Genomic DNA, 41,259 nt, shown 5'->3' with positions numbered 1-41,259 from the left:
CTCCAGACGGAATATGTCTGGCATCAATCTAGTCTTGCCTCAAAGGAACTACCTCGACGAGGAGATAATTCATATATTACTGGCTGTGTTTCGGCACGCTGTTGAGTTCTCAAAGAACACGCGCTCACCGCAGCTTCCCCCTGATGAGGGTCACTTCCGGGGCTGTGTCAGGCTTAGAAGTCTTGTGCCGCACTCCGTTCCGGCTGTGTTTCCCGGCCCGTTCCGTGCTGACATGGAGAAATTTACACGGGCCCTGTACGAGATCCAAATCGGGGGTCCCGTACGGCGTAACCCCAGGTCAGACAGTGCGCAGACGGCTCAAACCCGCGAAGATCGACGCACAGTGTGACCGGGGCCACGCAAAGAATCTCGTATCCACGGTCAGTGGGGCGCACTCGGCAAGTGCACGGTGACCGACAGACCACCGGCCGGCACAGCCACTGCCTGCGCAAACCCGCCGTGAGCGGCCACCGCGGCCCGCACGATCGACAGGCCGAGCCCCGTGCCGGACTGGCTGGTCCGGTCCTTGACCCCGCGGCGGAACGGCTCGAACAGCTCCTCCACGCGGTCCGGCGGGATCAACGGTCCGGACGACGACACCCGCAGCACCGACCACTGCGGCCCGGTCTCGACCACGGTCTCGATCCACCCGCCGACGTGGTTGTGGCGGACGGCGTTCTCCAGCAGGTTGCCGGCGATGCGCTCCAGCAGGGCGGGGTCCCCGACCGCGAGCGCCGGCACGCACCGGAACACGCTGCGCAGGTTGCGTGACTCGGCCTCGGCGCGTGCGGCCCTCCACGCGGACTCCACCACAGCGGACAGGTCGACCGGCTCACGGACAGCGAGCCCGATCCCGTCCGTGCGCGCGAGCAGCAGCAGCGCGGACACCAACTGTTCGGCGCGCTCCCCCGCCGCGCGCACGACACCGGCCATGCGGCGCAGCTCTTCGACGTCGGCGTCGGGATCGGACAGGGTCACGTCCAGCTCGGTGCGCACCACCGAGAGAGGGGTGCGCAGTTCGTGCGATGCGTTCGCCACGAACCGGCGTTGCGAGTCGAAGGCCGCTTCGAGCCGGTCGAGCATCGCGTCGAACGTGTCCGCGAGGTCGGCGACCTCATCGCGCGGGCCTTCCAGCCGCAACCGCGAGCCGAGCGACTCGGCCGACAGCTGGCGGGCGGCACCTGTGACGTCGTGCAGCGGTTTGAGCACACGGCCGGTGAACGTCCACGCCAGCACGGCAGCGGCCAGCACGATGCACGCGAACGCGATGAGGCCCGCGCGCAGCAGGTCCTGCCGGGCGGCCGCCGTCAACGCGTCCGTCAACGTCTTCACGGTGACGGTGACGCCGTCCACCGTGACCTGGCTGTCGGAGGGGAACGACGGCGACGAGTCGAAGACCCGCCCGACCAGCGTCCACCCGAGGAACAGCAGAACAGCGCTCACCGCCGCCACGAGCGCGGTGGTGAGCAGCGTGATCCGCAGACGCAGTCCTGGCCCACGCCGGCGCATGTCAGTCCCCAAAGATCAGTCTTCGGCAGAGCCGTTCGAAGCACTGGGGACCCGGTAACCCGAGCCCACGACGGTGTCGATGATGCCCGGCTCGCCCAGTTTCTTGCGCAACGTCATCACGGTGACGCGCACGGTCGTGGTGAACGGATCGGCGTTCTCGTCCCACACGCGCTCCAGCAGTTCCTCGCTGCTGACGACCGACCCCTTGGCCGAGAGCAGCACCTCGAGGACGCCGAACTCCTTGCGCGTCAGCTCGATCGGCTGCCCGCCGCGCGAGACGGTGCGCCGCGCGGGGTCCAGCTCCACGTCCTGGGCGGCCAGCAACGGCGGCGTCGCCGGAGTGGCGCGCCGGGCCAGCGCCCGCACGCGCGCGACCAGTTCGGGGAACGCGAACGGCTTCGCGAGGTAGTCGTCCGCGCCGAGCGACAGCCCGGACACGCGGTCCTCGATGGATCCGCTGGCCGTGAGCATCATGACCCTGGTGAGCGCGCCGGAGCTGAGGATCTCCTTGCAGAGCTCGTCGCCGGACATCCCGGGCAGGTCGCGGTCGAGCACGACGACGTCGTACCGCGTGACGGTCGACTTCTCGTGCCCGGTCTCGCCGTCGTAGGCGACGTCCACGGCCATGCCTTCACGCCTCAGGCCGCGAGCGATCGCGTCGGCCAGAGGCGCCTCGTCCTCGACTACCAGAATCCGCACGCGTCAAAGGTGCCACACCCACCTGAGAAAGCACTTAACGACACCTTCACGCGCGCTGTCGGATCTCCTCCTCGGTCCGTTCGGCCGCGGAGGCGAGGAAACGCAGGATCACGGCCTGCTCGGCCTCGTCGAATCCGGCCAGGTCGGCGCGGTGGCGTTCGTTCAGCGAGTCGTAGAGGCCGCCGACTCGGCGCACCGCGTCGGGGTCCGGTTCGATGACGACCTTGCGGCGGTCGTGCGGGTCCGGCACGCGGTGCACGAACCCGGCCTGCACGAGGCGTTCGATCATCCGGGAGGCCGAGCCGCTGGTCAGGTTGACCCGGCGGGCGAGCTCACCGGGCGACGCCGGTCCGGAGTTCGCGAGCACGTACAGCGCCTGAAGATCCGTCCACGTCATCCCGAGCTGTTCGGCGAGCATGCCGTTGAACTGGATGATCGGGATCTGCCACCGGGTGATGGCGCGCAGGACCTCTTCCGTCATGACCCGCAAGCCTACTTGCACCACGCAGTCGCTGCGCGACGCAGTAAGTGCGTGCTACATTCACTGCGTGATGCAGCAAATTTCGATGTACGACCACCCTGTCTGGGTCGTCACCGACACCGACCTCGCCCGGACCGTCCTTGCCGACGTCCGGTTCGCCAAGGACACCGCACTCGCGCCGGAGCACTGGAACGCGCGGACGGCCGGCCTCGAGCCCACCGCGGCCGAGCAGATGTCGATCACCACGCTGGACGGTGAGCCGCACGCGCGGTTGCGCAAGGCGTTCGCACCGCTGTTCAGCGCCGCCAGGATGCGCGCCTACTACCCGCGCATCCGCGCCATCGCCGAGAACCTCCTCAAGGCGCTGCCCGGCGAGGTCGACCTGATTGACGACTTCACGACCCGGTACCCGCTGGCCGTGCTCTGCGAACTGCTGGGCATCCCGGAGCGCGAGGTCGACCTGGCGATCGAGGCGTGCCGCCTGATGCACGTCGACTACCCGGCCAACGTCCCCGCGGCCATGGGCGGTTTCGCGCGGCTGGCCTCGCAGGCGACCGCCGAGCTGCGCATGCCGGAGGGCAGCACGGAGCAGGACCTGCATTACCAGATCTTCACGATCCTGTTCGCGGGCCAGCTCACCACCGATCTGGCGGCGGGCTTCCTCGTCGCACGGCTGATCGGCAGCGACGAGACGGCGGACGAGCTGGTCCGGGAGACGCTGCGCGAGCATCCCCCGGCACCGTTCACGTTGTGGCGCTTCACGACCACCGACGTGGAGATCGCGGGCACCGAACTCCCCGCGGGCTCGCCCGTGCTCGTCGACCTCACCCGCGTGCCGGACCTCGTGTTCGGTTTCGGCCCGCACTTCTGCATCGGCGCCCAGCTGGCCCAGCTCGAGCTCAAGGCCCTGGTGGAGGCGTTCCGCGCCCTCTACCCCGACGCCCGCGTCACGGCTCCGCTGTCCCAGAGCTCACCGGGCGGGATCATGGGCAGCAGGCTGGACGCGTTGCCCGTCAGGCTCGCTTAGACCGCTCCACCACGACGGTCGAGGCGCCCTGCAACGCCCGGAGCTCCAGCAACGCGGGGTGCTCCTCGGCGAGCCGGGCCGCGTTCAGCAACGACCGCAAGGCCGCCGTCTCCCCACGGGCACGTTCCAGAGCGGCGCGTCCCTCGGACGCCGCCACGAGCTCGGCCAGCGCGGCCCGCCGCAGCTCACCGGGCATGACGACGTCGCGAACGGCCACGTCGTCGACCGACACACCCAGTTCGGCGGCACGGGAGGCCACCGCGGCCCGCACCTCGGCCGCGATCGCATCCCGTTCTGGATCAACGGCCGAGTGTGCGCGCGTGAGCACGGCACCGCGCAGTGCGAGCTGCACGGCCGTGTAGAGCTCTGCCTCAGGTCCGGCCGACGCGACCACGAACGTCGTCGCGGACGACACGGCCCACCGCACGACCACGGTCACACGCACGAGAACGCCGTCGGACGTGGGCACGTCCTGTGCGGCCGGAGTCAGCGAACGCGGACGAACGTCGACACGGTGCAGCACGGCGTGACGCGGCAGCTTGTGCTCTCCGGGTTCGACCTCGCCCACAAGTTCGCCGCGATCGAACCGAACACCCCGCTCCCACGGGAACAACGTGTGCTTCACCGCTCCTCCGTCCAGGTAGACCAAGACCCCGGCCGGCGGGGCCGCGAGCGGGAGTCCACAGGGGACTCGCAGAGCTCGCGACCCCCGTGTGCGGCCGGGGTCTTGGCGTTCAGGATCAGAACCTGACGCTCCATGGCATCCAGCCCCGCCTGGAACGCGGAACCCGGACGGGAAGTCCTGCCGGGCCGCTGAGCGGGGTGGAACGGAGGTTAGCCGATCTACTTCTCCGCGGGCGCGTCGATTTCGACGGGCAGGCACTCCAGGCGAGCGGCCCACTCCGTCACGCGGCGTGCCACGTCCTGCGCGGTGATGCCGCACAACGCCAGCACCTCGCCACGCGAGCCGTGGTCGTGGAACTGCTGCGGCAGAGCGATGTCGCGCAACGGCACGTCGACGTCGGCGTCCCGCAGCGCGGCCGCGAGGGACGAACCGAAGCCACCGTGCCGGCCACCGTCCTCGACGGTCACCACGAGCTTGTGCGACGACGCCATCTCCACGAGGTCCGTGGACATCGGGTAGATCCACCGCGGGTCGACGACCGTCACGCCGATGCCCTGGTCCTCGAGCCGCTGGGCGGCCTCGAGCCCGAGCTCGCCCAACGCGCCGACCGTCACCAGCAGCACGTCGTTGCCCGAGCGGCGCAGCACGTCGACGGACCCCACGCGCTCCAGCGCGGGCAGGTCACCACCGACGGACGCCTTCGGGTAGCGGATCACCGACGGCGCGTCCGAGATCGCCACGGCCTCGCGCAGTTCCTCGGTCAGCGTGCCGGCGTCGCGCGGCGCCGCCACGTGAACACCGGGGACGACGCCGAGGATCGACATGTCCCACATGCCGTGGTGCGACGCGCCGTCCGGGCCGGTGACACCGGCGCGGTCCAGCACGACCGTGACGCCCTGCTTGTGCAGCGCCACGTCCATCAGCAGCTGGTCGAACGCCCGGTTGAGGAACGTCGCGTAGACGGCCACGACCGGGTGCAGACCTCCGATCGCCAGACCGGCGGCGGAGGTCAGCGCGTGCTGCTCCGCGATGCCGACGTCGAAGAAGCGCTCCGGGAACGCCTTGGCGAACGCGTCGAGGCCCGTGGGCCCCTGCATCGCGGCGGTGATCGCCACGACGTCGGAGCGCTCGCGGCCGATCTCCACCAGGGAGTCGGAGAACACGTGCGTCCAGGTGCGGCTGGACGGCTTGAGGTCCTCGCCCGTGATCGGGTCGATGACGCCGGTGGCGTGCATCTGGTCGGCCTCGTGGTTCTCGGCCGGCGCGAAGCCCATGCCCTTGCGGGTGACCGCGTGCACGATCACCGGGCCGCCGAACGACTTGGCGCGCTGCAGCGCGGACTCCAGCGTCGCCCTGTCGTGGCCGTCGACCGGGCCGATGTACTTGAGACCGAGGTCCTCGAACATCGCCTGCGGCGCCAGAGCGTCCTTGATGCCGCGCTTGGCGGCGTGCAGGGCGGCGTACAGCGGCTTGCCGAAGATCGGCGTCTGCTGCAGCGCGCTCTTGCCCTTCTCCAGCACGCGCTCGTAACCGGGGCGCAGCCGCAGCGACGACAGGTGGTCGGCGAGACCACCGATCGTCGGCGAGTAGGAGCGGCCGTTGTCGTTGACCACGATCACGACGGGACGGTTCTTGTCCGCCGCGATGTTGTTCAACGCCTCCCAGCACATGCCGCCGGTCAGCGCGCCGTCGCCGACGACCGCGATCACGTGGCCGTTGGTGCCGTTGATCTGCTTCGCCTTCGCCAGCCCGTCGGCGTAGGACAGCGCCGTCGACGCGTGCGAGCTCTCCTGCACGTCGTGCTCGGACTCCGACCGCGACGGGTAGCCCGACATGCCGCCCTGCTGGCGGAGCCGGTCGAAGCCGTCGCGACGGCCCGTGACGATCTTGTGCACGTACGACTGGTGACCGGTGTCGAAGACGATCGGGTCCTGCGGCGAGTCGAAGACCCGGTGCAGCGCCACGGTCAGCTCGACGACACCGAGGTTCGGGCCCAGGTGCCCGCCCGTCTTGGACACCTTGTCGACCAGAAAACGACGGATCTCCTCGCACAGCTGCGACAGCTGCGCGTCGTCCATCCGTTTCAGATCAGCTGGTCCGTGCACGGACTCCAGCAGGGTCACCACGCCCACCTCACTCCTGAAGACTTCGGCTCAGTCTACGGAGACGCGACTGAGACGCATGGTCACGGCGTCTCAGGTACCAGCAGGGCGATGCACTCCATGTGATGTGTCATCGGAAACGCGTCGAACGCCCGCAGCTGCGCGAGGCGGTACCCCTGAACAGTGAATTCGGCCAGGTCACGGGCCAGTGCGGCGGGGTCGCAGGCGACGTAGACGACCCGCTGCGGACGGCGTCGTGCGACTTCAGCCACAACGACCTTGCCCGCCCCCTTGCGAGGGGGGTCCAGCACCACGACGTGAGGGTCCTCGACCGGCATGCGGCGCGTCACGGCGCGCTCCACCTTGTCCGCCACCCACTCGACCTGGGACATGCGGCGCAGGTTGCGCCGGCCGTCCTCCACGGCACCGGGGAAAGATTCCACGACCAGCACGGATCCGCTTTCCCCGACCTGCCGGCCGAGCACCGAGGCGAAGAGCCCCGCGCCGCCGTAGAGGTCCCACGCGCGTTGCCCCGGCTCGGCCGCGGCCCACTGCCCGACGACGGTCGCGAACGTGTCCGCGGCGGCCGGGTGGACCTGCCAGAAACCGTCGGCGGAAATTCGCCACTTTCGTTGGGCGGCGATCTCGACGGCCGTATCGCTCCCGGCGCGCCGCACGGTGTGTCGGCCGCGCACCTCACCCACATGACGGTTGCCGTCACCGTCCTGGACGATCGTGAGCTCCTGGGCGCGCCACTTTCGGTCGGCCACCGCCTCGACCATGCCCGGCCGGCTGATCACGCAGTGGTCGACCGGGATCACATCGTGGGAACGCAGGCCGCGGAAACCCGGCGTCCCGTCGCGGCCGACGGCCATCCTGATGCGGGTCCGCCACTCCAGCGGGCCGCCCGGCAGCGCCTCGACGACGACGTCGCGTTCGATCTTGGCGAGCCTCGAGAGCTGCTCGCGGACGACCTGGGCCTTGAGCTCGCGCTGGGCGTCCCAGTCGACGTGCTGGAAGTCGCAGCCACCGCACTTGCCCGGCCCGCTGAACGGGCACGGCGGCTCGACCCGGTCGGGAGACGCCTCCAGGACCTTCACGGCGTCCGCACGGCAGAACGAGCCACCGTTGTCCTCATACACCGACGCCACGACCCGCTCACCGGGCAGTGCGTGACGCACGAACAGAACGCGGCCCTCGTGCCGTGCAACGAAATGCCCGCCGTGCGCGACGGGTCCCACCTCGACCTCGAACGTGCGGCCGGTCCAGTCTTCCCTGGTCGTGCTCATCGGTCGTCAAGTCCCCTTCGGACAGCGCCGGGCGCGATGACGTCCTTGTCCTTGACCTTCACCGAGGACTCCAGCTGCCACGGCACGCTGACGACCATCACACCCGGCTGGAAAAGCAACCTTCCCTTGAGCCGCAACGCGCTCTGGTTGTGCAGGAGCTGCTCCCACCAGTGGCCGACGACGTACTCGGGGATGAACACCGTAACAACGTCGCGCGGGTTGTCCGTCCTGACCCGTGCGACGTAGTCGAGAACGGGCTTGGTGATCTCCCGGTAGGGCGACTCGATCACCTTGAGCGGGATCTTGAAGTTCTCCTTCTCCCACTCGAGCACGAGCCTGCGGGTGTCGCCGTCGTCGACGTTGACCGTGACGGCCTCCAGCACGTCCGGTCGCGTGGCCTTGGCGTAGGACAACGCCCGCAGCGTCGGCATGTGCAGTTTGGACACCAGCACCATGGCGTGGTTGCGCGCGGGCATCGTGCGCACGCGCTCCTGCTTGCGCAGTTCCTCCCCGACGGTGTCGTAGTGCTTGCGGATCGCCGTCATCAACGCGTAGATGGCGGCCATCGCGGCGATGGCGATCCACGCGCCCTTGGTGAACTTCGTGATCAGCACGATGACGAGCACGGTCGCGGTCAGCGCCAGGCCGAACGTGTTGATCGCCTGCGAGCGCCGCATCCGGGTGCGGGCCTGGGGGTCGTTCTCGGTCTTGAGCAGCCGCTGCCAGTGCTTGATCATGCCGAGCTGGCTCAGCGTGAACGACACGAACACACCGACGATGTAGAGCTGGATCAGCCGGGTGACCTCGGCGTCGAACGCGATCACCAGCACGATCGCGAAACCCGCCAGGAACAGGATGCCGTTGGAGAACGCCAGCCGGTCGCCGCGCGTGTGCAACTGACGCGGCAGATAGCGGTCCTGGGCGAGGATCGAGCCGAGCACGGGGAAGCCGTTGAACGCGGTGTTCGCGGCGAGCACCAGGATCAGCGCGGTGACGCCGGCGATGAAGTAGAAGCCGGGCGGGAAGTTGTCGAAGACGGCGTGCGCGATCTGCGCGACCATCGTCTTCTGCTCGTAGCCCGCGGGGGCGTTGGTGATCTGCTGCTGGGGGAACTCGGCCATCCGCACGTCGGTGAGCTGGGCGAGGATGATCAGGCCCATCAGCATGACCACCGAGATCGTGCCCATCAGCAACAGCGTCGTCGCGGCGTTGCGGGACTTGGGCTTGCGGAACGCGGGCACGCCGTTGCTGATCGCCTCGACACCCGTCAGGGCGGCGCAGCCCGACGAGAACGCCCGCAGGACCAGGAACACGAACGCGAGGCCCATCAGGTGGTCCGACTCGGCGTGGATCTCGAGGCCGGAGCTCTCCGCCCGCATCTCGTCGCCCATCACCAGACCGCGGAACAGGCCGTAGCCGATCAGGCCGAAGACACCGATCATGAACGCGTAGACGGGGACGGCGAACGCACTGCCGGACTCGCGGATGCCGCGCAGGTTCACCGCCGTCAGCAGCGCGATGGCCGCGACGGCGAACTCCGCCTTGTGGGTCGCGACGAACGGGATCGCGGAACCGATGTTCGCCGCGGCCGCCGAAATCGACACCGCGACCGTGAGGATGTAGTCGACGAGCAGGGCGCTCGCCACCGTGAGCCCCGCCCTGCGCCCGAGGTTGACCGTCGCGACCTCGTAGTCACCGCCACCGGACGGGTAGGCGTGCACGTTCTGGCGGTAGCTGGCGACCACGGTGAGCATCACCACGATGACCGCGACACCCACCCACGGCGCCATCGCGTAGGCGCTCAGGCCCGCCACCGACAGCATCAGGAAGATCTCCTCCGGCGCGTACGCGACCGACGACATGGCGTCGGAGGCGAAGACCGGCAAGGCGATGCGTTTGGGCAGCAGGGTGTGAGCGAGGCGATCGCTGCGGAACGGCCGTCCGACCAGGAGGCGTTTGGCGGCGGTGGCGAGCTTGGACACGGCCAGAGCGTAAGGGGTCCGCTCACCGGGACGGGCTAATGCTCGGTAGGTTCTGCGCAGAGTTCGCCTGAGGAGGCATGTCGTGCACGTGGTGATCATGGGGTGTGGCCGGGTGGGGGCGTCCCTGGCCAGGGCTCTGGAGCGACTCGACCACCAGGTCGCCGTGATCGACAAGGACCCGCAGTCGTTCCGCAGACTGGGCAGCGACTTCCACGGCCAGCAGGTCGTCGGCAACGGTTTCGACCGCAATGTCCTGATCGAGGCCGGTGTCGAGCGCGCGGGCGCGTTCGCGGCGGTCTCCAGCGGTGACAACTCGAACATCATCTCGGCGCGGGTCGCGCGCGAGACGTTCGGCGTCGAGCACGTCGTCGCGCGCATCTACGACCACAAGCGCGCGGCCGTGTACGAGCGCCTGGGAATCCCGACCGTCGCCACGGTGCCGTGGTCGACCGACCGGTTCCTGCGGATGTTGTTGCCCGAAGGGGCGGCGACGGCGTGGCGCGACCCGTCCGGCACCGTGGCGGTGCTGCCGGTCGAGGTCGACGAGACCTGGGTGGGGCGGCCCGTCTTCGAGCTGGAGGGCGCGATCGGCGCGCGGGTGGCGTTCCTCATGCGGTTCGGCACGGGTGTGCTCCCGGACGCCAAGACCGTCGTGCAGGCCGACGACACCATCTACGTGGCGGCGCTGTCCGGCACGATCACCGACGTCGCGGCCGCGGCGCTGCAGGCACCGGAGGAGAGCTGATGCGGGTCGCGATCGCCGGCGCGGGAGCGGTGGGACGCTCCATCGCGCAGGAGCTCGTCTCGGACGGGCACCAGGTCATGCTGATCGAGCGGGACCGGGCACACTTCGACCCGAACTCCGTCGAGCAGGCCGAGTGGGTGCAGGCCGACGCGTGCGAATTGTCCTCTTTGGAGGACGCGGGCATGCAGCTGTGCGACGTGGTGATCGCCGCGACCGGTGACGACAAGGTCAACCTCGTGGTGTCGCTGCTCGCCAAGACGGAGTTCGCGGTCCGCCGTGTCATCGCGCGCGTGAACGACCCGACGAACGAATGGCTGTTCACCGAGTCGTGGGGTGTCGACGTGGCCGTGTCGACGCCACGGCTGTTGGCCGCCATGGTCGAGGAGTCCGTGACGATCGGTGACGTCGTGCGGCTGATGACGTTGCGGCAGGGGCAGGCGAACCTCGTGGAGATCACGCTCGACGAGGCGACGCCGTTCGCCGGTCGCGCGGTCTCCGAGCTGACGCTGCCGCGCGACGCCGCGCTGGTGACGATCCTGCGCGGCGGGCGGGTCATCGTGCCGCAGCCGGACGACACCCTCGAGGGCGGCGACGAGCTGCTGTTCGTCACGACCGCCGCCGTGGAGCAGGACATCAAGAAGGCGCTCGGCTACTAGGGCCTGTGTCGAAGTCCCGTTCGACGGGAGTCGCGCCCGGCTGTCGCGGGCTGGACTTCGCCACAGGCCCTAGCGGCGAAAGATACCCGGCGGGCGGGGCCTGCCGGGTATCTGCGCGCGGCACACGGGCACTTACAACCCGTGAGCGATCAGTTGCCCCTGGTCGGGCGCCAGGAAGAGCTACGGGCCGTGCTGCGGGCACTGGCCGTGCACGGCGCTGTGCTGTTGTCCGGTCCTCCGGGCGTGGGGAAGACACGGCTGGCCAACGAGGCGCTCACCTCCGTGCCGCACCCGGTGGTGCGGTGTCACGCCACGGATGCCGCGTCCTCGATCCCGCTCGGTGCGATCGCGTCTCTGCTTCCCGCCACCCTGCCGTCGCCGTTCGTGCGCGCGGCGGCCGAGCACCTCTCTCGTGGCGGACGGCGGGTGCTGTCGGTCGATGACGCGCATCTGCTCGACGACGCGTCGTTGTCGGTGTTGCAACACCTTGTGCGCCACCGGTTGATGCGAGTCCTGTGCACGGCGCGGTCCGGTTGGGGCCTGGAGGGGCTGGCCGTCGTCGAGGTCGGCACGGCAGGGCCCGTGATGGGGCTTGTGCTTATGCATCAACGACAATGCGCGCGGGCCGAAGACGTGCTTGCGGAGAGCATGGCGGCGGCCGGTGACACGGAGACGTTGGTTCAAGTCGGCTGTGCACGCGCGTACAACCTGTTCTTCGGTCTTGGTGACGAGGACGCCGCTGTGGCGGTGCTGGATTCCGTGAGCGCGCAGAGGTTGTCGGCGGAGCTGGAGCACGCGGTGATGTCCTGCGCGCTGACGTTCGCGTTGGAGGCGGCACCGGTGGGGGTGGCCCGGCTCGGAGGCGTGCTGCTGGGCGGCCGGGCGGGGCAACGGGTGCTGGCGGTCGCGGACCAGTTCGCGGGCCGCTACTCCGACGCGATCGCCCGGTCCGAGGACGCCGGCGAGACCGTTCCCGGGCCGTTCCCGTCGGTGAGGAGCGGGGTGCGTGCCGAGAGCATGCTGCGCAGTGGTGACCTGACGGGTGCGGAGAGGCGAGCCGTGCCGGAGGTCCACCGTCCGGCCTCCCAGGTGCTGTCACGGGTGCTGCTGAGCCAGTGCGCGCGGTTGCGCGGCAAGGCCGCCTCGGCGGTGCGGATCACCGCCGAGGTCGTTCCCGAGCCGGATGTGCGGCTGATGCTGTGGGACGTGCTGCTGCTGGCCGAGTTCGCCGCTGGTGCGGCGTTGCAGGGGCAGCCCGACCGCGCCTCCAGGGCCTTGGCCCGTGCGGAAGCCGGGTTGCGGCCCGCGTGGCGCATGGCGCGGTTCGCCGTGGGGGCCGCACGGTCGTGGGTGCTCGCAGGAGCCGGGCGAGCCGACGAGGCGATGCGGGCCGCTCTCGACAACGCCGATCTGGCAAGGGAACACGGCGCGCACTCCGAGGAGATCGTGTCGCTGCACGACGCCGCCCGGTTCGGTGCGGACACCTCGCCTCGTCTTCTGGCACTCGCGAAGTCGCGCAAGGATCCGCTCATGACCGCGTACGCGGCGCACGCCCAGGCGCGCGCGTTGCGTGACCCGGCGGGTCTGGAGGAGGTGGCGGCGGCGTTCACGGCGTGCGGTGCCGCGCTGTACGCGGCCGAAGCGCTCGCGGAGGCCGGCAGGCTGGCGCGGTTGCACGACAGGCCCCGGGACGCGGACAGGCTGGACCGCCAGGCGTCGGCGCTCGCGGAGTCGTTCGGCGGCGCGTCCACGCCGGGCCTGGTGGTGACGAGCACGCTGGCCGCGTTGACACCGCGTCAGTCGGAGATCGCGCGTCTGGCCGTGGTGGGACTGAGCACCGCGGAGATCGCGGAACGACTGACGATCGCCAAACGCACCGTGGACAACCACCTGCACACGGCGTACGCGGCGGTGGGCGTGACAGGACGAGACGGCTTGCGCGCGTTGCTGGGCCACGGCGCACACGCCACGGCCGGCGCCCCCAACGGGAAGCGCCGGCCGTGAAGTGCGGGTCAGTCTCTGGACTTGTCGCGGGACTCGGCGTCGACGACGCGCTTGAGCTCGTCCATGTCCGGGGTGAGCAGGTCGTCGGCGGTGCGCGCGAGCACGCCCTCCACCTCGGCCTCCGAGGCGGCCTTGGCCGCCGCGGCCTCCTCCGCCTCCTTGAGGCGCTTGTCCGCGCGGCGGACCGCCCAGACCGTGGCGAGCAGGGCGATGGCCATCAGCGGGTAGCCCATGCCGAGGCGGGCGACGGCGAGCCAGCCGACCTGGTCCTCGTCGTAGAGCCAGCGCTGGACCACGAAGCGGGCGAAGAAGACCATGGCCCACACGAAGGTCGCGATGTCGTAGTCGCGGACCGTGGCCTTGTCCTCGCGCCAGGAGCGGTCCCTGCCGTTGAGGAACGTCCAGAGCACACCGGCGAGCGGCCAGCGCACGACGATCGACAGCAGGAACGCGCTGCCGTACACGACGCTCTGCCAGATGCCGAAGAGGAAGAAACCCTTGGCCTCGCCCGTCTTGTAGGCGATGAACGCCGCGACGCCGACGCCGAAGACGGCGGAGATGGCGGGCTGGACGGTGCCCTTGCGCACGGCCAGGACCACGCCGATGACGACGGCGGCCGCGAGGGAGCTGATGATCGCGGCCATGAGGTTCTTGGTCGCGAAGTTGACGATCACGAAGAGGAGGACGGGCAGCGACGAGTAGAGCATTCCGCTCACGCCGCCCATCTGCTCGAGGACGGTGGGCTGCTTTTCTTCGGTTTTCGCTGAAGTCATGAAGCGTTCTGCAACTCGTAATAGGGGTTGTAGAGCACCTTGCGCCCGTCGCGCACGGCGATGCGGCCTCGTGCCTTGATCGTCCGACCAGGCTCGATTCCCGCGATGCGACGGCGGCCGAGCCAGACGAGGGTGACGCCCTCGGTGCCGTCGTAGAGCTCGGCTTCCAGGGTGGCGGCCGCGTCCCGGGGGCAGAGCTCCACGCTGCGGAGCCTCCCGAGGACGGTGACCTCCTCACCGGACTTGCAGTCGCAGGCCTTCACCGCGCCGACGGCCTCCGCTTTTCGCGACAGGTCGTCCGCGTCGAGCTCGGCGACGTCGCTGGTCAAGCGACGCACCAAGCGGCGCCAATAGCCGCTCATCCCCGACTCCTGCAGTGCTCTGGTGGCCCCGTGGTGTGGGCCGTCTGACAGTGAGGGTACGCACGGGCGACGACAATCTCGGCCGTGCCTGCCGAGACCGTGCTGCTCCTGCCCGGAACCGCCTCAGACGAGGTGTTCGTCCGTTCTGTGTTCACCGAGCCGTTGTCGCAGGTAGGTGCCGTTCTCCAGGCACCACGCGTCCGCACACTCCGTGAACGGTTGACGGCGCTTGAAAATGCCCCGTCACGCCACCCGATCGTGGTGGGTGGCGTCTCACTCGGCGCGCACGTCGCCGCGAGGTGGGCCGTGGCCAACCCGGACCGGTGCGCGGGGCTGGTCCTGGCGCTGCCGGCGTGGACCGGCGCCCCCGGTGAGGCACCGGCGGCGCTCGCAGCCAGGGCCAGTGCGGAGATCGTCAGGACCCGGGGGCTCACCGCGGCGCTCTCCGGCACGACCGGCTGGCTGCACGACGAGCTGACCAGGGCCTGGCACGGCTACGGCGACCAGCTCGTGCCGCACTTCGAGGAGGCAGCCGACTCGCTCGCGCCGACGCTCGACGAGCTCCGGTCGCTCGACGTGCCGACGGGAATCGTCGGGTGCACCGACGACCCGGTGCACCCGATCGCGGTCGCACGGGCGTGGGCGGAGGCGATCCCCCGCGCCGTGCTCGTCACGACGACGCTGGACGCCTACCCGCACGCGCTGGGGCGCGCGGTGCAGGCGTGGCGGCAGGCGCGTTAGCCCTGCTGCTGCTGGATGTGCCGGGCGATCGCCTCCGGCAGCTCGACCGGCAGCGGGGTGCGGGGCGGCATCGGCTGCTCGCCGCGCACGACCACCGTTCCGCGCAGCATCTCGCGCAGCGCCTCGGCGTTCTGCTCGAAGTGCTCCTCGGGACCGGCGGCGACTCCGCGCAGCAACCAGCGCGGCCGGTCGATGCCGACGAAGAGGATCTTCACGCCCTGGTTGCGCGCGGTGATCTCCTCGCCCCACTCGCCGTTCTCGCGGTTGATGCGGGCGCCGTCCTCCTTGAGGCCCTCGATCAGCTCGGCGCCGACCTCCTTCCAGAGGTCGCCCGACTTCGGCGCGGCGAACGCGCTGACCGTCAGCTGGCCGACCGGCGTGAGGATGTGCACCGCGCGCACCGCGTTGGTCTGCTGGTCCATCTCGACCTGCAACTGGGCCTCGTCCGGCATCGGCAGCAGCACCGATCCCAGGTCGAGCCGGTCCACGTCGTCACGGGGCGCGGCCGCCGAGTCCCACGGGCCGTCGACGTCGTCGAAGTCCTCGTCGTGCTCCGGGCCGGTCTCGACCGCGCCCGAGGAGTGACGACCGCGCTTGCGGCGCCTACCGAACATGCCCCTACCCTTCCGCCTTCATCCTGGTGAGCACCACGTGCCCGCCGGTCGAGCCATAGCCTCCCGCACCGCGTTCCGTCTCCGGCAACTCGGTGACCTCGCGGAACACCGCGTGCTCGACGCGTTGCACGACGAGCTGGGCGATCCGGTCGCCTCGTGACAACGCGATCGGCTCACGAAGATCATGGTTCACGAGGCAAACGCGGATCTCACCGCGGTAGCCGGAGTCGATCGTGCCGGGCGTGTTCACCACGCTCAAGCCGACCCTCGCCGCCAGTCCGGACCGCGGGTGCACGAACCCGGCGAAACCGTCGGGGAGCGCGATCGCGACACCGGTGCCGACCACGGCGCGCTCGCCTGGTGGAATGACCACGTCCGACGTGGTGACCAGATCTGCGCCCGCGTCGCCATGGCGGGCGTAGGCGGGCACGGGAACCCCCGGATCGAGCCGGGTCAGCAACACCTCGACGCTGGACACGGCGGCCGAGATTACCCTGACGACGTGAGTGAGACTGCCGTGACCGCCACTACGACCTTCCGCGAACGCCTGTACGTGACGTGGTGGATCTGGCCGCTGCCGCTGCTCGCGGCCGCGCTGCTGGCCGCCGAGGTGCACATGGGCTTCCCCGGCGTCCGGTCCTGGCTGCCGTACGTGATCCTGCTGCCGCTGACGGTCGTGCTCATCGTGCGGATGGGCTCGACGAAGGTCGAGGTCGCCGGCGGTGAGCTGCACGCGGGCGACGCGCACATCCCGCTGGAGCTGCTCGGCGAGGCCGAGGTCATCTCCGCGCAGGACCGCCGCCGGACCATGGGCCGCGACCTCGACCCCGCGGCGTTCGTCGTGCACCGGGGCTGGGTCAAGCCGCTCGTACGCGTGCGCGTGAACGACCCCGAGGACCCGACGCCCTACTGGGTGATCAGCACGCGGCGCCCGGAAGAGCTCGTCGCCGCGCTCAAGTCCTGAAGAACACAACTGGGCGCCACCCGTGAGGGTGAGCGCCCAGTTCTTTACTGCGAGCCTCGCCTGATGCGGATCAGGCGCAGTCGCGGCAGATGTACGTGCCGCCGTTGTCCTCGGCGAGCCTGCTGCGGTGGTGCACCAGGAAGCACTTCGAGCACGTGAACTCGTCGGCCTGCTTGGGCAGGACCTTGAACGTGAGCTCCTCGCCGGACAGGTCGGCGCCCGGAAGCTCGAAGTTCTCCGCGCTCGCGTCCTCGTCGACGTCGACGACGCCGGACTGCGTCTCGTTCCGCCGGGCTTTCAACTCCTCGAGGGAGTCCTCAGCGAGTTCGTCCGCCTCGCTGCGACGCGGCGCGTCGTAGTCGGTCGCCATCTTCTTCACCCCTGCGGTCTACGGAGACTGTTCGTGTCGCTGGTTAACGCTCCAGCGACCTCTTTTGTGCCCCACGTCAAGGTGACGTAGGTCTCCCACACCCGGCGGGCAAGCCAACCCCCTTGACGTGACCGTCGGCTTGATCGAAATGTGTGCGGAGCGCGCAGAGGGTAGCTCATTGTCCGAGTGCCTCCACATCGGGTTACCCCTTACCGACCGGACGGGTGACACAACCTTTCTACGCTGGACCGATAGGCTGTGCGGGAGCACATGTGTCTCGGCGTGCAACCTGACGCCAGGCCGGTACCGTCCTGACTGTGAGCAATGGGACCGGTGCAGTGGGTCACGCGCTTCCGGGCGCGCAACAGCCGGGCAAGGCCTAGGCTGATCTCAGGGGACGGATCACGGGGAGGGCTTCGAACGTGGGATCCGCATCGGGGAGCTTGACGCCTTACAAGAGGCGTCGGCCCGTGCCCGCGCTCGTCCTGTTCGCGGTGCTGTTGGTCAGTTCCGTGTTCGTGTGGGTGAAGGTGCTCGGCAACGCAAGCGACGTGGACGCGGCCATCAAGTGCAACGCGCCCGGCAACGTGACGGCGTCCGCCTCCGCCACCGCGGGGGCCGACCCCGCGGCGGGCGAGACGGCGACGGCGCCCCCGCCCGCACTGGGCACCGTGCTGGAGCACGACGCGCTCGACCGCACGAACCCCGTGCCGGTCGGCGAGGTCAACTTCAAGGTCGTCAACGCCTCGACGCAGCGCAACCACGCCAAGGCCGTCGCGACGATGTTCACCGAGCTCGGCCTGAAGCAGGCGGCCGACCCCGGCAACGACGCGGTCTACCCGGCGGGCGACATGAACTGCCGCGGCCAGCTCCGCTTCGGCGCGCCCGGCGCGTCGGCGGCCAGGACGCTGTCGCTGCTGGAGCCGTGCCTGGAGCTCGTGCGCGACGAACGACAGGACGCCACCGTCGACGTGGCGATCGGCAAGAAGTTCGACGAGGTCAAGCCGAACAGCAACGCGCGCAAGGTCCTCGACCAGCTCAGCGAGTGGGCGGCGCAGCAGCCGGACCAGCAGGGCGGCCAGGTGGCCGCGGCCACCCCGCCGACGCTGAACCCGGACAACCTCGCGGGCGCCCGCGAAGTGACCTGCTGACGACTGTTAGACCTTCTTACCGGAACGGCGCGTCCCTGCAGGGACGCGCCGTTCCGCGTCTCTATGGGTGCCTGATCGGCGGCTCGCGGAACCGCTCCTGACACCTCCGCGCGCCCCTGTTCCGGCCTCTTCGGGACCCCTTTATGCAAAAGACGTTTGCGGACGACCGCAAACGTCTTTTGCACAACCAATATATTAGCGTCCTGACCTGCGGTTTCAGACCTTGCCGAACCCGCACTCCGCCAGCGCGCCGTACATGGCGTCGGCGATCCCCGGTGAGGCGGCGAACGTCGCGTCCTCCCCCAGTTCGGGCGACGACCCCGGCAGCCGCACGACCGCGCCGGCCTCCGCGGCGATCAGCCCGCCGGCCGCCCAGTCCCAGCGGCCGAGCGCGTGCTCCGCGTACGCGTCGAGGCGGCCCGCGGCCACCGAGCACAGGTCGAGCGATGCGGCACCGGCCCGGCGGAGGTCGCGCACCCGCGTGGCCATGCCCGCCCACGTGTCGGCCTGCCGCTGACGGCGCTCCGGCCGGTAGGCGAACCCGTACCCGAGCAGGGACAGCGACAGGTCGGTCGTCGCGGACACGCGCAGCGGCGCACCGTCCAGGAACGAGCCGAACCCGCGCGCGGCGGTCCACATGCGGCCGGTCGCCGGCTCGAACACGGCTCCCGCGACGGACTCGCCGTCGAGCTGCGCCGCGATCGACACCGAGTACCAGGGGATGCCGTAGAGGTAGTTCACGGTGCCGTCGATGGGGTCGACGACCCACGTCAGGCCTTCGACGACGGTGCCGCCCTCCTCTTCGCCGAGGACGGGCTCGCCGGGGCGCAACTCGGACAGACGCGTCCGGACGAGTTGTTCTGAGGCGCGGTCCGCGGCGGTCACCACGTCGGTCGAGGTGCTCTTGGTGTCGAACGAGATGACGGCTTCGGAGCGCATGCGCTGAACAAGAGCGCCCGCCTCCCGTCCGATGGACGTCGCGATGTCGACGAGTGGCCGGGGATCGAACACGACCGGTTCCCTCCTGCGTCACTAGCACGGGACTATCGGACGACGTCAGGCTAATGTCTGCGCACCACGGTTACTGAATCGAACGAGTAGGAAGGACCACGGGGAATGGGCATCACCCGCGGGTTCGGTGTGGACATCGGCGGCTCCGGCGTCAAGGGCGGCCTGGTCGACCTCGAGGCAGGGGCACTGGACGGCGAGCGCTTGCGGATCCCCACGCCCCAGCCTTCGACGCCGGAGGCGGTGGCTGAGGTCGTCGCGGAGATCGTCGAGAAGTTCCAGTGGGACGGTCCTGTCGGCATCACGCTCCCGTGCGTGGTCAAGCACGGTGTCGCCCTCAGTGCCGCGAACGTCGACAAGGGCTGGATCAACTGCGACGCGCAGACGCTCTTCGCCGCGCGCCTCAAGCGCAGGCCCGAGGACATCGTCGTGATGAACGACGCGGACGCGGCCGGCATCGCGGAGATGTCGTTCGGCGCCGGCGTGGGCAAGAACGGGACCGTGGTGCTGCTGACGTTCGGCACGGGCATCGGCAGCGCGGTGTTCCTCGACGGCAAGCTGGTCCCGAACACCGAGTTCGGCCACCTGCAGGTCGACGGGCACGACGCGGAGAAGCGCGCCGCCGCCTCCGTGAAGGAGGAGAAGGAGCTGTCCTGGGAGGAGTGGACGCCCAGGGTCTCGCGGTACGTCAACGTGCTGGAGGACCTCATCTGGCCCGACCTCGTCATCGCGGGCGGCGGCGTGAGCAAGAAGGCGCACAAGTGGTTGCCATTGCTCAAGGTCCGCACCGAGGTGGTCGCCGCCGCGCTGAAGAACGACGCCGGCATCGTGGGCGCGGCGTGGGCCGCCGCACACGGCGTCAGGCCCTGATGAGCGTTCGACACCGAAACGTGTCCGACGCGATCTAGCTGCGACAACGCAGGTGAGAGCGCCTCGAAGCACCTCGGGGCGCAACACCGCGTCACGGACGTCGTTACAATGGAACGCACACCCGCCAAGCAAGATCGGCGGGGAGATCCCCTGAACTCTGGCGACCGAGGTTTCGCGCCCTCCGGTCCGCCTTGAACGACCGTCGCGAAAGGGCGTACGTGGCAGCCGCAGAAACCGCAACCCGACGCTCCAGCTCCGCCGCAGGCGCCGCCAAGACGACCAAGGCGACGGCGGCCGGCGAGGCCGAGGAGAAGCCGAAGCGCAAGACGACCGCTGCGGCAGCGAAGAAGCCCGCCGCCGCCAAGGCCCCGCGCAAGACGGCCGGCAAGGCCGATCCTGCCGCGAAGGGCACCGCCAAGAGCGGCGACGACCCCGAGGACATGGAAGGCGCTCCCGGCGCCGAGGACCTGGCCGAAGAGGTCGAGATCGTCGACGAGCCCGTCGTGGACGAGCCCGAGGAGGCGGAGGACCCCAAGCAGGAGGGTGACTTCGTCTGGGACGAGGAGGAGTCCGAGGCCCTGCGCCAGGCGCGCAAGGACGCGGAGCTCACCGCCTCGGCCGACTCGGTCCGCGCCTACCTCAAGCAGATCGGCAAGGTCGCCCTCCTCAACGCCGAGGAGGAGGTCGAGCTCGCCAAGCGCATCGAGGCGGGTCTCTACGCCGCCGAGCGCGTGCGCCGCTCCGAGGAGGAAGCGGAGAAGCTCACGCCGCAGCTCCGTCGTGACCTGCGCTGGATCGTCCGTGACGGCGAGCGCGCCAAGAACCACCTGCTCGAGGCGAACCTCCGCCTCGTCGTGTCGCTGGCCAAGCGCTACACCGGCCGCGGCATGGCGTTCCTGGACCTGATCCAGGAGGGCAACCTGGGTCTGATCCGCGCCGTCGAGAAGTTCGACTACACCAAGGGCTACAAGTTCTCCACGTACGCCACCTGGTGGATCCGTCAGGCGATCACCCGCGCGATGGCCGACCAGGCCCGCACCATCCGCATCCCGGTGCACATGGTCGAGGTCATCAACAAGCTCGGTCGCATCCAGCGCGAACTGCTCCAGGACCTGGGCCGCGAGCCCACCCCGGAGGAGCTCGCCAAGGAAATGGACATCACGCCCGAGAAGGTGCTGGAGATCCAGCAGTACGCGCGTGAGCCCATCTCGCTGGACCAGACCATCGGCGACGAGGGCGACAGCCAGCTCGGCGACTTCATCGAGGACTCCGAGGCCGTCGTCGCGGTCGACGCCGTCTCGTTCACGCTGCTGCAGGACCAGCTGCAGTCCGTGCTCGCGACGCTGTCCGAGCGCGAGGCGGGCGTCGTCCGGCTGCGTTTCGGCCTCACCGACGGCCAGCCGCGCACGCTGGACGAGATCGGTCAGGTCTACGGCGTCACGCGTGAGCGCATCCGCCAGATCGAGTCCAAGACGATGTCGAAGCTGCGTCACCCGTCGCGCTCGCAGGTTCTGCGCGACTACCTCGACTAGGTCTTACCCAGTCATACGCACACAGCCCCGCACCGGTTCGGTGCGGGGCTGTCGCGTTTGCGGAATCGGGTGCTGCGGCTCACTCGACAATGGACTCGAACTCGAGTTTGATCACGGTCCCGCGTCCGAATCGTGGGACGTTCGTGACCTGTTCGCTCCGGGCGGACAAGCGCAACCGATATCACACTCCCGGTCGCACGCAACCGACCGAACGGACCGAACGTGCTGCTCCACCAGCGGGTTCTCCGTCGCTCAGCGTGCGTGTCAAGACGGTGAACCGGTGGCGAACGCAGGTGTAGGCCTGCTGCAGCCGGGTAAATCGCATAGTGACGCGAGTCGCCACGTACACGGGAACACTGACTAACGCGGAAACGTCTGTCAGAGTGGAGCCAGCGAGCACCGCGCACCAGCCAGGGGCGCCGTGGTCGCAGCTTGGTAAGAGGGCACCGGAACACAACGTTTCGTTGCCGGGACGGAGGGAGATTCATCATGACTGCAGCACTCACCCGCCCCGAGTTGACCGCTGCCGACCGCTGCGACCGCTGCGGGGCTGCTGCCCAGGTTCGCGCTTTGCTCCCGTCCGGGGGCGAGTTGCTGTTCTGCGGGCACCACGCCCGGGCGCACAGTGAGAAATTGCGCGAACTCGCTGCTGAGATTCAGCAGGGCTGACTTCCACCCCACCTAGCCGCTCGGGGCGGAGATCCGCGAGGATCTCCGCCCCCTTCGCTTTTCCAGGGCTCCTAGAGGGCGTCGAGGACCGGCTCGAAGGCCAGTTCGGCCGCTCCGACGAGCTTCGCGTCGCGTCCCAGGGGTGACGTCACGACCTGGGTCCCGCCGACCGCGCGGGAGACGAGGCTGCGCACCTGCACGGCGGCGCTCACCGCGTCCACGACGGACGCAGGCAGGGCCGTGTAGAGGTCGCCCAGCACCACCAGTTCGGGGCCGAGGACGTTGACGATGTTCGCGAGCCCCAGTGCGAGCCAGCCGGCGAACTCGTCGAGCACCGACGGGTCGTCCAACGCCCGCAGCGCCGCGACCACGGCACCGCGCGGAGCGTCGTCGGGAAGGCCCAGGGCCCGGCACAGCGCCGGTTCGCCCACCTCGGTCTCCCAGCAGCCGTCACAGCCGCAGTAGCACCGCAGCCCGCGCGGGTTGACGACCATGTGCCCGAGCTCGCCGACGTAGCCGCCGGAGCCGCGCAACGGCTGCCCGGCCAGGATCACTCCCCCGCCGACGCCGACGTCCGCGGAGATGTAGACCATGTCCGAGGACTCCCTGGCCGCACCGCGGACGTGTTCGGCCAGTGCGCCGAGCTCCGCGTCGTTGCCGACCTGGACCGGCAGCTTCAGCACCGCCTCCAGGCGTTTGCCGAGCGCCACACCGGTCCAGTGCAGGTTGGGCGCCTCGTGGACGTGCCCGTCGGCGCGTCGCACGACACCGGGCACCGAGATGCCCACTCCCACCGCGGTGGCGTCGAGGTCGTCGGCCATGAGGCGCGCCGACTCGACGATGTGCGTGATGACCTCCCCCGGATCACGCGTCCGGTGCAGGTTCCAGCTGTCCCGCCCGAGGATCTCCCCGCCGAGGCCGACGAACCCCATCGCGACGTGCTCGACGCGGACGTCGATCGCGATGACGACCGCGGCGTTCGGCTGGGGCAGCACCAGCAGCGACGGGCGGCCCGCTCCGCTGCGCAGAGCGGGCACGCGTTCAGCGACCACACCGGCTTCGGCGAGGCCGTCCACCAGGGCCTTGATCGTGCTGCGGTTGAGGCCGAGCTCAGCCGCGAGCGACGCCCTGGTGGACGGTCCGTCGATGTGCAGGCGGCGCAGCAGCGCCGTCCTGTTGTGCCTGCGGATCTCGTCGGGACGGGTGCCGGACGTGGGTCCCGTCACCGCGTCATCGAGCCGCGGTGGCCGCCCGGCGGCGGGACAACGCGTCGACGCTCGCGGCGAGCAGCAGGACCAGTCCGGTCACGATGAACACGACGGCGGCGGGCTGCCGGAGCAGGCCCATGCCGTTCTGGATGATCGCGAGCACCGCGCCACCGATCACCGCGTCGCGCAGCCGGCCCTTGCCGCCGAACAGCGACGTGCCACCGATGACGGCCGCACCGACCGACAGCAGCAGCGTGTTGCCGCCACCGGCGTTCGGGTCGACCGAGCCGACCTTCGACGAGTACACGATGGCGCCGATCGCGGCCGCCGCGGAGGCGATCACGAACACGCTCATGCGGATGCGCTCGACGTTGATGCCGGCGCGGCGAGCCGCTTCCTTGTTGCCGCCCACCGCGTAGATGTGGCGGCCGTAGGAGGTGCGGTCGAGCACGAACGTGCCGACGACCAGCAGCACCAGGACGAGCGGCACCACGTACGGCACGCCCTCGATGACGATCAGGTCGCTCGGCGCCCGGTTCAGCGACAGCGCGTAGGTGATCACCGCGGCCAGCACCGCGAGGGCGCCGATCTTGCCCAGGACCAGCGAGGTCGGCTGGGCCACGAGTCCCTTGCGCAGGCGGGAGAAGTGCCGGGTGAGCACGATCGCCGCGTAGCCGCCGACGGCGATGACGAACAGCGCCCAGGAGCCCACGAAGTTCAGGTTGCCGTTGGCGACGTTGAAGATCGTGTCGTCGCGCAGGCCGAGCGTGCCGCCCTGGCCGATGAGCTGCAGGACGACACCGCCCCACACGAGGAAGAACGCCAGGGTCACGACGAACGACGGGATGCCGACCTTGGCGACCAGGAAGCCCGTGATCGTGCCGATGGCCGCGCCGACGCAGACGGCGAGCAGCATCTCGAGCCACGCGTTCGCGGGGATGCCGACGCCGGCGATGACCAGGGCGACGGCCGACAGGGCCACACCCGCCCAGACCTTCATCACCGCGCCGAGCACGATCGCCAGCACGAGCAGGCCGCAGAACACGTAGAAGACCGTGTCGCCCATGCCGCCGAGCAGGTTGCCGTTGTGGATCAGGTGCAGTGCCATGACCGCGGCGGTCACACCGGACGCGGTGCCGGCGGACAGGTCGATCTCGCCGAGCAGCAGCACGAACACCAGGCCCATCGCGATGATGGTGATGCTGGCGCCCTGCTGGAGCAGGTTGGCGAGGTTGCCGAGGGTGAAGAACGTGTCGGACAACGAGCTGAACACGATCAGCAGCACGACGAGGCCGAGCAGCGCGGGCAGCGAGCCGAGCTCGCCGCCGCGGACCCTGGCCCAGTAGTCGCGGACGGCCTCACCGGTGGACTGGGAGGTCGTGTCGATGCCGAAGTCGGAGATCGCGCCCTGCTGGGCGGTCTCCTGCTCGTGCGTGTCGGTGGTGTCGGTCATGCTCGCCTCTTCGGAACTCATCAGATCGTCGCCGCCTCGGGGCGGGCGATGCCCAGGTCACCGGAACGCCCGGCGGTGATCAGCTCGACCACCTGGCCGTGCGTGACGTCCTTGGTCGACACGACCGCGGCCATGCGTCCGAGGTAGAGGCACGCGATCTTGTCGGCGACCTCGAAGACGTCGTTCATGTTGTGGCTGATCAGGACGACGCCCAGGCCCTGCTCCGCGAGCCGGCGGACCAGGTCGAGCACCTGGCGCGTCTGCGCGACGCCGAGGGCCGCGGTGGGCTCGTCGAGCAGCACTACCTTGCTGTTCCACAGCACGGCCTTGGCGATCGCCACGGTCTGGCGCTGACCACCGGACAGCGACGAGACCTGCGTGCGCACCGACTTCACCGTGCGCACGGACAGCGACGCGAGCGTCTTGCGCGCCGCCTGCTCCATGTCCGTCTCGTCGAGCAGGCCACCCTTGGTGCGCTCGCGGCCGAGGAACATGTTCTGGACGATGTCGAGGTTGTCGGCCAGCGCGAGGTCCTGGTAGACGACCTCGATCCCGAGCTCGGCGGCGTCGCGCGGGCCCTTGATGTGCACCGGCTCGCCGTTGAACAGGACCTCACCGGAATCGGTGGGGTGGATGCCCGCGATGCACTTGACCAGCGTCGACTTGCCCGCGCCGTTGTCGCCGACGAGGGCGGTTACCTCGCCGGGTTGGACGTCGAGGTCGATGTCGTGCAGGACGTGCACGGGACCGAAGCTCTTGTTGATGCCGCGCAGCTCGAGAATCGGCTCGCTCACTGGGTTTCCTCCGTGGTTACCACGCGGCGAGAGGCGGGGTGCGGCCGAAACCGCACCCCGCCCTCGTCGCGAGCGGTCTTACTTGATGCCGAGCTCGGTGCAGGCGGCCTGGGTGTCGGCCACGCAGATGTCCGAGGCCTTGACGAAGCCAGCGTCGACCACGGACTTGACCTTGTCCTTGGTGATCAGCTGAGCGGACAGCAGCACGGACTTGACCTTGCGGTTGCCCTTGCTGTCGTCGGTCGAGCCGGACGCCAGGGCGTCGGCGGCGGCGGTGTCGCCCTTGGCGAGGGCGCCGGCCAGCTTGGCGGCGGCCTCGGCCTCGTCCTTGATCGGCTTGAAGACGGTCATGTACTGGTCACCGCGGAGCACGGCCTGCAGGCCGTCCGGGGTGGCGTCCTGACCGGTGACCGGGACCTTGCCGTTGAGGCCGACCTTCTTGAGGATCGTGATCACGGCGCCGGCGAGGCCGTCGTTCGCGGCGACGACGCCGTCGACCTTGCCGCCGTTGGAGGTCAGGATCTGCTCGAAGACCTGGCCACCCTTCTGGTTGTCCCAGTTGTCGATCGGCTGGGACTGGACCAGCTTGAGCTTGCCCGAGTCGTAGAGCGGCTGCAGGACCTTCTTCTGGCCCTGCGTGAAGAGCGTCGCGTTGTTGTCCGTCGGCGCGCCCTCGATCTCGATGACCTGGGAGCCCTGCGGCTTGTCCTTCATCGCGTCGGCCAGGCCCTGGCCCTGCAGCTCGCCGACCTTCACGTTGTCGAACGACACGTAGTAGGCCGAGGAACCACCGGTGTTCAGGCGGTCGTAGTCGATGACCTGGATGCCCTGGGCCTGCGCCTTCTTGGCGACGGACGCACCGACCTCGCTGTTGGGCGTGGCGATGATCAGGACCTTGACGCCGGCGTTGATCATGCCGTCGGCCAGGGTGCTGAACTTCTGGACGTCGCCCTGGGCGTTCTGGATGTCGGGGCTGAGACCCTCGGCCTTCAGAGCGGCCTCGAGGAGGGGCTTGTCGAATCCTTCCCAGCGGGCGGACGACGCGGTCTCGGGCAGGATCACGCCGACCTTCGCGCCCGTGCCGCTGCCAGCGTTGGATTCCGTGGTGCTGCCTCCGGTGCCGGAGGACGTGTTGGCGCCGCACGCCGAAACCGCCAGGGCGAGGCCCGCGGTCACGGCGATGGAAGCGAGAGTCTTGCTGCGCATCCGCCATCCCTTTCACTGCGCTGTGTCACAGAGAATGTTGTGGCGCACAACGTATGCCCGACATATGCGTGACCGGAACCACACTGAATCGATTAAGTCGCAACGATGCGGTAACCACGGCGAAATATGGTCACTGAGAGTCGTGAGAGCGTTACCACCGCGCTACGGATCACAACGGCGATATATCGGATATCGCCCACGGCGGACACTCGGCTGTCATCTCCCGGACATCCCTAGGTTGGGTGCATGACCGTCGACAAGGAAGCCGCCGAAAGACTGGCGATCTCGTTCGGAGCAGAGGCCGCGCGCTACGACCGCACCCGGCCGCCGTACCCGCAGGAGCTGGTCGACAGGCTCGCCGCCGCCAGTCCCGGACCTCGGGTGGTCGAGGTGGGGTGCGGCACGGGGGTGCTGTCCCGGCAGCTCCGGGCGGCCGGGCTGGACGTGCTCGGTGTCGAGCACGACGAGCGGATGGCCGGGTTCGCCCGCGGCACCGGCGTGGCCGTCGAGGTGGCGAAGTTCGAGGCCTGGGACCCGGCCGGCCGCGAGTTCGACGCCGTCGTCGCCGGGCAGTCCTGGCACTGGGTGGACCCCGAGGCGGGTCCTCGCCAGGCCGCGCGGGTGCTGCGGCCCGGCGGGGTGTTCGTGGCGCTCTGGCACGTGTTCGGGACGCCGGAGCCGATCGCCGACGCCTTCGCCGAGGCGTACGACGAGGTGGCTCCGCACCTCACCCACCGCGTCGGCCACTCCTACGACGAGGCGTTCGAGGCCTATCAGGCAGGCTGCGTGCGCACCGGCGAGGCGTTTCTGGCCACCGGGGCGTTCTCGAAGGCCGAGCAGTGGCGCGCCAGGTGGGAACGGGCCTTCACGACCGCCGAGTACCTCGACCTCATGCGCACCATGAGCCCGATGGCCCTGCTCGGCGCCGAGCAGGTCACCGAGCTCCTCGACCGCGTCGGCCGCGCGATCGACGTGATCGGCGGCGGGTTCACGATGCGCTACAGCACTCTGGCCGTCGCCGTCACCCGCGTCTGACGGATCCGCTCACCAGGAGCGCAGGGTCGCGATCCGCTCCTCGAGCTGCTCGATGGTGGCCATCGCGGTCGGCGGCCCGCCGCAGTACTCCCGCAGTGAGTTGTGGATCTTGCCGTGCGGTTTCTTCGTGCGGTGGTGGTGCATCGCGACGAGGGTGTTGAGCTCCTTGCGCAGGGCCGTGAGGCGCTCCTGCACGCCCACGGGCCGCGCCTCGCGCACCGCGACCTCGGGCTTGGGGCGTTTGGCGGCGATCGCCATCTGCTCCTCCTGCCGCTGCAGCAGCAGGGTGCGCACCTGGTCGGGTTCGAGCAGACCGGGCAGGCCGAGGTACTCCTGCTCCTCCTCGGAGCCCGCCTGGGTCGGGGCGCCGAACGACGAGCCGTCGTAGATCACCTGGTCGAGCTCGGCGGTGGTGCCCAGTGCCGTGAAGGCGCGCTCGTCCTCACCGGGCTCGTCCTTGGCCTGGTTGGCCGCGGCCATGAGCTCGTCGTCCCAGCCGTCCTTCTCGCGGTGCGGCTTGCCCAGGACGTGGTCGCGCTCCGCCTCCAATTCCGAGGCGAGCTGCAGCAGCACCGGCACCGACGGCAGGAACACCGTGGCGGTCTCACCGGGCTTCCGGTTGCGCACGAAGCGGCCGATGGCCTGGGCGAAGAACAGCGGGGTCGACGACGACGTCGCGTACACGCCGACGGCGAGGCGCGGCACGTCGACGCCCTCGGACACCATGCGGACCGCGATCATCCAGCGTTCGGTCGTCGCGGCGAACTCGGCGATCCTGCCGGACGCCTTCGGGTCGTCGGAGAGCACGAGCGTGGGGATCTGGCCCGTGACGCGTTCGAGCACCTGCGCGTACGCCTTCGCCACGGTCTGGTCGGTGGCGATCACCAGGCCGCCCGCGTCGGGCAGTCCGTTCTGCCGCTTCTGGGTCAGCCGCTGGTCGGCTGCGCGCAACACCGAGGCCATCCAGTCTCCAGCCGGGTCCAGGGCCGTGCGCCACGCCCGTGCGGTCTGCTCCTGCGTCAACGGCTCGCCCAGCCGTGCGGTGTACTCCTCGCCCGCGCTGGTCCGCCACGACGCCTCACCCGAGTACGCCAGGAACAGCACGGGCCGCACCACGCCGTCGCGCAGCGCGTCGGAGTACCCGTACGTGTGATCCGCCTTGGACGTCTTGAAGCCGCCGTTGCTCTCCTCGTACTGCACGAACGGGATCGGCGAGTCGTCGGAGCGGAACGGGGTGCCGGTGAGGCAGAGACGGCGCACGGCGGGCGTGAACGCCTCACGGATCGCGTCACCCCACGACTTGGCGTCGCCGCCGTGGTGCACCTCGTCGAGCAGCACGAGCGTCTTGCGGTTCTCGGTGCGCACCCGGTGCAGCGTCGGGTGGGCGGCGACCTGCGCGTACGTGACGGCCACGCCGTGGTAGTCGCGGGAGGTCATCGCGTTGGTGTTGCGGAAGTTCGAGTCGATGTGGATGCCCTGCTCGGCAGCCGCCTTCGCCCACTGGTGCTTGAGGTGCTCGGTGGGCGTCACGATCGTGATCGTCTCGATCGTCCGGTCGGCCAGCAGTTCGGCGGCAACGCGGAGTCCGAAGGTCGTCTTGCCCGCGCCGGGCGTCGCGACGGCGAGGAAGTCCTTCGGCTTCGCGGCGAGGTACTTGGTCAGCGCGCGACGCTGCCAGGCTCGCAGCGGTCGCATTGCTGCCGGCGTTGCTGCTGGCGCTGTCACAGACGTGTTTCTCCTCATTTGTGCAGGTCAGACATAGCAATACCCTCAGGCGGACTGGGGCCGAGGGCACCGCGACTCTACCTGTTCCGGGCGTCGATGCCGCGAAACGTGGCGGTATGCACCATGCTTGTCACTGCGATGGGTTCGCCTTCCGACAACGACGCACCACGCAGGTCCGGCCGCAAGGGGCCGCTGCGCCTACTCGCGCGCACGCTGTCGAAGGCGTGGCAGGGCAACATCTTCTCAGAAGCCGCGGAGGCCGCGTTCTGGCAGACGCTGTCGTTCCCCCCGCTGCTGCTCGGAGTGCTCGGCTCGATGGGCTGGATCGGCACGTGGTTCGGTCCCGAGATCGTCCTGTCGGTCCAGGAGAAGATCATCGGGTTCACCCGGACGATCTTCAGCGCGGACGTCGTCAACGGCGTGATCGCGCCGACGGTCGCGGAGATCCTGTCGACCGGCAAGGGCGAGATCGTCTCCATCGGCTTCCTGATCTCGCTGTGGGCGGGCTCGTCGGCCATGTCGTCGTTCGTCGACGCCATCACGGTCGCCCACGGCCAGTACGGCGTGCGCAACGAGGTGTGGCAGCGCTTCTTCGCGCTGCTGCTCTACTTGGTGTCGCTGGTGGCACTGGTGGTCGGCCTGCCGGTCCTGGCGCTGGGCCCGGACGTCCTGCCGCAGTTCTTCCCCACGACGTGGCAGCCCTACATCGAGACGTGGGTCGGCCGCTTCTACTACCCCGGCGTCGGCCTGCTGCTCGTGCTGTCGCTGTCGCTGCTCTACAAGGTCGCGCTGCCGCGAAGGCTGCCGTACCACCGCGTTCTGCCGGGCGCCTTCCTCGCGATGGCGTTCTTCATCCTGTCGTCCATCGGCCTGCGCCTGTACATCCAGTGGATCACCACCACCGGCTACACCTACGGCGCGCTGGCGACCCCGATCGCGTTCCTGCTGTTCGTGTTCTTCATCGGCCTGGCGATCACGATCGGTGCGTACTTCAACAGCGCCGTGCAGGACCTGTGGCCGGCCCGCATGACCCGCCGGCAGCGCCGCCGGTGGCGCAGGCTCGAGATGGAGCGCGCCGCGTCCCGCATCCGCGAGGAGGAGGCGCAGCCCCGGAAGACGTCCCAGCTCGAGTCCGACGACGAGGACTACTCGGCGCCCTCTCCCGCGGACACGCAGCTCACCACGCCGTTGCGGATCCAGGAGCAGCGGCAGCACACCGAGGAAGAGAAGCAGCGGGGCTGACCGCCCTTCAGAGCAGCAGCGCCCGGTACCTCGGGCTGCCAGCCGAGGTACCGGGCGCTGTCGTTCTGAAGTCCTGGCGTTATTCGTCGCCGCCGGGCGGCAAGCCTTCGTAGATCTTCTTGCAGTCCGGGCACACCGGAGAACCGGGCTTCGGCGACCGCGTGACCGGGAAGACCTCGCCGCACAGCGCGACCACGTGCGTGCCCATCACGGCGCTCTCGGCGATCTTCGCCTTGCGCACGTAGTGGAACATCTTCGGGGTGTCGTCCGAAGACTGGTCGGTCTCATCCGGCCGTACGTCGACCTCGGGGAGAGTCTGGGTGCTCACGCGCCCAGGGTACCTGGGATGATGTCCCCTCGTGACCACGCTGCACATCGCTGATGAAGTTGCCGCCGCCCTGGCCGAGAACCGGCCGGTCGTCGCTCTCGAGAGCACCATCCTGTCCCACGGCCTGCCCGCGCCGCGCAACCTGGCCGTCGCCGCACGCCTGGAGAAGGTGGTGCGCGAGGCCGGTGCCGTCCCCGCGACGATCGCCGTGCTCGACGGGGTGCCGCACATCGGCCTCTCCTCGTCCCAGCTCGACCGCGTCTGCAACTCCGGCGACCTCGTGAAGCTCTCGCTGCGCGACCTCGGCGCCGCCTACGCCCTGGGCCGCAGCGGCGCGACGACCGTGGCCTCGACCACCGCCCTCGCCCACCAGGCGGGCATCCGCGTCTTCGCCACCGGAGGCCTCGGCGGCGTGCACCGCGGCGCCCGCGAGACGTGGGACGTGTCCGCCGACCTCGACGTGGTGGCGACGACGCCGGTGCTGATCGTCTGCTCGGGTGTGAAGTCGATCCTCGACATGGGTGCGACCCTGGAAGTCCTCGAGACCCGCTCGGTGCCGGTCGTCGGCTACCGGACGTCCCGCTTCCCCGCCTTCTACCGCCGCGAGTCGGAGTTCGACGTGCCGTGGCGCGTCGAGAACGCCGCCGAGGCCGCCGCCGTGTTCGCGGCCGGTGGTCGCGGCATGCTGCTGGCGAACCCGATCCCCGCCGCGTTCGAGATGGACGCCGGCCTGCACGACCGCCTGCTGGCCGAGGGCCTGCAGAAGCTCGTCGACCAGGACGTGCGCGGCAAGGACGTCAGCCCCGTCCTGCTGGAGCACTTCCACACCGCGAGCGGGGGCGTCAGCCTCGACGCCAACGAGGAGCTCGTCGTCAGCAACGCCTCCGTGGCCGCCGCGACCGCGGTCGAGCTGGCCCGATGAGGCCTGTGGTCGTCGTCGGTGACGCGGGCCTCGACGTGGTGGCTCACCACTCAGGCCCCATCGCCCACGGCGGCGACGTGCGCGCCAAGGTCACCATCGAACCGGGCGGCGCGGGAGCGAACACGGCCGTGTGGCTCGCCGCGTGCGGTGCGTCGCCGGTGTTGGTGGCACGTGTCGGAGCGGACTCCGCTGGACGTCAGGTCCACGCCGAACTGACCTCCGCGGGCGTGCAGTGCGCGTTCGCGGTCGACCCGGACCTCGCGACCTGCTGCGTCGTGGTGCTCGTGGACGAGAACGGCCAGCGCTCGATGCTGCCCGACCGCGGCGCCAACGCCCGCTTCTCCCCCGCCGACCTCGCCCCCGGCCTGCTCGCGGGCACGAACGGTCACCTGCACCTGTCCGGCTACGTGCTGCTCGACGCCACCTCGCGTCCCGCGGGCCTGGCCGTGCTGGAGGCCGCCCACGCGGCGGGCTGGACGACGTCCGTCGACCCTCAGGCGGCCGTGCTGATCCACTCGGCCGAGGCGTTCCTGGCCGACGTGCGCGGTGTCGACTTCCTGCTGCCCAACGCCGACGAGCTCCTCGCCCTCACCGGTTCGCCCGAACCGGCCTCGGCGAAGTCGCTGCTGTCGCACGTCGGCGCCGTCGTGGTGACGTCAGGGCCCGATGGCGCGAGCTGGGTAGACCAGGACGAGGTGATCTCGGTCCCCGCTGAAGTCACCGAGTGCGTCGACTCCACGGGCGCGGGCGACGCGTTCGACGCGGGTTTCCTCGCGGCGTGGCTGGCCGGTGGGTCCAAGCGGGACGCACTGCTCGGTGGTGTCCGCGCGGGCTCACGCGCGGTCGGCGTCGTCGGCGCCCAGCCTCCGCGCTAGGTCTCGGCCCACCGATGCGTCAGCCTGCCACTGATATATCGGTGCTGCTGCTCCTGCCCGATCCTCGTGAGCGCTTCGGCCATCACCGCAGGTCACGCGCTCTCGCCGTCTCACCCGCATGCAAAAAACGTTTGCGGACGACGTCAAATGACTCATTGCAAAGGCCGCCGGAGCACCCTGGGCCCCTTGCAATAGTTCTTTTGCGGACGAAGTCCAAAGAGTCGTTGCAAGGGCCAGGGCGGCGTTGCACGCCGGTGGGGGCGTGCGGATGGAACGGCGGGTCAGCCGTCGATGATCGTGGTGCTCTTCTGCGCGATGGCGCGGCGCTCGACCTCGTAGCGGTTGGCCTTCTCGGTCTTGCGCGGCGGCCTGTCGTTCGCGATCAGCACGGCCATCCACGGGAGCGGGACGGACAGCACGATGAAGAACAGGGCGAGCCACCAGGTGTGAGCGAACAGCGCCGCGAGGATGAGGCACGGGAAGCGCAGGCTCATCATGATCGCGTACTTCTTGCGCCGGGCGGCGTGCTGTTGTTCGTAGGACGGGGCCGCCTCGGTGATCAACACCGGGGTGTCGTTCCGGTCGGGACTGCTCACGACACCACCTCCACGTTCCATGGTCCCACGTCCGAGTGACGGCCGGGACGGCTGGTCGGCGGTTAACATCCGCGAGTGGTCGCCCTTGATCGCCTCGTGGACGTGCTCGGCAGTCTGGGCACGCATCTGGCCTGCGCGCCCGGGGGCCGGGACGCCGAACTCCGTGGAGTTGCCCTGCACGACCCGGCGGAAAACACTTCTGCCGCACCAGGTGACGTACTTCTCGGTCTGGGCACGCCCACGGTCGCCGCGGCGGCTCGGCTCGTGGCCACCACCGCGGCCTCGGCCGTCGTGCTGCACGGCAGGCCGCCGCTCGACGAACGGGTGATCGCCGCGGCGAAGAAGTCCGGTGCGGCCGTGTTGCTCGTGGATCCGTCGGTGCCGTGGAGTCAGCTCGCGAACGTGACGCAGACGCTGGTCAACGGCGGTACGCGCACGGGTGACCTGTTCGGGCTGGCCGACGTGATCGCGGGCGTGGTGGGCGGGCCGGTGACGATCGAGGACCAGCAGTCCCGCGTGCTCGCGTACTCCTACCGGCAGGAGGACGTCGACCCCGTCCGCGTGCAGACCATCCTCGGGCGGCGGGTTCCGGAACAGGCGCGTCGGGCGTTGGACGAGTTCGGGGTGTTCACGCACCTCGCGTCGTCGGACGAGCCGATCTTCGTGCCGAAGCTGACCCCGCAGCTGGGCAACCGGCTCGTCGCCGCCGTGCGTGCCGGGCGTGAGCTGCTCGGGTCGGTGTGGGTCGAGGTGGCGGGGCCGGTCGATCCGGCGAGGAGTGCCGCGTTGGTCGATGGTGCGCGCACGGCGGCGTTGCACCTGTTGCGGTCGCGGGCGTCGACGGATCTCGAACGGCAGGCCGAGGCGGATCTGGTGATCAGGCTGCTCGAACACCCGGAGTCCGCCGACGTCGCGCGGCTCGGGTTGCCGTCGGCCGATCTGCGGGTGATCGCGGTGCAGGCCCACGCGGGCGAGGGCGAGCACGGTGCGGCGGTGCTCGCGTTCCAGCGGGCGACGGCCGGCTTCGGCTGGTCGCGGCCTGGGCGCAGCGCGTTGTTCGGCAACGTCCTCTACACCGTCATCCCCGCCGCCGACGACGCCGTCGGGTGGGTGCGGTCGCTGGTGCGCGAGCTGCCCGCCGAGGCGACGGTGCTGGCCGGCATCGGAGGTCCTGCCGAGGCGACGCAGCTGCCGACGTCGCGGCAGGAGGCCGATGAGTGCCTCGCGCTCTCCACCGGTGTACCGGTTGTATACGACGACGCGTGGGCGCAGGTGCTGTTGCAGAGGCTCGCCGCCGTCGCCGAAGCCGGACGTGTGCCCACACGCGGGCCGATATCCAATATATTGCGGTACGACGCCGAGTACGGGACGCAGTACGCGACGACGTTGAGGGCGTGGCTCGCGGCGCAGGGGGACGTGCGGACGGCGGCGAAGGAGCTCAACGTGCACCCGAACACGTTGCGGTACCGGATGCAGAAGATGTCCGAGGTGACGCCGCTCCCCCTCGACGACCCCGACCAGCGGCTCGCGATGTCCATCGCCCTCCGGATCACGCGGTGAACCGCGGGGCGTGACAGCATCTCCTCCCGTGCACCCCGATCTTTCTCCAGACCTGTGCGCCCGTCTGCGCGAGGCCTTCCTGAACGCCGGCTACACCGCTGACGGCGTCGTCGACGCGCTCGGCCCGCAGGCCCACGCCGCTCTCGGCCGGGGCGAGCCGGAGCCCGCCCGCCGCGCGAGCAAGGACGCCGGGTCGCTCGGCACGCTGATCCGCATGTTCCTGCTCGGCGACCACGAGCCGGACAAGGACGTCCGCAGGGCACTTGACGGTGTCGACATCGACGACGCCGTCAAGAACGAGGTCCTCGCCGCCGACGACGCCGCGGGAATCCTCAAGGCCGGACTCGACGTCAGGCCGTACGAGGACAACTGGTGGGTCATCGCCGACCTCGACTCCGACGTGCGCGGCGGAGCCGTCCCCGAGGACCACGTGCTCGGCGTCGGCCACGCGTCGATCAGCCTCGCCCGCGCGACCAAGCGCACGCCGGTCGGCACGCTGCTCGACCTCGGCACCGGTTGCGGTGTCCAGGCGTTGCACGCGAGCAAGCACGCCGAGCGCATCACCGCGACCGACCTGTCCGAGCGCGCGCTGAGGCTCGCCCAGGGCACGTTCCGGATGAACGAGCTCGACGTCGAGACGCTGCAGGGCGAGTGGTTCGGCCCCGTCCGCAACCGGCGGTTCGACCAGATCGTGTGCAACCCGCCGTTCGTCGTCGGCCCGCCGCGCGTGGACTACACCTACCGCGACTCCGGCCTCGGCGGCGACGACGCGTCGGCGCTGGTCATCCGGCAGCTGCCCGCGTTCCTCAACGAGGGTGGCGTGGGCCAGCTGCTCGCGTCCTGGGTGCACCGCAAGGGCGAGGACTGGGAGGAGCGCGTCTCCGGCTGGCTCCCGCGCGGCGGCATCGACGCGTGGTTCGTGCAGCGCGACATCGCCGAACCCGCCCTGTACGTCGGCACGTGGCTCAAGGACGCGGGCGTCGACGCGCGCAGCCCCGAGGGACGGCAGAAGGCCGCGGCGTGGCTGGACTGGTTCGAGGAGAACGACGTCCAGGGCGTCGGCTTCGGCTACGTCACGTTGCGGCGCACCGACGAGATGCACTCCCAGGTCATCTGCGAGGACCTGCGCCACGCCTACGACGACCCGCTGGGCCCGGAGGCGGCGCGCTGGCTCGACAACGTCGCGTGGCTGCGCGCGAACCCCGACCTGCTCGGGCAGCGGTTCCGGGTCGCGGACACCGTGCTGCTCGAGGAGGTGTCCGAGCCGGGCGACGAGGGCTGGCGCAAGGTCGTCGCGCGTCTGCACCGCACGGACGGGCCCGGTTGGTCGCACGAGGTCGACGAGGCGACCGCGAAGCTCGTCGCGGGCTGCAACGGCGCGTTGCCGCTGGAAGACCTGCTCTCACTGCTCGAGTTCGCTTACGGAGAAATCGACTCGGAAGCGGCCTTGCCGATCGTTCGTGATCTCATCCGGCACGGAATGTTGATTCCCGCGTGAAAGCGGTTGTGGCGCGCGTCACAGAAGCGAGTGTCGAAGTCGAAGGGGAGATCGTCGGCGCGATCTCCGAGCCCGGATTGCTGGTGCTGCTCGGCGTCCACCACGACGACACGGCCGAGCACGCTCGCAAAATGGCGCTGAAGCTGCACGGGCTGCGCATCCTCGACGACGAGCAGTCGTGCGAGTCGACCGGTGCTCCGCTGCTGGTCGTCAGCCAGTTCACCCTTTACGGGGACACGCGCAAGGGCCGCCGTCCGTCCTGGACGGCGGCCGCCCGGCCCGAGCACGCGGAACCCTTGGTGAACGCCGTCGTGCAGGAACTGCGCCAAAAGGGCGCGCGCGTCGAAACGGGACGATTCAGAGCCGAGATGAAGGTGCGGAGCGTGAACGACGGCCCCTTCACGGTGATCGTCGAGCTCTGAGTCGGGCCTGGCTAAACGGTTCTCAGCCAATCCTCAGATTAGTCGCGCAACCGCTGTGACAGTGGTGACGTCTTCAGGTCATGGAAGTCGGGAACGAATTCGGAATCGTCTTCGTTACCCAGGTATCAGCCAGCTAGCGATGGGATCCCGAGCGGGCCCGCCGCAACCGGCAACCAGGGCGCAGCGCCGCGCCGCCTTGACCGCCACGCGCGACTGTTCGATCAGGAGCCACAGGCCTGACCGACAGCAGCGTCGCCCGCACCAGGGGGAGGGAGATCCATGACCGTCACGAGGATCTCCGACCGTGAAGTCGGAGAGAACACGCCCACCGTCGTCGAGCACGAACTCGACGCGCAGGGACCAGCAGCCGACCTCGTTCGAGTCTACCTGAACGGAATCGGCAAGACCGCGCTCCTCACGGCTGAGGAGGAGGTGGAGCTCGCCAAGCGCATCGAGGCAGGTGTGTTCGCGCAGCACGTCCTCGAGACGGCCAAGCGCCTCACCCCCACCCGCCGCGACGAGATGGGGGCGCTCGTCCGCGACGGCCGCCGCGCCAAGGACCACCTGCTCAAGGCCAACCTGCGGCTCGTCGTGTCGCTGGCCAAGCGCTACACGGGCCGTGGAATGCCGCTGCTGGACCTGATCCAGGAGGGCAACCTGGGCCTGATCCGCGCGGTCGAGAAGTTCGACTACACCAAGGGCTTCAAGTTCTCGACCTACGCGACGTGGTGGATCCGCCAGGCGATCACCCGCGGCATGGCCGACCAGGGCCGCACCATCCGCCTCCCCGTCCACCTCGTCGAGCAGGTGAACAAGCTCGCGCGGATCAAGCGCGACCTGCACCAGACGCTCGGCCGCGAGGCGACGAACGAGGAGCTCGCGAAGGAGGCCGGCCTCAACGTCGACAAGGTCGCCGACCTGCTCGACCACGCTCGTGACCCGGTATCGCTCGACATGCCGGTCGGCACGGAGGAGGACGCTCCCCTCGGTGACTTCATCGAGGACTCGGACGCGACCGACGCCGAGAGCGCCGTCATCTCCGGGCTGCTGCAGGACGACCTGCGCCGCGTGCTCGCGACGCTGGAGCCGCGCGAGCAGGCCGTGATCCGGCTGCGCTACGGCCTCGAGGACGGCCAGCCGCGCACGCTCGACCAGATCGGCAAGCGGTTCGGCCTGTCGCGCGAGCGGGTGCGCCAGATCGAGCGCGAGGTCATGTCCAAGCTCCGCCAGGGCGAACGCGCCGCGAAGCTGCGCGCCTACGCCTCGTAGTCACGGTTCGGGCGTCACTCGTACGGCAGTATTGACTTGTGACTCAACTCACGGCACGGTCGGGCGTTACCAGAGCCACGCGTCGCCCGTCGTGAGTCGGGTCTCGCACGCGAAGGAAGGTCGGGACGGCCGGGGGCCGCCTCGGCCTTCCGCGTTTCCGGGGTCGTTCGAAGGCCGTGGCGGGGAACGCCGTAGTGAAGAACACGGTGGACGGGGACCAGTACGTCCCTTTGATGGCGGTACGGTTTTCTGATCCGAACTGCACACCGTTGGAGTTGTGTACCCCGTGCCCACCACATTCGAGTACACCGACGTCCTCCCCCTCGCGAAGGACACCGAGACCGAGTACCGCCTCGTCACCTCCGACGGGGTCAAGCTCATCGAGGCCGGTGACCGCAAGTTCCTCGAGATCGCGCCCGAGACGCTCACGCTGCTCGCGAAGGAGGCGATCCGGGACATCCAGCACCTGCTGCGCCCGTCGCACCTCGCGCAGCTGCGCAAGATCGTCGACGACCCCGAGGCCTCCGGCAACGACCGCTTCGTCGCCATGGACCTGCTGCGCAACGCCGCCATCGCGTCCGGTGGCGTGCTGCCGATGTGCCAGGACACCGGCACGGCGATCATCATGGGCAAGCGCTCGGAGACCGTGCTGACCGGCGGTGACGACGAGAAGGCTCTGGCCCGTGGCGTCTACGAGGCCTACCAGGAGCTCAACCTGCGCTACTCGCAGATGGCCCCCCTGACGTTCTGGGACGAGAAGAACACCGGCACGAACCTGCCCGCGCAGATCGAGGTGTTCCACAAGCCCGGCCAGGAGCCCGTCTACGAGTTCCTGTTCATGGCCAAGGGCGGCGGCAGCGCGAACAAGACTTTCCTCTACCAGGAGACGAAGGCGGTGCTGAACCCGAAGCGCCTCGCGACGTTCCTGGACGAGAAGCTCCGCTCGCTCGGCACGGCCGCGTGCCCGCCGTACCACCTCGCCGTCGTCGTCGGCGGTCTGTCCGCCGAGCAGAACCTCAAGGTCGCGAAGCTCGCCTCGGCCCGCTACCTCGACACACTGCCGACCGAGGGCTCGCCGTCGGGCCACGCGTTCCGCGACACGGACCTCGAGCAGCAGGTCCTCGAGCTCACCCGCGACTTCGGCATCGGCGCCCAGTTCGGCGGCAAGTACTTCTGCCACGACGTGCGCGTCATCCGCCTCCCCCGCCACGGCGCGTCCCTGCCGGTCGGCATCGCGGTCTCGTGCTCGGCCGACCGCCAGGCCAAGGCCCGCATCACGGCCGAGGGCGTGTTCCTGGAGCAGATGGAACGCGACCCGGCGCAGTTCCTGCCCGAGATCGAGGGCGAGGACCTGTCCGACGAGGTCGTGAACATCGACCTGACCCGCCCCATGTCGGAGATCCGCGAAATCCTCACCCGGCTCCCGGTGAAGACCCGCGTGTCCCTGACCGGTCCGCTGGTCGTGGCCCGCGACATCGCGCACGCCAAGATCAAGGAACGCCTCGACGCCGGCGAGGAGATGCCGCAGTACCTCAAGGACCACCCGGTCTACTACGCCGGTCCGGCCAAGACGCCCGAGGGCTACGCCTCCGGTTCGTTCGGACCGACCACCGCGGGCCGCATGGACTCCTACGTCGAGCAGTTCCAGGCCGCGGGCGGCTCGCTGGTGATGCTCGCCAAGGGCAACCGCTCGAAGCAGGTCACCAACGCCTGCTCGTCGCACGGCGGCTTCTACCTGGGCTCGATCGGCGGCCCGGCGGCGCGGCTGGCGCAGGACTGCATCCGCAAGGTCGAGGTGCTCGAGTACCCCGAACTGGGCATGGAGGCGGTCTGGAAGATCGAGGTCGAGGACTTCCCCGCGTTCGTCGTGGTCGACGACAAGGGCAACGACTTCTTCGCGGAGACGTCGGCCCCGACCCTGCAGATCAGCTTCCGCAAGTAGGTCACGAGAGCGGGGACGTCCCAGGTCCGGGGACGTCCCCGCTGTCGTCTTGGCCGGGCCGCGCCGAGCACCCCGTGCCGGCGGGCGTCCTCGACACAGGCGCGACGGGTCAGCCGGTCTCTTCCCGCGACTCCAGCACGAGACGACGGGTGCCCAGCGGCGCGTCCAGGCGGACGGTCAGCGGCACCTGGCGGACCTCCTGCGTGCACATGGTGCCGGGAGGCTGCTTGGTGATCGTGACCAGCGTGATCTGGACGACGTCGGCGGACTGGCCGGTGATCTCGGCGCGCGCCTCCTTGCAGCCGCCGCCCACGCCGAAGACCTCGACGTCGCGGCCGTCGCCGAAGACGTAGGCCTCGTCGCGGTAGGTGTCTGACAACGATGTCGTGTCGACCTTGTCCTTCGCCACGGGCGTGACGTTCGGCGGGACGACCGGCTTCTCCTCCGAGATCGAGACCGGGGGCTGGACCGGGGCCGTGGGGTTCGCCCCCGACGAGCCGGGGGTGCCGCTCGAGCCCGGTGCGGTGGTGCCCGTGGGCGCGCCGCTCGACGAACTGGAGCCGGGCGCGCTCGACTGCGTGCCGGACGAGCAACCGGCGAGCACGACGGCGAGAGCAACGGCAGCGACGGCGTTTCTCATGCGCACCATCCTCGCAAACCGGGACACGAGGTCCCTGTGAAATGTCTTGCGACCTGTCCGGTCGAGTTCCCGGCGAACGTAGGAGCGGGAGGTGCCCGGCCGGCGGGGCAGATGCCGGCCGGGCACCGTGGGGGGAGGAAGGTCTACTTCTGTTCCTGACGTGACGTCAGCACGACCGTGCGCTCACCGAGGGGCTCGGACAGCTGCACCGTCAGCGGGGGGAAGCGGATGTCCATGGTGCACATCTGCTTGGTCAGCGGCGTCGTCTCGAGCAGCTCGATCTTCACCGCGGTCGCGGTCTGCTCCAGCACGGACGCGCTCGCCTTGCCGCAGCCGCCCTCCTGGGCGAGGACTGCGACGGTCTTCCCGTC

The 41,259-nt window shown here is 69.7% G+C and carries 41 protein-coding genes (1 of these 41 cut by a window edge); 19 read left to right on the top strand and 22 right to left on the bottom strand.

The features are described from left to right. Positions 1-381: 381 nt before the first annotated feature. From IE307_RS33205 to IE307_RS33195, 3 genes are read right to left on the bottom strand one after another with little or no spacing between them, the layout of a single operon-like run. Positions 382-1,509, bottom strand: coding sequence for a sensor histidine kinase (locus tag IE307_RS33205; protein WP_191303346.1), 1,128 nt, complete (start codon positions 1,507-1,509; stop codon positions 382-384). Between the two features lie 15 nt (positions 1,510-1,524). Continuing rightward, the gene (locus IE307_RS33200) at positions 1,525-2,208 is read right to left on the bottom strand and encodes a response regulator transcription factor (protein WP_030474790.1); all 684 of its coding nucleotides are present in this window, start codon (positions 2,206-2,208) and stop codon (positions 1,525-1,527) included. A 46-nt stretch (positions 2,209-2,254) separates the two neighbouring features. Then, positions 2,255-2,689, bottom strand: coding sequence for a MarR family winged helix-turn-helix transcriptional regulator (locus IE307_RS33195; RefSeq protein ID WP_191303345.1), 435 nt, complete (start codon positions 2,687-2,689; stop codon positions 2,255-2,257). Positions 2,690-2,759: 70 nt separating this feature from the next. Between IE307_RS33195 and IE307_RS33190 the strand changes: the two genes are divergently transcribed. After that, on the top strand, positions 2,760-3,716 hold the full coding sequence (locus IE307_RS33190) for a cytochrome P450 (protein ID WP_229905314.1): 957 nt from the start codon (positions 2,760-2,762) through the stop codon (positions 3,714-3,716). Here the strand turns inward: IE307_RS33190 and IE307_RS33185 are convergent. The 4 genes from IE307_RS33185 to IE307_RS33170 all read right to left on the bottom strand — a co-directional run bounded on the left by IE307_RS33185 (position 3,703) and on the right by IE307_RS33170 (position 9,714). Next, entirely contained in the window at positions 3,703-4,341 is a 639-nt protein-coding gene (locus IE307_RS33185) for an SPFH domain-containing protein (protein WP_191303343.1), read from the bottom strand. The two genes, IE307_RS33190 and IE307_RS33185, sit on opposite strands and share 14 nt — an antisense overlap. A 218-nt stretch (positions 4,342-4,559) precedes the next feature. Continuing rightward, on the bottom strand, positions 4,560-6,464 hold the full coding sequence (gene dxs, locus IE307_RS33180) for a 1-deoxy-D-xylulose-5-phosphate synthase (protein WP_191303342.1): 1,905 nt from the start codon (positions 6,462-6,464) through the stop codon (positions 4,560-4,562). Between the two features lie 62 nt (positions 6,465-6,526). After that, the gene (locus tag IE307_RS33175; RefSeq protein ID WP_191303341.1) at positions 6,527-7,732 is read right to left on the bottom strand and encodes a class I SAM-dependent RNA methyltransferase; all 1,206 of its coding nucleotides are present in this window, start codon (positions 7,730-7,732) and stop codon (positions 6,527-6,529) included. Then, the gene (locus IE307_RS33170; RefSeq protein ID WP_191303340.1) at positions 7,729-9,714 is read right to left on the bottom strand and encodes an APC family permease; all 1,986 of its coding nucleotides are present in this window, start codon (positions 9,712-9,714) and stop codon (positions 7,729-7,731) included. The genes IE307_RS33175 and IE307_RS33170 overlap by 4 nt, the downstream gene beginning before the upstream one ends. A gap of 82 nt (positions 9,715-9,796) precedes the next feature. Between IE307_RS33170 and IE307_RS33165 the strand changes: the two genes are divergently transcribed. The 3 genes from IE307_RS33165 to IE307_RS33155 all read left to right on the top strand — a co-directional run bounded on the left by IE307_RS33165 (position 9,797) and on the right by IE307_RS33155 (position 13,119). Then, complete coding sequence (locus IE307_RS33165; protein ID WP_191303339.1) at positions 9,797-10,459, top strand: potassium channel family protein; 663 nt, start codon at positions 9,797-9,799, stop codon at positions 10,457-10,459. Beyond that, the gene (locus IE307_RS33160; protein WP_191303338.1) at positions 10,459-11,115 is read left to right on the top strand and encodes a potassium channel family protein; all 657 of its coding nucleotides are present in this window, start codon (positions 10,459-10,461) and stop codon (positions 11,113-11,115) included. Before IE307_RS33165 ends, IE307_RS33160 begins: the two co-directional genes overlap by 1 nt. Before the next feature lie 141 nt (positions 11,116-11,256). After that, positions 11,257-13,119: an AAA family ATPase gene (locus tag IE307_RS33155; RefSeq protein ID WP_191303337.1), complete on the top strand. Its 1,863-nt coding sequence runs from the start codon at positions 11,257-11,259 to the stop codon at positions 13,117-13,119. Between the two features lie 8 nt (positions 13,120-13,127). On the opposite strand, the gene IE307_RS33150 is transcribed toward IE307_RS33155, so the two are convergent. Both IE307_RS33150 and IE307_RS33145 read right to left on the bottom strand, forming a co-directional pair. Then, positions 13,128-13,892 (bottom strand): DUF3159 domain-containing protein, encoded by a 765-nt coding sequence (locus tag IE307_RS33150; RefSeq protein WP_191303336.1) that lies wholly within the window; start codon positions 13,890-13,892, stop codon positions 13,128-13,130. Further along, positions 13,889-14,254, bottom strand: a complete 366-nt coding sequence (locus tag IE307_RS33145) for an OB-fold nucleic acid binding domain-containing protein (protein ID WP_035908814.1) — start codon at positions 14,252-14,254, stop codon at positions 13,889-13,891. The genes IE307_RS33150 and IE307_RS33145 overlap by 4 nt, the downstream gene beginning before the upstream one ends. 84 nt (positions 14,255-14,338) lie before the next feature. Between IE307_RS33145 and IE307_RS33140 the strand changes: the two genes are divergently transcribed. Next, positions 14,339-14,995, top strand: coding sequence for an alpha/beta fold hydrolase (locus IE307_RS33140; protein WP_191303335.1), 657 nt, complete (start codon positions 14,339-14,341; stop codon positions 14,993-14,995). On the opposite strand, the gene IE307_RS33135 is transcribed toward IE307_RS33140, so the two are convergent. Next, the gene (locus IE307_RS33135) at positions 14,992-15,609 is read right to left on the bottom strand and encodes a DUF3710 domain-containing protein (protein WP_191303334.1); all 618 of its coding nucleotides are present in this window, start codon (positions 15,607-15,609) and stop codon (positions 14,992-14,994) included. The genes IE307_RS33140 and IE307_RS33135 overlap by 4 nt on opposite strands. A 4-nt stretch (positions 15,610-15,613) precedes the next feature. Then, positions 15,614-16,087: a dUTP diphosphatase gene (dut, locus tag IE307_RS33130; RefSeq protein WP_191303333.1), complete on the bottom strand. Its 474-nt coding sequence runs from the start codon at positions 16,085-16,087 to the stop codon at positions 15,614-15,616. Between the two features lie 24 nt (positions 16,088-16,111). On the opposite strand from dut, the gene IE307_RS33125 reads away from it, so the two are divergent. Continuing rightward, positions 16,112-16,573 (top strand): DUF3093 domain-containing protein, encoded by a 462-nt coding sequence (locus tag IE307_RS33125; RefSeq protein WP_229905304.1) that lies wholly within the window; start codon positions 16,112-16,114, stop codon positions 16,571-16,573. A gap of 70 nt (positions 16,574-16,643) precedes the next feature. Here the strand turns inward: IE307_RS33125 and IE307_RS33120 are convergent, their stop codons facing one another. After that, positions 16,644-16,943, bottom strand: a complete 300-nt coding sequence (locus tag IE307_RS33120; protein ID WP_030474775.1) for a DUF4193 domain-containing protein — start codon at positions 16,941-16,943, stop codon at positions 16,644-16,646. Between the two features lie 422 nt (positions 16,944-17,365). On the opposite strand from IE307_RS33120, the gene cei reads away from it, so the two are divergent. Further along, the gene (cei, locus tag IE307_RS33115) at positions 17,366-18,094 is read left to right on the top strand and encodes an envelope integrity protein Cei (protein WP_268250437.1); all 729 of its coding nucleotides are present in this window, start codon (positions 17,366-17,368) and stop codon (positions 18,092-18,094) included. A gap of 216 nt (positions 18,095-18,310) precedes the next feature. Here cei and IE307_RS33110 read toward each other — a convergent pair whose 3' ends face one another. Further along, positions 18,311-19,105 (bottom strand): inositol monophosphatase family protein, encoded by a 795-nt coding sequence (locus IE307_RS33110; RefSeq protein ID WP_191303331.1) that lies wholly within the window; start codon positions 19,103-19,105, stop codon positions 18,311-18,313. Between the two features lie 105 nt (positions 19,106-19,210). Between IE307_RS33110 and ppgK the strand changes: the two genes are divergently transcribed. The 3 genes from ppgK (at position 19,211) to IE307_RS47020 (ending at position 22,173) form a co-directional block, all read left to right on the top strand. Continuing rightward, complete coding sequence (gene ppgK, locus IE307_RS33105; protein WP_191303330.1) at positions 19,211-19,972, top strand: polyphosphate--glucose phosphotransferase; 762 nt, start codon at positions 19,211-19,213, stop codon at positions 19,970-19,972. A gap of 191 nt (positions 19,973-20,163) precedes the next feature. Continuing rightward, positions 20,164-21,504 carry an RNA polymerase sigma factor gene (locus IE307_RS33100; RefSeq protein ID WP_191303329.1) on the top strand — a complete coding sequence of 447 codons (1,341 nt, stop codon included), beginning with the start codon at positions 20,164-20,166 and terminating at the stop codon, positions 21,502-21,504. A gap of 489 nt (positions 21,505-21,993) precedes the next feature. Beyond that, positions 21,994-22,173, top strand: coding sequence for a DUF7455 domain-containing protein (locus tag IE307_RS47020; protein WP_231642793.1), 180 nt, complete (start codon positions 21,994-21,996; stop codon positions 22,171-22,173). Positions 22,174-22,244: 71 nt separating this feature from the next. Here the strand turns inward: IE307_RS47020 and IE307_RS33095 are convergent, their stop codons facing one another. The 4 genes from IE307_RS33095 to IE307_RS33080 form a co-directional block, all read right to left on the bottom strand. Beyond that, a complete protein-coding gene (locus tag IE307_RS33095; RefSeq protein WP_191303328.1) occupies positions 22,245-23,399 on the bottom strand; it encodes an ROK family transcriptional regulator in 1,155 nt (384 codons plus the stop codon). Positions 23,400-23,403: 4 nt separating this feature from the next. Then, positions 23,404-24,834, bottom strand: coding sequence for a sugar ABC transporter permease (locus IE307_RS33090; RefSeq protein ID WP_191303327.1), 1,431 nt, complete (start codon positions 24,832-24,834; stop codon positions 23,404-23,406). Between the two features lie 20 nt (positions 24,835-24,854). Continuing rightward, positions 24,855-25,628: an ATP-binding cassette domain-containing protein gene (locus IE307_RS33085; RefSeq protein ID WP_191303326.1), complete on the bottom strand. Its 774-nt coding sequence runs from the start codon at positions 25,626-25,628 to the stop codon at positions 24,855-24,857. 78 nt (positions 25,629-25,706) lie between these two features. Continuing rightward, the gene (locus IE307_RS33080; protein ID WP_191303325.1) at positions 25,707-26,834 is read right to left on the bottom strand and encodes a sugar ABC transporter substrate-binding protein; all 1,128 of its coding nucleotides are present in this window, start codon (positions 26,832-26,834) and stop codon (positions 25,707-25,709) included. A 246-nt stretch (positions 26,835-27,080) separates the two neighbouring features. On the opposite strand from IE307_RS33080, the gene IE307_RS33075 reads away from it, so the two are divergent. After that, positions 27,081-27,869, top strand: a complete 789-nt coding sequence (locus IE307_RS33075) for a class I SAM-dependent methyltransferase (RefSeq protein WP_191303324.1) — start codon at positions 27,081-27,083, stop codon at positions 27,867-27,869. Positions 27,870-27,878: 9 nt separating this feature from the next. Here IE307_RS33075 and IE307_RS33070 read toward each other — a convergent pair whose 3' ends face one another. Then, positions 27,879-29,564: a DEAD/DEAH box helicase gene (locus tag IE307_RS33070; protein WP_229905301.1), complete on the bottom strand. Its 1,686-nt coding sequence runs from the start codon at positions 29,562-29,564 to the stop codon at positions 27,879-27,881. A 168-nt stretch (positions 29,565-29,732) separates the two neighbouring features. Between IE307_RS33070 and IE307_RS33065 the strand changes: the two genes are divergently transcribed. Next, entirely contained in the window at positions 29,733-30,836 is a 1,104-nt protein-coding gene (locus tag IE307_RS33065) for a YihY/virulence factor BrkB family protein (protein ID WP_229905300.1), read from the top strand. 79 nt (positions 30,837-30,915) lie between these two features. Here IE307_RS33065 and IE307_RS33060 read toward each other — a convergent pair whose 3' ends face one another. After that, positions 30,916-31,164, bottom strand: coding sequence for a DUF3039 domain-containing protein (locus tag IE307_RS33060; protein ID WP_189159462.1), 249 nt, complete (start codon positions 31,162-31,164; stop codon positions 30,916-30,918). 31 nt (positions 31,165-31,195) lie between these two features. Between IE307_RS33060 and IE307_RS33055 the strand changes: the two genes are divergently transcribed. Together IE307_RS33055 and IE307_RS33050 are read left to right on the top strand one after the other, a co-directional pair. Next, positions 31,196-32,086: a pseudouridine-5'-phosphate glycosidase gene (locus IE307_RS33055; protein ID WP_191303321.1), complete on the top strand. Its 891-nt coding sequence runs from the start codon at positions 31,196-31,198 to the stop codon at positions 32,084-32,086. After that, positions 32,083-32,961: a carbohydrate kinase family protein gene (locus tag IE307_RS33050; RefSeq protein ID WP_191303320.1), complete on the top strand. Its 879-nt coding sequence runs from the start codon at positions 32,083-32,085 to the stop codon at positions 32,959-32,961. The genes IE307_RS33055 and IE307_RS33050 overlap by 4 nt, the downstream gene beginning before the upstream one ends. Before the next feature lie 281 nt (positions 32,962-33,242). On the opposite strand, the gene IE307_RS33045 is transcribed toward IE307_RS33050, so the two are convergent. Further along, complete coding sequence (locus tag IE307_RS33045) at positions 33,243-33,578, bottom strand: DUF3099 domain-containing protein (protein WP_191303319.1); 336 nt, start codon at positions 33,576-33,578, stop codon at positions 33,243-33,245. Between the two features lie 54 nt (positions 33,579-33,632). Here IE307_RS33045 and IE307_RS33040 point away from each other — a divergent pair, with 54 nt between their 5' ends. From IE307_RS33040 to IE307_RS33020, 5 genes are all read left to right on the top strand, one after another. Beyond that, positions 33,633-35,117 (top strand): PucR family transcriptional regulator, encoded by a 1,485-nt coding sequence (locus tag IE307_RS33040; protein WP_191303318.1) that lies wholly within the window; start codon positions 33,633-33,635, stop codon positions 35,115-35,117. Positions 35,118-35,145: 28 nt separating this feature from the next. Further along, on the top strand, positions 35,146-36,615 hold the full coding sequence (locus IE307_RS33035; RefSeq protein ID WP_191303317.1) for a DUF7782 domain-containing protein: 1,470 nt from the start codon (positions 35,146-35,148) through the stop codon (positions 36,613-36,615). Beyond that, positions 36,612-37,037: a D-aminoacyl-tRNA deacylase gene (gene dtd, locus IE307_RS33030; protein WP_191303316.1), complete on the top strand. Its 426-nt coding sequence runs from the start codon at positions 36,612-36,614 to the stop codon at positions 37,035-37,037. Before IE307_RS33035 ends, dtd begins: the two co-directional genes overlap by 4 nt. Before the next feature lie 279 nt (positions 37,038-37,316). Continuing rightward, positions 37,317-38,306, top strand: coding sequence for a sigma-70 family RNA polymerase sigma factor (locus IE307_RS33025; protein ID WP_191303315.1), 990 nt, complete (start codon positions 37,317-37,319; stop codon positions 38,304-38,306). A 277-nt stretch (positions 38,307-38,583) separates the two neighbouring features. Further along, positions 38,584-40,248: a fumarate hydratase gene (locus IE307_RS33020; protein ID WP_373306060.1), complete on the top strand. Its 1,665-nt coding sequence runs from the start codon at positions 38,584-38,586 to the stop codon at positions 40,246-40,248. A 109-nt stretch (positions 40,249-40,357) separates the two neighbouring features. Here IE307_RS33020 and IE307_RS33015 read toward each other — a convergent pair whose 3' ends face one another. Together IE307_RS33015 and IE307_RS33010 are read right to left on the bottom strand one after the other, a co-directional pair. Next, the gene (locus IE307_RS33015) at positions 40,358-40,888 is read right to left on the bottom strand and encodes a hypothetical protein (protein WP_191303313.1); all 531 of its coding nucleotides are present in this window, start codon (positions 40,886-40,888) and stop codon (positions 40,358-40,360) included. Between the two features lie 143 nt (positions 40,889-41,031). Then, positions 41,032-41,259, bottom strand: partial view of a hypothetical protein gene (locus IE307_RS33010; protein ID WP_229905299.1) — the 3' portion only. 138 nt of this gene lie beyond the right edge of the window; 228 of the gene's 366 nt are visible here — the last part of the coding sequence; the start codon falls outside the window, past its right edge — the gene reads right to left on this strand; the stop codon is at positions 41,032-41,034.

Origin of the sequence: Lentzea cavernae (genome assembly GCF_014653695.1) — a bacterium.
GTDB lineage: Bacteria > Actinomycetota > Actinomycetes > Mycobacteriales > Pseudonocardiaceae > Lentzea > Lentzea cavernae.
This window is presented reverse-complemented; position numbering and strand designations above follow the sequence as displayed.

Excerpts from the sequence above, each read along its gene's own strand:
- IE307_RS33205 (WP_191303346.1), bottom strand. The coding sequence starts at position 1,509 with ATGCGCCGGCGTGGGCCAGGACTGCGTCTGCGGATCACGCTGCTCACC.
- IE307_RS33195 (WP_191303345.1), bottom strand. The coding sequence starts at position 2,689 with ATGACGGAAGAGGTCCTGCGCGCCATCACCCGGTGGCAGATCCCGATC.
- IE307_RS33190 (WP_229905314.1), top strand. The coding sequence starts at position 2,760 with ATGCAGCAAATTTCGATGTACGACCACCCTGTCTGGGTCGTCACCGAC.
- IE307_RS33175 (WP_191303341.1), bottom strand. The coding sequence starts at position 7,732 with ATGAGCACGACCAGGGAAGACTGGACCGGCCGCACGTTCGAGGTCGAG.
- IE307_RS33160 (WP_191303338.1), top strand. The coding sequence starts at position 10,459 with ATGCGGGTCGCGATCGCCGGCGCGGGAGCGGTGGGACGCTCCATCGCG.
- IE307_RS33150 (WP_191303336.1), bottom strand. The coding sequence starts at position 13,892 with ATGACTTCAGCGAAAACCGAAGAAAAGCAGCCCACCGTCCTCGAGCAG.
- IE307_RS33145 (WP_035908814.1), bottom strand. The coding sequence starts at position 14,254 with ATGAGCGGCTATTGGCGCCGCTTGGTGCGTCGCTTGACCAGCGACGTC.
- IE307_RS33135 (WP_191303334.1), bottom strand. The coding sequence starts at position 15,609 with ATGTTCGGTAGGCGCCGCAAGCGCGGTCGTCACTCCTCGGGCGCGGTC.
- IE307_RS33120 (WP_030474775.1), bottom strand. The coding sequence starts at position 16,943 with ATGGCGACCGACTACGACGCGCCGCGTCGCAGCGAGGCGGACGAACTC.
- ppgK (WP_191303330.1), top strand. The coding sequence starts at position 19,211 with ATGGGCATCACCCGCGGGTTCGGTGTGGACATCGGCGGCTCCGGCGTC.
- IE307_RS47020 (WP_231642793.1), top strand. The coding sequence starts at position 21,994 with ATGACTGCAGCACTCACCCGCCCCGAGTTGACCGCTGCCGACCGCTGC.
- IE307_RS33090 (WP_191303327.1), bottom strand. The coding sequence starts at position 24,834 with ATGACCGACACCACCGACACGCACGAGCAGGAGACCGCCCAGCAGGGC.
- IE307_RS33080 (WP_191303325.1), bottom strand. The coding sequence starts at position 26,834 with ATGCGCAGCAAGACTCTCGCTTCCATCGCCGTGACCGCGGGCCTCGCC.
- IE307_RS33075 (WP_191303324.1), top strand. The coding sequence starts at position 27,081 with ATGACCGTCGACAAGGAAGCCGCCGAAAGACTGGCGATCTCGTTCGGA.
- IE307_RS33070 (WP_229905301.1), bottom strand. The coding sequence starts at position 29,564 with ATGCGACCGCTGCGAGCCTGGCAGCGTCGCGCGCTGACCAAGTACCTC.
- IE307_RS33065 (WP_229905300.1), top strand. The coding sequence starts at position 29,733 with ATGGGTTCGCCTTCCGACAACGACGCACCACGCAGGTCCGGCCGCAAG.
- IE307_RS33050 (WP_191303320.1), top strand. The coding sequence starts at position 32,083 with ATGAGGCCTGTGGTCGTCGTCGGTGACGCGGGCCTCGACGTGGTGGCT.
- IE307_RS33045 (WP_191303319.1), bottom strand. The coding sequence starts at position 33,578 with ATGGAACGTGGAGGTGGTGTCGTGAGCAGTCCCGACCGGAACGACACC.
- IE307_RS33025 (WP_191303315.1), top strand. The coding sequence starts at position 37,317 with ATGACCGTCACGAGGATCTCCGACCGTGAAGTCGGAGAGAACACGCCC.
- IE307_RS33015 (WP_191303313.1), bottom strand. The coding sequence starts at position 40,888 with ATGAGAAACGCCGTCGCTGCCGTTGCTCTCGCCGTCGTGCTCGCCGGT.